Raw genomic sequence first — 54,343 nt, 5'->3', positions numbered from 1 at the left:
CCGAGCCAGTTGTACCGCCGAGACGCCACACATGGCGCCCCAGCCCGACCCGTCCTTGACCATCGTCGGGAAATCTATGCAGCGCATCATCTGGCTGCGCGGCCCGTGGTACTCTGCGATCCCAAGGGCCTGCCGGGTCTGGTCCGCCGACAGGCCCAGAAGGCGGGCGCCTCCCGCCGCCGCCGTCACCGCCCCCCAACTGCCCGAGGTGTGGTAATCGGGGCAGGTGCCGTGTTGGGCCTCCGCCGCGCGGGCGCCGAATTCATAGCCCATGACCAGCGCAGCCAGGAACGCCTTGCCCGAAACCTGCGCCTGGTGGCCGAAAACCAGCAGTGCAGGCAACAGCGGACAGCCGATATGCCCCTTGGAGGGATTATAGCCATCGTGCCCGTCCAGGCTGTCAATGGTCATGCCCGTGGCCATCGCTGCCGCCGCCGGTGCCGCGCCGCGACTGTCGAAGAGCATCGGCGCGGCGCCGGGCATGTCCTCGGCGGCGTGATCGCGGATGATCCGCGACAGGTTGGTGCCAAGCCCGCCCGCCGCGACGCCGATCAGGTCGCGCAGGCAGCGTTTCGCCTGGGCCTGTACGTGCTCGGGCAGGTCATCCCATTGCAGGGCATGAATGAAGGTGAGGGCATCGCTCATGCGGCAAGTCTTGGATCTGCAGAGCACGGATTCTGTGCGGATCGCGACAGGATTGCCGCCCTGATTGTCGGAAACGACGGCTCTGTGCACTGAGGCAGGTCCGGTGTGACCCGGTGCGCGTGCCCTCTGCCTGATGGGCTGCTAGCAACATGTTCAATTCAAGAAAGAGGCTCTGTCCGATGATTCCCGCCAGATACGCCCATATTCTGTTCAGCTTGTTCCTGTCCGGGTTCATGTCGCTGCTGGTGTCGCTGATCGCGACGCTCAAGAACGCGGGGCTGACGGCCGATATTCTCTCGCTCTGGATGGGGGCCTGGCTGTCCAGCTGGCTGTTGGCCTTTCCCGCCGTCCTGGTCATCGCGCCTTTGGTGCGACGGCTGGTGGCGCGACTGACCGTGGCCGAGGACCGCCCCGCCTGACGCGCGGAGGGGAATTGACCGCGCCCGGCCAAGGCGGCATCAAAGACCCATGACAGAGCATTTCACCGGCACATTCACCCAGCAGGAACCGATCCCCGAAGAGGCCATCGCCGCCGCGGTCGAGGTCATGCGGGGCGGGCGGCTGCACCGTTACAACACCCTTCCCGGAGAGACCGCAGAGGCGGCCCTGCTGGAACAGGAGTTCGCCGCGCTGACCGGGGCGCGCTACTGTCTGGCAGTGGCCTCGGGCGGCTATGCGCTTGGCTGTGCCCTGCGCGCGGTGGGGGTGAAGCCCGGTGAGCCGGTGCTGACCAATGCCTTTACGCTGGCGCCCGTGCCGGGGGCGATTGCCGGGGCGGGTGCGGTGCCGGTCTATGTCGGCGTGACAGAGGACCTGGTGATCGACCTCGACGATCTGGAGGCAAAGGCGGACCGCGCGCGTATCCTGATGCTCAGTCACATGCGTGGACATCTCTGCGACATGGACCGCCTGATGGCGATCTGCGATGCGGCGGGGATCACGGTGATCGAGGATTGCGCGCATACGATGGGCGCGGCCTGGAACGGCGTGCCCTCGGGGCGTCATGGGGCCGTGGGCTGTTATTCGATGCAGACCTACAAACACGTGAATTCGGGCGAGGGCGGGCTGCTTGTCACCGATGATGAGGAGATCGCCGCGCGGGCCGTGATGCTGTCTGGCTCCTACATGCTGTATGACCGGCACCTCGCGGCGCCGGGGCCGGAGGTCTTCGAGCGGGTGAAATACGAGACGCCCAATGTCTCGGGGCGCATGGACAACCTGCGCGCGGCGATCCTGCGCCCGCAGTTGCGGGCGCTGGAGGCCCAGGTGGCCCGATGGAACGAGCGGTACGCGGTCGTCGAGGAGGGGCTGCGCGGCACGCCGGGCCTGCACCTGCCGCCGCGACCAGAGGCAGAGCGCTATGTCGGCTCCTCGATCCAGTTCCTGTTGCCGGGTTGGACCGCCGAGGCGGTGCAGGAGGTCCTGTCGCGCTGTGCCGCCCGCGGGGTCGAGCTGAAATGGTTCGGCGGGGCCGAGCCGACGGGGTTCACCTCGCGCTATGACAGTTGGCGCTATGCCCCGTCCGAGCCGATGCCGCAGACCGACCGTATCCTGCGGGGCCTTCTGGATATGCGGCTGCCGTTGACCTTCAGCCTTGAGGATTGTGCGCTGATCGCCCGCATCATCCGGGCCGAGGTCGGCGCGGTCTTTCAGGGGCAGGGCGCATGACTGCGCTGGCGCAGGGAGCGGCCTGGATGGAGGGCCGCGTGATCCCCATCGCGGAGGCGAAGATCGGCGTGACCGACTGGGGCCTCACCCATTCCGACATTGCCTACGACGTCGTGCCGGTCGTTGAGGGCGGCTTCTTTCGGCTTGACGATTACCTGGACAGGTTCATGGCCTCGATCGCGGCGGGGCGTTACGAAATTGCCGAGGAACGCGCGCAGATCCGCGCCGCGCTGACAGAGATCATCGCCGCCTCGGGGCTGCGCGACGCCTATTGCGCCATGGTGGTGGCCCGTGGCACGCCGCGCGTCCCCGGCTCGCGCGATCCGCGCGACTGTGCCAACCATTTCTACGCCTGGGCGGTGCCCTACGTGCATGTCATAAAGCCCGAGGTGCTGGAAACCGGCGCCTCGGTCTGGATCGGCAAGGCGGTGCGGCGCATTCCACGCGACAGCGTGAACCCGCTGGCCAAGAATTATCACTGGGGCGATTTCACCGCCGGGCTGTTCGAGGCAAAGGACGCGGGCTTTGAAACAGTGCTGCTTTGCGATCACGACGGAAACGTGACCGAGGGGCCGGGCTTCAACGCCTTTGCGGTCAAGGGCGACAGGGTCGTGACGCCGGATCTTGGCGTGCTGGAGGGCGTCACGCGGCGCACCGCACTGGAGATGGCGCGCGCGCTTGGAATGCAGACCGAGGAGCGCGCGCTGCCACTGGAAGAGTTTCTTGAGGCGGACGAGGTGTTCCTGTCGTCGTCCGGCGGGGGTGTCCTGCCGATCACGCGGGTCGATGACAGGGTCTTCGGCAACGGGCGGCCCGGGCCTGTGGCCACGCGGTTGAACGCGCTCTACTGGGACTGGACCCGGCGGCCGGACCTGCGGACAGAGGTGGATTACCGCGCCTGAACGAGGGCCCCGAGGTCCCGGGGCAGGCCCGGGACGGGCGCCTTTAGTCGATCACCGGATCGAGACCCATCAACCGGCTGACCGGCGCGTGGTCGTCGGTCAGGATCATCGGGTCCTTTGCCGCCAGGACGCTGTCGATGAACCCGGGCCCCAGCGCGGCAAAGCGGATCTCTTGTGGTGCGCGGGTTGTGATCATAGAGGCCGGGCTGTCCTCGGTCCCCGCCAGCAGGACGAATATCCGCCGCTCGCCGGGCGCTGGCGGGCGGGCCTCCGTCCAGACCTCGACGCTGGGAAAGACGGCGCGCAGGGTTGTCACGATGGCGGCCAGCGCATCCAGCCGGTCGGTGCTGTCGATCAGGTTCATGGCATAGACGCCGCCAGGCGAGAGACGGTCCGAGACCAGTTGAAAGAACTCGCGCGTGACCAGGTGTTCGGGCACGGCAATGTCGGTGAAGGCATCGCCGATGATGACATCATAGGGCGCGGCGCTGTCGCGCAGCGCGGTACGGGCGTCACGGTGCAGGACGGTGACGGTATCGGCGTCGAACCAGAAATCCGCCTCGGCCCGCGCGGTCACGTCCGGGTCGATCTCGGCCACGGTGATGCCGGTGATCCCGCGATCCGCCCAGGCGCGCGGCACCGAGTATGAGCCGCCGCCGATGTGGAACGAGGTGAAATCGCGGTCACCCATGCGCATCCGGGGCAGGGCGTCCAGCATGGCGGTATGGTCCGTGAACATCACGCGCGGGTCCTCGCGGGCGCTGATCCCGTGGGCCAGGTGATCCAGTACCATCAGGCGCACCGGCGCCTCTGCGTCATCGGACAGCTCTACGGTGCGGATGCAGAAATAGCTGCTTTCACGGTCGCAGACGGCGGGCAGGCGCAGTGCCGAAACACCCAACACCAGGGCAAGCACCAGCGTGCCGCCCACCGTGGCCCACTGGCCGCGTGATCCACCAGCAAGGCCAAGGCAGACAAGGGCCGAAACCGCATAGACCGCCGCGATCACCGTCAAAGAGGCGACCGAGCCCAGCCAGGCGACAAAGAGGAACCCGGCCAAAAGCGTGCCCGCGATGGCCCCCACGGCGCCCGCGGCGAACATGGCCCCCAGCGCCTGCTCCGATTTCTCGCGTCCGCGCATCGCGGCGACGCTGAGGATGGGCGCGGGCACACCGGCAAAGAGCGAGGGCAGGAAGAAGGCCAGCGAGGAAATTGCCGTGATTGCCGCCAGGGGATGGGTCAGCGCCTCCAGCACCGGCCCGGCCGTGGCGCGCAACAACAGCGAGGCGCCCGCCGTGGCCAGCGCCGCCGCCACCATGCACCAGGCCGCCCGGCGCAGCGCGCGGCGCGTGTCCAGTGCCGCGATCCGCCCGCCCCACCAGTGCCCGACCGACAGGCCGGCCAGGACCACGGCGATGATCGCGGTCCAGGTATAAAGGCTCATGCCGACATAGGGCGCGATCATGCGTCCGGCGACGATCTCGACCACCATGCTGGCGGCAGAGACGGTCGCCTGCAGAAGGATCATCAGCCAGAGCGGGGCGTGGGGCTGCGGGCTTGTCGAGGTCATGCGGCCATTAGGGCGGTCAGCAGGGGACGGTCAAGTCGGAAACCCGGCCCCCGCCGGCTGGAAAGTCCTGCCACCGGCGGCCTGGACGTCAGCGCAGCCGCTGACCAACCCCGCGCAGCCTGTCAGGCGCTGCGGCGCAGGTCGGATGCGCTCTCGGTCCCGATCCGCAGGGGGCTTGGCCCGGAGGCCGCGCAGCCCGAGACCTGCCAGCGCCTGACCTTATGGTCATGCCGGCCGGCGGCTATCCGCGCAGCCGGGTCGGGGCGCAAAGGAATTGACGGCGCCCGCGGCGGTTTCCTTTGGCAGCAAGTCCAGAAAAGGAGTGCATATCATGCGAACCCAACTGACCCTCGCCGTTTCCGCCATCGCGTTGACCGCTGCGTCGGTCGCGCAGGCCGCCTCGACCGCCCATGCGGTCACCGATCTGAACCTGCGCGCCGCGCCCGCGCCCAACGCAGAGATCGTCGACCCGCTCTACGCCGAGGGCGAGGTTGTCGTGGGCGCGACGCTGCCGGAGGCGGTTACGCTCCACCCCGTGCCCGACAGCCCCTATGAGTACGTCGCGCTGAACACCACCACCGTCGTGGTCGATCCCGAGTCCCGGACCATCGTCTACGTCATCCGCTGAACGCGGCTCCGTGACAGGAGAGGGGCGGCGCCATTGCGGCGGCGCCCCTTTGCGCTGTCTGGTCAGGCGCTTTTCCGTGTCTCGGTCTGCCGGTTGCCAAGGCCAAGACGCGCGCGGATGCCCGCAGGCAGATGCCGTTGGGCCGAGATACGCGGCAGCGGCAGTTCGCGAATGATCCGTTCGACGCCGTAGAGGTCGAGGTATTCGCCGAAATTGTCAAAGGCCCGCCGGTCGCGGTAGTCGATGAATGTCTCGGCAACCGCGCCATTGGCGAGGATCGCGTCATGGGCCTCTGTCTCGACATGGTAGACGGTGAAGCGCTTTGGCAGGTCGGCCAGCGGCACCCAGTCGATCGTGGTGCCGTTGATCAGCGCCGAGGCATTGATCACCATCCCATCCAGGATCATGCCGTGATCACCCGTCACCATCAGGTCGGAATGGGGGAGGCCGCCCCCCAGCGCGCCCGCGCGAATGCGGACCATCTGAGCCCCTGTCGCGCCAATCCCGGCCCGAAGGCTCTGACGGCCCAGCCATTTGACCGGCACGCTGCGACCGTCCTCGGTCAGGACGGGGTCGCCTATGGTCAGGGTCTCGACAGGACGCTCCCCCGACGGCGTGGCAATCGCGGTGCCGGCGGCGAAGCAATAGGTGTAGTCGCCACTGGTGACCGGCCCGACAAAAACAGACCCGTCCGAGGCGTAAGAGGTGTTGGACGCCACCCAGTAAGAGGTGGTGAGCGAGCCTGTCACGGCCACGATCGGGTCGCCATCTGCGTTGAAGCCATAGAGCGTGACCGGGTTCTGAACTGTGCCGGTCCAGGTCAGCGGATCGCCGATGGCCGTGGTGTCATCGCTTGCACCATCGGCCCCGTCTGTCATCGTCGTGTCGGAGACGTAACGGTTTGTATAGGCGGTCGTTCCGTCCGGCGGCGTTGTGCCGAGAAAGTAGGCGTAGGAATACGAATCGGGGCTGGGCATTCAGTCATCTTTCCGTTGTCGTTCGGTGGCTTTGCCTCGGGTGTCCCGCCGAGATACCGCATCTCGCGGGACGGCTGTTTGAGACAGATCAAACGTCTGTCAGCATGGCGGCTGTGCCGCGCGGTTTCAAACCCATTGACCCGACTCGCCCGCTCGCGTTAAATGAACGAGCGTTCATTACTTTGGGAGGAGCGGGCGTGTTTCTGGCGACGATGAAGTTTGACCTGGGCGAGGATGTGCTTGCGCTGCAGGACATGGTGCACAAATGGGCGCAGGAGCGGGTCAAGCCGATGGCGGCCGAGATCGACAGCAGCAACGATTTTCCCGCGCCGCTCTGGCGCGAGATGGGCGACCTTGGCCTGCTGGGCATCACCGTCCCCGAGGAATTCGGCGGCGCGGGCATGGGCTATCTGGCCCATACGGTCGCGGTCGAGGAACTGGCGCGCGCCTCGGCCTCGGTCTCGCTGTCCTACGGGGCACATGCCAACCTCTGCGTGAACCAGATCAAGCTGAACGGCTCGGACGAGCAGCGCCGCAAGTATCTGCCCGGCCTGATCTCGGGCGAGCATGTCGGCGCGCTGGCCATGTCCGAACCGGGGGCGGGATCGGATGTCGTCAGCATGAAGCTGCGGGCCGAAAAGCGGAATGATCGCTTTGTCCTGAACGGCAACAAATACTGGATTACCAACGGGCCGGACGCCGACACGCTGGTGGTCTACGCCAAGACCGACCCCGAGGCTGGCGCCAAGGGGATCACCGCCTTCCTGGTCGAGAAGTCCATGAAAGGCTTTTCCACCAGCCCGCATTTCGACAAGCTGGGCATGCGCGGATCGAACACCGCCGAGCTGATCTTTGAAGATGTCGAGGTGCCTTTCGAGAACATCCTTGGCCAAGAGGGCAAGGGCGTGCGCGTGCTGATGTCCGGGCTGGACTATGAACGCGTGGTGCTGGCGGGCATCGGCCTGGGCATCATGGCAGCCTGCCTGGACGAGATCATGCCCTACATGGTCGAGCGCAAGCAGTTCGGCCAGCCAATCGGGAACTTCCAGTTGATGCAGGGCAAGATCGCCGACATGTACACGGCGATGAATTCCGCTCGCGCCTATGTCTACGAGGTCGCCAAGGCCTGTGACCGGGGCGAGGTCACGCGGCAGGACGCGGCGGCCTGCTGTCTCTATGCCAGCGAACAGGCGATGGTGCAGGCGCACCAGGCGGTGCAGGCGATGGGCGGCGCGGGGTTCCTGAACGATGCGCCCGTGGCGCGCATCTTCCGCGATGCCAAGCTGATGGAGATCGGCGCGGGCACCTCGGAAATTCGCCGGATGCTGGTCGGGCGCGAGCTGATGGGGGCCATGTCTTGAATACCGGGGCCGTGGGACATCTGCGGCGGGACGAGAAAAGGAGCGGGACGGCGGTCTGATGGACTCGGTGATCGACCATGTGGCGAGCGAAACCGCCTTGCACAGTCACCTGCCGCAGGTTGTTGCGGCGTTGGACTGGGTGGCGGCGGGGATCAGCCTTTTCGCCATCCTGCTGCTGGTCATCGGGGCGCTGCGTTTCATCCTGGGCGTGTCGGTTGCAGAGCTGAACGGCGGAGCGGACGGGCGGGTCCGCCGAACCAATCGCGCGCGGCTGGAACTGGGCGGGTACATTCTGGCGGGTCTTGAACTCTTCATCGTCTCGGATGTGATCCACACGGCGCTCAGCCTCGCCTTCGCGGACTTGCTGTTCCTGCTGATGCTGGTCGTGATCCGCGCCATCCTCTCTTATTTTCTCGACCGCGAACTGGCCGAACTGCGGCATACTCTGGACTGACATGGGGTCAGGGGGGAAACTGCGCTGGGTCTGGTGGCTTCCGGTGGCGGGGTTGATCGGTCTTGCGGCGGTTCTGGGCTACCGACAGGGCTGGATCGCGGCGCATCTGACCGAGAGCATGGCGATCGAGACCTATGCCACCCGCTACATGGCCGAGACAGGCGCACGGGCGGCGGATTGCTCGGCGGTGCCGGGGGGCGAAGTCTGGCTGGTGATACGCTGCGGCACAGGGCAGGATCGGCGGGTCTACCGGGTGAACCGTTTTGGCGGACTGGTCACGGGACAACCGGTGGACGGTGACAGGATGAAGGAACCAAGCACATGAAATCTCTTGCATTTGCCTTTGTTTTGGCCGGCGCGGCGGCGCCTCTGGCGGCGCAGGACCTGGTCTTTTCCCCACGCGCCACCGAAAGCTGCCTTGGCTCGGGTGCGGATTTTCGCAGCTGCATCGGTCTTTCGGCCGCAGCCTGTGTCGAGGACAACGGCTATGCCACGGTGGTTCTCAGCGGCTGTTACGGGCGAGAGCTGGACTGGTGGGACGACCGGCTGAATGCCTCTTACGGCTTTGCGGTCCGCTACGCGAAGCAGGCCGATATCGACAACGCCGGTTTCGGCCCCTCACAAGAAGAGGCCCTGCGAGAGATGCAGCGCGCCTGGATCCGGTTCCGCGACGCCAAATGCGCCTATGCCCGCAGCCATTGGGGTGGAGGCACCGGCGCAGGCCCCGCGGGCGTGGAATGCCTGATGCGCGAGACCGCCGAGCAGACCTGGTACATCGAAAGCATGGTGACGCCGGGCTGATGCTGAACACGGCCCCCACATATGACGCGCTGCGCGCGGGCTTTCGCTGGGATCTTCCGGCGCGGTTGAACATGGCCGAACAAGCCTGCGACCACTGGGCGCAAAGCGACCCGGATCGCGTGGCGATCCTGGACCATGCCACTGGCGCAGGGGTGAGTTATGGCGCCCTGGCGGCCCTGTCGCGCCGGGTGCAGGCGGGGCTGCTGGCGCGCGGCGTCGGGCCGGGCGACCGTGTGGGCGTTCTGCTCAGCCAGTCGCCGCTCTGTGCCGCCGCGCACCTGGCCTGCTGGCGCATGGGGGCGATTTCCGTCCCGCTCTTCATGCTGTTCCGCGAAGAAGCGCTGCGGTCGCGCCTGTCGGACAGCGGCGCGCATGTGGTGGTCACGGACGACGAAGGCGCCGGGATGCTGGCCCCCTTCGACTTGGCGATCGTGCGGGAGGAGGATCTGCCTGCCGAAGGGGTCGAGGGACCAGCCATCGACAGCGGGCCGGACACGCCCGCCGTTCTGATCTACACCTCCGGCACCACGGGCACGCCCAAGGGCGCGCTTCACGGCCACAGGGTGTTGACCGGCCACCTGCCGGGGGTGGAGATGAGCCATGATTTCCTGGGCCAGCCGGGTGACGTCCTCTGGACGCCCGCCGATTGGGCCTGGATCGGCGGGTTGTTCGACGTGCTGATGCCGGGCCTGGCGCTGGGGGTGCCAGTGGTGGCGGCGCGGATGCGGCGCTTCGACGTCGAAGATTGCGCAAAGATCGTCTCGGAACATGCTGTCCGGAATGTGTTTTTCCCGCCAACGGCCCTGCGGATGCTCAAGGCGGCAGATGCCCGGCTCACCGGGTTGCGCTCTGTCGCCAGCGGTGGCGAGCCATTGGGCGCCGAGATGCTGGCCTGGGGCCGCGCCGCGCTGGGGGTCACGATCAACGAGTTCTACGGCCAGACCGAATGCAACATGGTGGCCACGTCCTGTGCGGCGCTTTTCGATCCGAGGCCGGGCGCCCTGGGGCGGGCGGTGCCGGGGTTCGACGTTGCGGTGATCGGCGAGGATGGAGCCGAGGTCGAGAGTGAGGGCGACATCGCCGTGCGGCGCGGCTGCGCCTCGATGATGCTGGAATACTGGAACCGGCCAGAGGCGACGGCGGACAAATTCCGCAACGACTGGCTGGTGACTGGCGACCGGGGCGTTATCGAAGAAGGGTTCATCCGCTTTGTCGGGCGCGAGGATGATGTCATCACCTCGGCCGGCTACCGCATCGGCCCGGCAGAAATCGAGGATTGCCTGCTGACCCATCCCGGTGTCGCCACAGTGGGTGTGGTGGGTAAACCCGATCCGCTGCGGACAGAGATCGTCAAGGCCTATGTCGTGCGCAAGCCGGACAGCGATGTTGGCGCGGAGGCGCTGAAGGACTGGGTCAAGGATCGCCTCGCAAGCTATTCCTATCCAAGGGAAATCTCTTTTCTGGACACCTTGCCCATGACGGTTACGGGCAAGGTGATCCGCAAGGACCTGAAGGCGCGCGCGGCAGCCGAGACCGCGCAGGACTGAACAAGGGGACAGGGACATGAAACTGCAATCGCAGGTGTTGACGGCGGGCGAGGCCTTTGAGGCCAACCGCGCGGCCCATCTCGAGGCGCTCGACCAGATCCAGGAGGCCGTCGCGCTGGCCATGTCCGGTGGTGGCGAAAAGGCACGTGACCGACACCTGAGCCGGGGCAAGATGCTGCCCCGCGAACGGGTGGCCAACCTGCTCGACCCCGGATCGCCGTTCCTTGAGGTCGGCACGACGGCGGCGCATGGCATGTATGGCGGCGCGGCCCCTTGTGCGGGGGTGATCGCGGGCATCGGGCTGGTGCAGGGGCGGCAGGTCATGGTGATCTGCAACGATGCCACGGTGAAGGGCGGCACCTACTACCCGATGACGGTCAAGAAACACCTGCGCGCGCAGGAAATCGCCGAGGAAAACGCACTGCCCTGCGTCTACCTGGTGGACAGCGGTGGCGCAAATCTGCCCAACCAGGATGAGGTCTTTCCCGACCGTGACCATTTCGGGCGGATCTTCTACAATCAGGCCCGGATGTCGGCCAAGGGCATCGCCCAGATCGCCGTGGTCATGGGCTCTTGTACGGCGGGTGGGGCCTATGTGCCCGCGATGTCCGACGTTTCGATCATCGTCAAGGAACAGGGCACGATCTTCCTCGCCGGTCCCCCGCTGGTCAAGGCGGCAACCGGCGAGGTGGTGACCGCCGAAGACCTGGGCGGCGGCGATGTCCACACGCGCCTGTCCGGCGTGGCCGACTACCTGGCCGAGGATGACGCCCATGCTCTGGCGCTGGCAAGGCGCGCCGTGGGCTCGCTTGGCGGTGGCGGCGCCACGCCGGCCCTGAGCGGCGAGGCCCCCGCCTACGACCCGGACGAACTGCTGGGCGTCGTACCTGCGGACCTGCGCACGCCCTATGACATCCGCGAGGTCATTGCGCGGATCGTGGACGGCTCTTACTTCGACGAGTTCAAGCCGCGCTTCGGCGAGTCGCTGGTTTGCGGTTTCGCCAAGCTCGAGGGCATGGATGTCGGGATCATCGCCAACAACGGCGTGCTTTTCTCGGAAAGTGCATCCAAGGGCGCGCATTTTGTCGAGCTCTGCTCGCAGCGGCGCATCCCGCTGGTTTTCCTGCAGAACATCACCGGATTTATGGTGGGGCGCAAATATGAAAACGAAGGCATCGCACGGCACGGCGCCAAGATGGTGACAGCGGTGGCCACCACCTCGGTGCCCAAGGTGACGGTGTTGGTCGGTGGCAGTTTCGGGGCGGGCAACTACGGCATGGCGGGCCGCGCCTACCAGCCGCGCTTCCTCTGGACCTGGCCCAACAGCCGGATCTCGGTCATGGGCGGCGCGCAGGCGGCAGGTGTTCTGGCCACTGTGAAACGCGACGCCATCGAACGCGGTGGCGGCACATGGTCCGAGCAGGAAGAGGCGGAGTTCAAGCGCCCCACGCTGGAGATGTTCGAGGAACAGTCGCACCCCTTGTATGCCAGTGCCCGGCTCTGGGACGACGGCATCGTCGACCCGCGCAAGACCCGGGCGGTCCTGGCGCTGTCCTTGCGGGCCGCGCTGAACAAACCCGTCGAGGAAACGCGCTTTGGCGTGTTCCGGATGTGATCGGGATGAGGACGACGACCATGCTCGACATCCATTCCCTTGAGGCGATGCGGAAACCGACCGCTGCGGCACTTGTGTTTCTTTGGGCTGAAAATACTCCGGGGAGTGTGAGGGGCTGGCCCCTCACCGCCCTGACGGCGTCACCGGCAGGAGGCCAGGGACAATGACCATGTTTGACACCATCCTTATTGCAAACCGGGGCGAAATTGCCGTCCGTGTCATCCGCACCGCCCGCGCCATGGGCCTGCGCACCGTGGCCGTTCATTCCGACGTGGACGCCGATGCGCTGCACGTGGCGCTGGCGGATGAGGCGGTCTGTATCGGCGGCGCGGCGCCGTCGCAGAGCTACCTGCGGACCGACGTGATCATCGAGGCCGCGCACACCACCGGCGCGCAGGCGATCCACCCGGGCTACGGCTTTCTCAGCGAAAACCCGGATTTTGTCGAGGCGGTCGAGGCGGCGGGCCTGACCTTCATCGGCCCGTCGGCGCAGGCGATCCGACAGATGGGGCTCAAGGACGCGGCCAAGCGGTTGATGGACGAGGCTGGCGTGCCGGTGGTGCCCGGTTACATGGGCGCGGATCAGGACCCCGGCCACCTGGAGGTCGAGGCGCATCGCGTGGGCTACCCGGTGCTGATCAAGGCGGTCGCGGGCGGCGGCGGCAAGGGGATGCGGCTGGTCGAGACGCCCGAGGACTTCGTCGATGCGCTGGAACGGGCCAAGGCCGAGGCGCTGACGGCCTTCGGCAATGATACGGTGCTGATCGAGAAATACATCCAGCGCCCGCGCCATATCGAGGTGCAGGTCTTTGGTGACGGCACGCGGGCGGTGCATCTGTTCGAACGCGACTGTTCCCTGCAACGCCGCCACCAGAAGGTGATCGAGGAGGCGCCCGCGCCCGGCATGACCGAAGAGATGCGCGCCGCGATGGGGGCCGCCGCTGTCCGTGCCGCCGAGGCCATCGGCTACAAGGGCGCCGGGACCGTGGAATTCATCGTCGACGGGGCGAACGGGCTGCGGCCCGACGGGTTCTGGTTCATGGAAATGAACACCCGCCTGCAGGTGGAACACCCGGTGACCGAGGAAATCTGCGGCGTGGACCTGGTGGAATGGCAGATCCGCGTCGCCTCTGGCGAGGCGCTGCCCGCACAGCAGGAGGACCTCAAGATCAATGGTCACGCTTTAGAGGCGCGGCTCTATGCCGAGGACGTGCCAGCGGGTTTTCTGCCCGCCACGGGCACGCTGTCGGACCTGACCTTCCCCGAGGGGCTGCGGGCCGAAACCGGCGTGCGGGCGGGCGATGCGATCAGCCCGCATTACGACCCGATGATTGCCAAGCTGGTGGCGCATGGGCCCACGCGGGCGGTGGCCTTGCGGCGGCTGGCGCAGGGGCTGCGGAAAAGCCGTGTCGCTGGCACGGTGACGAACCTGGCTTTCCTCGGGGCTCTGGCGGAACACCAAGGGTTCGCGCGGGGCGATGTGGACACAGGGCTGATCGCCCGCGACATCGACAGCCTGACCGCCCAGCCCGAGGTTACGCCGGCGATCTGGGCCGAGGCCGCCCTGACCGCGCTGGGGCTGACAGACACCTCTGGCTGGGAGACGGGTTTTGCGCTCTGGCGGCCGGAATGGCGCGCAGTGGTGCTGGAACAGGGCGGCGAGAGGCGCGAGATCGGCGTGATGGTCCGGGGGCCGGGCTCGGCGCTGGTCTCTGTCGAGGGGCAGGCGGTCGAGGCGCTGCGCGGGGTACGCGGCTGGGCCTTTGATGGCATTCCGGCGGCTGGCGCGCATCTGGCGTCGGGGCAGGTGACGGTCTTTGCCCATTACGGCATTGCCTTCGAGGTTCCCGATCCGCTGGCGCGCGGGGCCGCGGCGGCGGGGGCCGTGGACGGGGCACTGGCGCCGATGCCCGGGCGGGTCGTCTCTGTCCATGTGGGCCTGGGCCAGGAGGTCGCGGAAGGTGACCGGCTGGTGGTATTGGAGGCCATGAAGATGGAGCACACCATGCGCGCGGGCCGCGCGGGCGTGGTCTCGGAGGTTCTGGTGGCCCAGGGCGATCAGGTGGAGGCGGGCGCACCGCTGGTGCTGCTGGAGGAAGACGGGTGATCCGGCTGCATCATGTCCAGTACGGGCGCAGCTTTCGCGTGCTCTGGCTGATCGAGGAGATCGGCCCCGAGCGGTTCGGCGGGCTGGAGGTGATCGCGCATCGCATCGGCACGCCGGAGATGCGCGAAAGCGGCCTGGCGCGGGTTTCTCCGGCCATCCGCATCCCGGCGATCGAATGGGACGGGCTGGAGATGAGCGAATCCGGCGCCATCGTGGAATACTTGGCCGAACGGCTGGCGCCGGAGCTGGCCCGTGCGCCGGATCATCCCGAGCGTCCCGCCTTCCTGCAATGGCTGCACTATGCCGAGACGATGGCCAGCCTGATCGAGAACCTGAACCTGCAGATGGTGTTCCTGCGCCCTCCGGCGAAACCGTCTCCGGTGGTGGTCAAGCTGCATGTCGCCCGCCTGCGCCAGACATTGCGCGGGATGGAAGACGCCCTGGCAGAAAAGGAGTGGCTGCTGCCAGAGGGCTTCTCGGCGGCGGATATCATGATGGGGTTCAACCTCTTTGCCGTGCCCTACTATGTGAAGATGGAGGAGTTCCCGCGCCTGCAGGCCTACCGCGCCCGGATGGAGGCGCGCCCCGCCCACCGGCGGGCGGTGGAGCGGGAGGGGCCGCAGCGGTTCTATGCGCAGGATTTCTATCCTGTGCCGGAGGCGTGAGACGGCGATCCGATTGAGCGCCTGCGGCGCGCAGGTCTTCTCGCCTTTCGCCTGCGGCGGACGGCTCGGGGAGATGGGGATTTGGACCAGGAAGAAGCCCGGGGAGGGAAGATGAGCGAGACAGTCGAGATCTTCGAGGTGGGCCCGCGTGACGGGTTGCAGAACGAAAAACGCGCCATCCCCACGGCGGAGAAGGTGGCGCTGGTCGATCTTTTGTCCGGGGCGGGGTTCCGGCGGATCGAATGCGCCTCTTTCGTGAGCCCGAAATGGGTGCCCCAGATGGCGGATTCCGGCGAGGTGCTGGCGGGGATCACGCGGGCGCCGGGCGTGTCCTACGCGGCACTGACGCCGAACATGAAGGGGCTGGAGCGGGCGCTGGCGGCGAAAGCCTGCGAGGTGGCGGTGTTCGGCGCGGCCTCCGAGGGGTTTTCCAGGGCCAATATCAATGCCTCGGTCGAGGAAGGGCTGGCGCGTTTCGTGCCGGTCGCGGAGGCGGCACGGGAGGCGGGGCTGCCTGTCAGGGGCTATGTTTCCTGCGTGGTCGAGTGCCCCTATGACGGGGCGGTGGCACCCGGGGCCGTGGCGCGGGTCGTGGCGGCGCTGCGCGACATGGGCTGTTACGAGGTCTCGCTTGGCGACACCATCGGGCAGGGCAGGCCCGAGGCGGTGGATGCCATGCTGGCGGCGGTGCTGGAGGAGATGCCCGCCGCGCAATTGGCCGGGCATTTCCACGATACGTCGGGCCGGGCGCTGGAGAATATCGACGTGGCGCTGGCGCGGGGCCTGCGGGTCTTTGACGCTGCGGTCGGCGGGCTGGGGGGATGTCCCTATGCACCGGGGGCGGCGGGCAACGTGGCGACGGAGGCGGTGCACGATCACCTGGTTGCCAAGGGGCATGCAACGGGACTGGACCGCGCCGTTCTGGAGAAGGCCGCGACGATGGCTCGCGCGATGCGGGGGGGCTGAGGTGGATCGGGGGCATTGGGATGCAGCCTACGCGAAAGGCGTCGAGGGCAAGAGCTGGCACGAAGCCGTGCCGGAGGTGTCGCTGCGGATGATCGCGCGGTCCGGGCTGGAGCCCGGGCGGGCGATTGATGTGGGCGGCGGCGCCTCCCCCTTGGCCGGGCATCTGCGCGGGCTGGGGTGGGACGTGACTGTCCTGGACATTTCGCCGGTCGCGCTGGACCTGGCGCAGGCAGCGCTGGGGACGGGGGCGGCGCAGATCACATGGGTCGCCGAGGACATCACGCGCTGGCGCGCCTCGGTGCCTTTCGATCTCTGGCATGACCGGGCGGTGTTTCATTTCCTGACGGATCTTGAGGATCGGCTGGCTTATGCGCGTGCCCTGCGCCACGGGCTGCGGCCCGGTGGGGCGGCGGTGATCGCGACCTTTGCGGAGGACGGGCCGGAGCGGTGCTCTGGCCTGCCGGTGCGGCGCTATTCGCCCGAAGGCCTGCTGGCCGCGCTGGGGCAGGGGCTGCGCCTGGAAGAGGCGGAGCGGGTCCGCCACGTCACGCCATCGGGTCAGGAACAGCAATTTCAGGTCAGCCTGCTCAGGCGAACCGAAGAGGAGTGAGGGACGACATGGATCTGATCGGGGTATCGCGCGACGCGCGGGGGGTGGCGGAGATCAGCCTGCGCCGGGCCGACAAGCACAACGCGCTGTCGGCGCAGATGATGACCGAGCTGGAGGCCACAGCGCGGAGCCTGGCGGAAGAGGCCGAGGTGAAGGTTGTCGTGTTGTCGGCCGAGGGCAAATCCTTTTGCGCCGGGGGTGACCTGGCCTGGATGCGTGCCCAGTTCGAGATGGACCGGGCAACACGGCGCGAGGAATCGGCGCGCATCGCCAAGGCGCTGGCGGCACTTTACGCGCTGCCGCAACCCCTGATCGGCAAGGTGCAGGGCAATGCCTTTGGCGGCGGGCTGGGGCTGATTTCGGTCTGTGACATCGCTCTGGCCGCCGAAGGGGCGAATTTCGGGCTGACCGAGGTCAAGCTGGGGCTGATTCCAGCCAATATCGGCCCCTATGTCATCGCCCGGCTGGGCGCGGTGAAAGCGCAGGAAATCTTTATGAACGGCCGTATCTTTGGCGCCGGTGAGGCGGTGGCGCTGGGGCTGGTGAACCGGGCGGTTCCGGCCGAGGCGCTGGACGAGGCCGTCGCGCAAGAGGTGGCCTTGCCGCTGGCCTGTGCACCGGGGGCGGTGCGTGATGCCAAGGCGCTGTTGCGCCGGCTGGCGGGCGAAGTGACCGAGGCCGAGGTCGAAGGCGCAATCGACGCCCTGGCCGACCGCTGGGAAACCTCCGAGGCGCAAGAGGGAATCGCGGCCTTTTTCGACAAGCGGCCCGCGCCCTGGGCGTGAGCGGGGCGACAGCGTGCTGACCCAGATCGCCCATCTCTACGCGACGGCCTGCCTGGCGGTGGTCTTTTTCCAGTTGGCCCTGATCGGGGGCGCACCCTTGGGGCCCTGGACACAGGGGGGGCGACACGAGGGCGCCTTGCCGGTGTCGGGCAGGGTGATCGCGGCTGTTTCTGTGCCGGTGCTGATCTTCCAGGGGCTTGCCATCCTTTCGGCGGCGGGGTTCCCGGGTCTGGGCTGGCCGCGCTGGTGCGGCTGGGCGGCCCTGGGCGTCAGCGCAATAAGCGCCGTGTTGAACGGGATCACCCCCTCGGCGCGGGAACGCGCGGTCTGGTTCCCGGTGACGATGGTGATGGCCGGGATGGCCGCCTACGTGATGATCTCGACCGCCCGGTGAGAGGGGTCACAGCGACGCCGACAGTTCCGCCCAGCGGGTGGCGATCAGCCGGGCATAGCGCACCGGGGAGAGCCCGTAGGCCCCCACGGCGTAGCCGTCGTTGATCTCGACCACCAGGGTCTTGCCCTGCGCCGTGACTCCTAAGTCCAGCGCATAGGCCGAAGGCGCGTCAGCCTCGGCCTGCGCGGCCAGGGCGGCGCGGATCACTTGCGGGTCCGGAAAGTGCAGCGGGTCGCCGCGATAAGGGCGCAGATCGATCAGGTCGCCGTGCAGCACAAAACCGCGATACTCGGTGACGAACTCCACCGGATCGGCGCATATCACCGGCTCCTCGTCGGCGATATGCGCCGTGGGGATCAGGTCGGCGAAGCTTGCCAACAAGGTGCCGGTGAAGAGTTTGAGCCGGTCGGGCAGGGGCTTGACGAAGATCGCAGTGCCATTGCCAGCAAGGCGCCGCGCCTCGCCCATCGTTGCCTGCCAAATGCGCCGTCCGGCAAAGGGCACCAGCGCCTCGGGTATGCTGTCGAGATCGGGCGCCGTGATCCCCAGCCGCGCCATGCCGCGCCGGGCAAAGCCGATGCCGCCCACCACGATGTCACCCGGGGCCAGCTCCAGCCCGTCGAAGTCGTCGAGCCCGAAGAGCCGAACCTCCTCGCCCATCTGCGCAAAGCCAACGCGGGCCACATGGCGGTTGACGCCGAAAATCGTGTCGTCGGGGGTAAGGATGTGAACGGTCATGGCGGTGTCGTTCCTGTCTGCCCGCGGCTGGTAGCGCAGGCGGCGGGACATGAACATGGCGGGATTCCTGCCCCCGGCGCATGTGATCACAAAACCAAGCGCGACGCTTGGGCGCGGCGCGTGCTGCCGTGCAGCATGATCTGTTCCGGCATCCCTTTGTCAACAAAGGAAAATCCGCCAAATTCAAGGAAAGCCTTTTGTTCGCAGGGATTTGAATGCTTGCGCCTCGTGTTGACCCTGCCAGATGGCAGCGATATGGGACAATAAGCCAAGCGCCAAAGCGCCCGATCCTTGCCCGACCCTTGAAGGAGCCACGTCTTGGAAGAGATGCTGCGGGAATATCTTCCCATCCTCGTCTTTCTGGCCATTGCCATCGGTCTCGGCCTTGTCCTGATCCTTGCCGCGGTGATCCTTGCCGTGCGCAACCCGGACCCGGAAAAGGTTTCCGCCTATGAATGCGGGTTCAACGCCTTCGACGATGCCCGGATGAAATTCGACGTCCGGTTCTACCTGGTCTCGATCCTCTTCATCATCTTCGACCTTGAAATCGCCTTCCTGTTTCCCTGGGCGGTGGCCTTCAAGGACGTCTCGATGGTGGGCTTCTGGTCGATGATGGTGTTCCTGGGCGTTCTGACCATCGGCTTTGCCTACGAATGGAAGAAGGGGGCACTGGAATGGGAGTGACCGACGACAAGGCGCTTGTCACCGATGTGCAGGGTGACGGCCAGCAGGGCCCGCGTGTGAAGTCGGGCCCCTCGGCGCTGTCGCCCTACGGGTCGAACACCGCTGGCGGTGACCGCGAGGTGGCCACCCAGACCCTCAACCGCGAACTGCAGGACAAGGGTTTCCTGCTGACTTCGACCGAGGATATCATCAACTGGGCCCGCACCGGGTCGCTGCACTGGATGACCTTCGGCCTGGCCTGCTGCGCGGTCGAGATGATGCATTCCTCGATGCCGCGCTATGACCTCGAACGCTTTGGCACCGCGCCGCGCGCATCCCCGCGCCAGTCGGACCTGATGATCGTGGCCGGCACGCTGACCAACAAGATGGCCCCCGCGCTGCGCAAGGTCTATGACCAGATGCCCGAGCCGCGCTACGTGATCTCGATGGGGTCCTGCGCCAACGGCGGCGGCTATTACCACTATTCCTACAGCGTGGTGCGCGGCTGTGACCGCGTCGTGCCCGTGGATGTCTACGTGCCCGGCTGCCCGCCGACGGCAGAGGCGCTGGTCTACGGCATCATGGCGTTGCAGAAAAAGATCCGCCGGACGGGGACATTGGTGCGATGAGCGATTTGCTGAACGAACTGGGCGGCCATATCGAGGCCAAGCGTCCCGACTGCGTGATCGGCTGGGACGTCACGCATGGCGAGCTGAACGTCGACGTGGCGCCCTCGAACATCCGGGGCTTTGTCGAGTTTCTGAAGACCGACCCGACCTGCAAGTTCTCGTCGCTGGTCGACATCACCGCCGTGGACTACCCCGAGCGGCCCAAGCGGTTCGACGTGGTCTATCATTTCCTGTCGATGTATCAGAACCACCGCATCCGGCTGCGCGTGGCGATCCGCGAGGACGAGATGGTGCACTCGATCGTATCGGTGCACCCCTCGGCCAACTGGTTCGAGCGCGAGGTCTTCGACATGTTCGGCATCCTGTTTGCCGGCCACCCGGACCTGCGCCGCATCCTGACGGACTACGGCTTTCGCGGCTTCCCGCTGCGCAAGGATTTCCCGACCACCGGCTACACCGAGGTCCGCTACGACGAAGAGCAGAAACGCGTCGTCTATGAACCTGTCAGCCTGGTGCAGGAATACCGCCAGTTCGACTTCATGTCCCCCTGGGAAGGCGCGCAATACGTGCTGCCCGGGGACGAAAAGACGGAAGAAAAAGCATGATGGGTGGTTGGGGCTTTGGCGGCGGCGGAATACTGTGGCTGATCGTCCTCGGCGCACTGGTCGTCGTTCCATTCTGGAAGCTCCTGCCGCGTTTCGGAATTCCCAACTGGGTGGCGATTTTTGCCATCTTCCCGCTTGTGGCGCTGATCCTGCTCTGGGTCATGGCGTTCAAGGATCAGATTGACGGAGGTCGCGCGTGATGGACGGCTCCAAAGGCTTCGAAGACGCCCTGACGGGTGAGCAGAAGATCCGCAACTTCAACATCAACTTCGGCCCGCAGCACCCTGCGGCGCACGGCGTGCTGCGCCTGGTGCTGGAGCTGGACGGCGAGATCGTCGAACGCTGCGACCCGCATATCGGCCTGCTCCACCGGGGCACCGAAAAGCTGATGGAAAGCAGGACCTACCTGCAGAACCTGCCCTATTTCGACCGTCTCGACTATGTGGCGCCGATGAACCAGGAGCACGCCTGGTGCCTGGCCATCGAAAAGCTGACCGGGGTCGAGGTGCCGCGCCGGGGTTCGCTGATCCGCGTGCTCTACTCGGAAATCGGCCGTGTCCTGAACCACCTCTTGAACGTGACCACGCAGGCCATGGACGTGGGCGCCCTGACGCCGCCGCTCTGGGGCTTCGAGGAGCGTGAAAAGCTGATGGTCTTCTACGAGCGGGCCTGCGGCGCGCGCCTGCACTCGGCCTATTTTCGGCCTGGCGGCGTGCACCAGGACCTGCCGCCGGCCCTGATCGACGATATCGAGACCTGGGCCAATGAATTCCCGGCCAAGCTCCAGGACATCGACGATCTGCTGACCGAAAACCGCATCTTCAAGCAGCGCAACGCCGATATCGGCGTGGTGACCGAGGAAGAGATCAACGAATGGGGCTTTTCAGGCGTCATGGTGCGGGGGTCCGGCCTGGCCTGGGACCTGCGCCGCGCGCAGCCCTACGAATGCTATGACGAGTTCGACTTCAAGATCCCGGTTGGCAAGAACGGCGACTGCTATGACCGTTACCTTTGCCGCATGGCCGAGATGCGCGAGAGCGTGAAGATCATCCATCAGGCCATCGAGAAGCTGCGCGCGCCCGAAGGGCAGGGCGATGTCATGGCCCGTGGCAAGATCACCCCGCCCAAACGCGGCGAGATGAAACGGTCGATGGAAGCGCTGATCCATCACTTCAAGCTCTATACCGAGGGCTTTCACGTCCCCGAGGGCGAGGTTTACTGCGCGGTCGAGGCGCCCAAGGGCGAATTCGGCGTCTACCTCGTGGCCGATGGGTCGAACCGGCCCTACCGCGCCAAGATCCGGGCGCCGGGCTACCTGCACCTGCAGGCGATGGACCATGTGGCCAGTGGTCACCAACTCGCCGACGTGGCGGCGATCATCGGCACGATGGACGTCGTCTTTGGGGAGATCGACCGGTGAGAGCGCTGGTCGCGCTCTGCGCGCTGGCGGTCACACCGGCGCTTGCACAGGATGTGCCGGTCTTCCAGGAAGAACGCGGCTTTGAAATCCTGGGCGGTATCGACGACGGTTTGCTGATCCGCAACGGCGGCAATGCTTTCTACTGCGAGGTCGACGAGGGGCCGGACGACCGTTTCCTTGTGATGGAAACCTGCCTGCCGATCCTCGGCCCCAAGGCCGCCGCTGCGGCCTCGCGGGCGACACTGTCGAAGGCGCGCGGCGAAACGGCCTTTGTCGAGGCGCTGGAGGCGCTGCCGCCTGCCGTCTTTATCCCGGCGGTCACGCAGACGATGAAGGAATTCGGCTGCGTGCTGGACATGCGCACGGGCGAAGACGCCTTTCTGGCCGTGCTGGCGCGTCACGTCGCCGAAGAGGCGGTCTATGACGGCGCGATGACCGAGGACCTTATCGACGCCATCGGCGAAGTGACCGAGGACACCGCCGAGGTGATGATGGATCAGGGCCTGATCGTTCTGGATCGCGCCGCCGGCAAGGCGCATCTGGTGAATTGCCCCTGACGGGGAAAGATGGGCCGCCGCCGCGCGGCCTTTTGCGAGGGACGACACGATGAAGAGATACGCTTTTGCCCTGGTCGCGACGGGACTGGTTTCGGGTTGCTTCCTGCCCGAGGGCGTCACCGAAGAAGACCTTGCGGCCTTCGATGCGGCCGTGGCCTCGATCGGTTGCGACCTCGTGAGTGAAAGCGATTATCTGCCGGTGGAACTGCAGACCGGGATGCCGCGCGAAAAGCTGGTGACCATCTCGCAATACAAGGTCGAACAGAAAGAGGCCGTGCCGCTGTCGAACGGCGGTGTGCGCCTTCAGACCGGCGCCTGCGCCCCCAAGACAGAGCCCGCGCCCGCGGCAGCAACGTGACGTGACCGGCCCCAAGGGCCGGACTGGATGCAAGATTGAAACCCGAGGCGCCGCGCCCTGGCGCCGGACGTAAGACGGAAAGCCGAAAGCCATGCTGCGCCGACTGCACCCCGAACAGCCCGAAAGTTTTGCCTTTACGCCTGCCAACCTGGCCTGGGCGCGCGAGCAGATCACCAAGTATCCCGAGGGCCGGCAGGCCAGCGCGATCATCCCGCTGTTGTGGCGGGCGCAGGAGCAGGAAGGCTGGCTGAGCCGTCCGGCAATCGAACATGTCGCCGACATGCTGGGGCTGGCCTATATCCGCGCGCTGGAGGTGGCCAGTTTCTACTTCATGTTCCAGCTGCAGCCGGTCGGCTCGCTGGCGCATATCCAGATCTGCGGCACGACTTCCTGCATGATCTGCGGCGCCGAGGACCTGATGGCCGTTTGCCGCGAAAAGATCGCTGACAAGCCGCACGCGCTGTCCGAGGACGGCAAGTTCAGCTGGGAAGAGGTGGAATGCCTCGGCGCCTGCACCAATGCGCCGATGGCCCAGATCGGCAAGGATTACTACGAGGACCTGACCGCCGAAAAGCTGCGCGATCTGCTGGATGCGCTGGCACGGGGTGAGGTGCCCCAGGTCGGGCCGCAGAACGGCCGTTTCGCCTCGGAGCCCAAGCCGGGCATCACCACCTTGACCGAATTCGTCAACGGCTCGATCAAGCTGAACGCCAGCGCGCAGCTGGCCGAGGATATCGGCGACACGATCAAGCGCATCGACGGCACCGAGGTGCCGCTGACGTCGCCCTGGAATGACCAGTCGGGCACCCGTGGCACCCAACCGGACGCGCCCGAGGCGAAAGTTCCCGCCGGGGAAACCCCGCAACCCGCCAAGCCCGCGCCGAAGCCGGAGAAAGTCGCCGAGGCGCCTGCCGAGGTCGAACAGGCTCTGGTCCAGCCCAGCACGCCGCTGCCCGGGCAGGACGACCTGTCCAGCCGCAAGGGCAGCTGGCGTTACGAGGCGCCTGCCGCCGAGGACAAGCCGAAGCCGAAACCGGCAGAGGACAAACCCGCGGCACCCGCAGCAGAAGACAAACCGGTGGGGCTGGATGGCCCGCGCGACGGCAAGCCCGATGACCTGAAGGAAATCAAGGGTGTGGGGCCCAAGCTGGAACAGCTGCTGCACTCGCTTGGTTTCTACCATTTCGACCAGGTTGCCGCTTGGACCGACAAGGAACTGGCCTGGGTCGACGAGAACCTCGAAGGCTTCAAGGGCAGGGCCACCCGGGACGAATGGGTGGCGCAGGCCAAGGAGCTGGCGGCGCGGTCCTAAAGTCTGATAGCCCCGGACGCCCTTTTTCGTGATACTCCGGTCCAGACAGGACCGGATATCGGCGACAGGGAGGAAAGTCATGGGGGATCGGACTGGGCAGGGGAACTGCGGTCAGTTGAGTTGGGGATTGGCGGCTTTGGCCGCCTTTCTTGTTTTCGTATTGCTGCTGACGCTGGGCGACTGGCGGGTGATTCAGGCGGTCTTTGCCGCCGGCGTGACGCTCGTCGTGCTTGGCCTGCTGTTCTCGAAGGTGTTCTGCGCCAGCCAGGCCACGCCTCCGGCGCCCGTCGCGCGACCCGCGCCGCCCCCCACACCGGCACCGGCGCCGCAGCCCGAGGCCGCGCCCGCCCCTGAAGCGGCACCCGCAGCGCCCGAAAGCGTTGACGACGGGGCGCTGGTCAAACCCAGCGGGGACTTGCCCGGTGAGGACGACCTCGCCAGCCGCAAGGGCACCTGGACCTACAGCGCCGACAGCGCAGCCGAGGCGGCCCCGGCAGAGACGCCAGCGCCGAAATCACCGCCGGAATCACCGCCCGAACCGGCGCCCGCAACCGCCCCCCGCGACGAGGCCGAGGCTCCGTTGGTCAAGACCGGGACGGTCCTCGCCGGTGAGGAGGAACTGGCCTCGCGCAAGGGCAGTTGGACATACAAGCCCGGCGACTGATCCTCTGACGGGGGTGGCATCGTTCCCGCAAGGAATTGCTGGTCACAGAGTGGTCAAACCCGTGGTCGCGGCCTTTGAAAAGGGGCTGCGACATCGCCATGCCTTGCATGCCGCAGCGCAGTATGGCAGGCGTGGCACCGGCACTGTTGGGGAGGAACGGCGCTAAGACACGCGCAGGAAGCTGCGCCCGTTTAGTGGAGCGAGAACGTGACCATGACGACCCCGATCTTTTCGATGACACCCGACTTTACCCCGCTGATGCGCATGATGCAGTTGCAGACCCGCTTTGCGATGGAAGCCAGCCAGGGGATGATGAAACTGGCCATGATGCCCTGGGCTGGCATGCCGACAGGGTTCGGCTCGATCTGCACGCCTATGGGCAGCGTGACGGTTGCGGCCTCGGTGAAAACCACCGAAAAAACCACTGAAGAGGCCGAACCTGCACCCGTCGAGGACGTGCTGGACACCGTTGTGATCGAGGCCACGGCAGAGCCCGTGGCCAAGCCTGAGGTGGCCGTGGAGGAAACCGTAGCTGAGCCCGTGGCAGAAACCGCGGCAGAGCCCGTTTTGGAACCTGCCGCGGCCCCGGCGGCTGCCCCCGAAAAATCCGAGACCGCGCCTGCTGCGGAACCCGCCGCCGCGCCCGAAGTCGCCGCCGTGGAGGCCGCAGCCGACCCCGCGATGGTCAAGCCCGCCGCGCTGAAGGCCCCCAAGGGCGAAGCGGACGACCTGACCGTGTTGAACGGCGTCGGCCCCAAGCTGGCCGAGGCGCTGAACGCCGAAGGAATCTATCATTTCTCGCAGATCGCCGCCTGGACCGGGGAAAACGTCGCCTGGGTCGACGAGAACCTGGCCGGTGTGCGCGGCCGTGCCTCGCGCAACGGCTGGGTGGCGCAGGCCGCCGAACTTGTGAAATAAGGCAGGGGCGGCGATGGCCGGGAACCAGGACTTTAACCGGAGAGGCCGCGCCATCGCGCTGGTGATCGTCGGGACGGCTCTCGGCTGGGTCCTCGCCAATGTCATGGGCGCGGCGCTGGACCTGAGCCAGCGCTGGCGCGCGCTTTTCGACCTTGCTGCAATTGGTGGCTTTGTCTGGGCGCTGTGGATGTTATACGGGCTCTGGCGGGAGCGCCAGGAACACAAGGATTGAGAGATGCTAGCTGACCAGGACCGGATCTTTACCAACCTCTACGGCATGCATGACCGCACCCTCGACGGCGCGAAAAAGCGTGGCCACTGGGACGGGACAAAGGATCTGATCGCCAAGGGGCGTGACTGGATCATCGAAGAGATGAAGGCCTCTGGCCTGCGCGGGCGCGGCGGCGCCGGTTTCCCGACCGGGCTCAAATGGTCCTTCATGCCCAAGGAATCGGATGGGCGTCCGGCCTACCTGGTGGTCAATGCCGACGAATCCGAGCCGGGCACCTGCAAGGACCGCGAGATCATGCGCCACGATCCGCATACGCTGATCGAAGGCTGCCTGATCGCCAGTTTCGCGATGCAGGCCCATGCCTGCTACATCTACATCCGCGGCGAATACATCCGCGAGCGCGAGGCGCTGCAGGCCGCCATCGACGAGGCCTATGACGCGGGCCTCCTGGGCAAGAACGCCGCCGGCTCGGGCTGGGATTTCGAACTGTTTCTGCACCACGGCGCCGGTGCCTACATCTGTGGTGAGGAAACCGCGCTGCTGGAAAGCCTCGAAGGCAAGAAGGGCATGCCCCGCATGAAACCGCCGTTCCCGGCGGGCGCGGGTCTTTATGGCTGCCCGACCACGGTGAACAATGTCGAATCCATCGCCGTCGTCCCGACGATCCTGCGGCGCGGGGCGGAGTGGTTCTCGGGCTTTGGCCGTGACAACAACAAAGGCACCAAGCTGTTTGCCGTTTCGGGCCACGTCAACACGCCTTGCGTTGTCGAAGAGGCCATGTCGATCTCTTTCGAGGAGCTGATCGAAAAGCACTGTGGCGGCATCCGTGGTGGCTGGGACAACCTCAAGGCGGTGATCCCGGGCGGCTCCTCCGTGCCCTGCGTGCGTGGTGAGAACATGCGCGACGCGATCATGGACTTCGATTACCTGCGCGGCGAACTGGGGTCCGGCCTGGGCACCGCGGCGGTGATCGTGATGGACAAGGACACGGACATCATCAAGGCGATCTGGCGCCTGGCCAAGTTCTACAAGCACGAAAGCTGTGGCCAGTGCACACCCTGCCGCGAAGGCACCGGCTGGATGATGCGGGTGATGGAGCGGCTGGTCAAAGGCGAGGCCGACGAGGAAGAGATCGACATGCTCTGGGACGTGACCAAGCAGGTCGAGGGCCACACGATCTGCGCGCTCGGCGACGCGGCGGCCTGGCCTATCCAGGGTCTGATCCGCAACTTCCGCGACGAGATCGAGGATCGCATCAAGGCGCAGAAGGCGGGGCGCGCCAGCGCCGTCGCCGCGGAATGACCGTGCTGTTTCCGGATGTACTCAGGGCCTCCTGCCGTTTGGCAGGGGGCCTTTTGCTTTTTGCCTCTGCCGCCTTGGCGCAGGGCAAGATGCCGTATGAACTCACCGACGAGGTGATCTACAACGGACGATCCTTCGACGTGTGGTTCGGCCTCTACGAGACCGAAACCGTGCGCAGTGCGCCGGATACGGGGCTGCCGCAAAAGGAATGGATCGAACAGAGCCGCCTCGTGGTGCGTACCAATCAGGACCCGCAGATCGGCCCGGGCGACAAGGCGCTGGCGCGCAAGGTCGGCGTCGCCTTTTGCAGGCACTACGGTCTCTCGGTTCGCCGCCAGCCCGGCGAGGCGCAGGAGTGGCAGGGCGAGTGGTCCTTTCTCGACCTCTGCTGGAAAGACGGCTGGTGACGGGCTGGAACCTGGCCGAATTCAACATTGGTATCCTGAAATACGACTGGGACGACCCGCGCGTCGCCGATTTTCGTGACAATCTCGACCGGGTTTTTGCCGTGGCGGAACGCAGCCCGGGCTATGTCTGGCACATGCCGGATGACCAGATGGACGCCGCGCAAACGGATGTGGGCGGGCCTCTGGGCGGGAATCCCCGGACCGCCTCGACCCTGTCGGTCTGGCGCGATCTGCCAAGCCTTGAGCATTTCGTCTGGCAGACGGTCCACCGGCGGTTCTACGACCGGCGGGCAGAGTGGTACGACGCACAAGGGCAGGGGCTGCGGCTGGTGATGTGGTGGGTGCCCGACGACCACCGGCCCGGCATCGCGGAGGCTGCGGAAAAGCTGGAACACCTGGCAAGGGCGGGCGAGGGCGATGCGGCCTTCGGCTGGACCCATGCGCGGGCGCGATGGGGCGCATCGGGATAATTCATTGGGCGCGGATGGGCCTGCGCGCTAGAGCTAGCGGGCCTTTGGCCAAATTGATTTCAGAAAGGACATGACATGCATCTGGCGGAATTGAACATCGGGCGCTTGCTGGCCCCCACGGATGACCCGCGCGTGGCGGACTTCATGGCCAACCTCGACCGGGTGAACGGGCTGGGCAAGCGGATGCCGGGCTTTGTCTGGATGATGGAAGGTTCGGGCGAGCCGGGCACCGGCAACACCGAGGCCAAAATCGAGGGAGATCCGCAGTTCGTGTCCAACCTGACGGTCTGGGAGGACGTGGAAAGCCTTGAACGCTTTGTCTGGGGCACCATCCACAAGCAGTTCTATGATCGACGCACAGAATGGTTCGAGATCATGGGCGAACAGCATTTCGTGATGTGGTGGGTGCCCGAGGGGCACCAGCCGACGCTGGACGAGGCGCTGGAACGGCTGGAGATGCGCAAGACACAGGGCGACACGGATGCGGCTTTTGGCTGGTCCTACGTGCCGCAGGCGCAGATGTGGCGCGCAAGGCACTGCACGCCCGAGGCGGTGTGACACCTGTTCCGCCTTGCCTTGCAACGGAAGGCTGGGCAAGGCGCCGCCCGCGTGCAGGGACGCCCGCTCCTTGACCTCTTGCGCCGCAGGCGCGACAGTGCCGGCGCGCAGGGGCACAGTAGTGCCAACGCGCGAGGCGAGCAAAAATGACACGGGTTGGAATGATGAAACGGATTTTGGGAACGGCGGTGCTGATTGCGGCGCTTGCGCCCGTGGCGCAGGCGGAAACCGTCCGCTCCAAGAGTTTCCTGGGCGATATTCAGCGCCGCGCGGTGACGATGCAGGCCCGTGACGGATCGGGCTCTGCCCAGGCGCTACAGGCCTATGTCAGTGTCACCACAGTTGCCGGTGTCGTGCCGGGACAGGCGCAGATCCGGGCCGCAGGGGCCTTTGCCGCCAAGGCCGGCTGTCGCGATGCGCGCGCCCTGACCACGATCCTGGCCGGGGTGACCGCCAAGGCAGCCGAGTTCGAGGTACTGTGCCGGGGAGGCCAATAAGATGATGACTCGCGTGTTGTGCATTCTGGCCCTCGCGGCCACGCTCGGGGGCTGCGGGCGCGCCGGGATCTTCAAGTCGGACGAGCCGGTCTTCGACGGTCAGCGCTTTCGGACCGTCGTGAAGAGCGAGCGCAAGAACCGGCAGGTCTTTACCGTGACCGTTCACCAAGTATCGAAGTCGGTGGAGGGCGCGCGCGCCGCGGCGGACTACAAGGCCACCCAGCACTGCATTCAGTTCTTCGGCACTTCCGAGATCGACTGGACCTTGGCGCCGAACGCCGATGCGCAGACCCTGCGTGTGGTGGACGACACCCTGACTTTCAGCGGCAGCTGCCACGACCCCGCGGCCTGAGGGCCGTAAAGGCGCTCCGGATGCGTGGATCCTTGCCGAAACGGGGGCGTGCAGGGGGCGGATATTGAATATCCGGCCCGTCTGCCCCCACCTGAAGGGCAACAGTCTGACAACGGAGAGCCGCGTATGCGCCTGATTCTCACTTCCATCGTCTGCATGACCCTGGCCCTTCCCGCCGTGGCCAAGCCACCCCTGCGCGAGGTCAGCGAAATCGACGACGGCCTGATGGCGATCGCGATCGCGGACGAGATCCGCAAGAATTGCGACGACCTGCAGCCGCGCATGGTGCGGGCCTATCGCCAGATCAAGGCGCTGGAAAAACGCGCCAAGGCCCTTGGCTATTCCGAGACCGAGATCGACGATTACGTGAAGTCCGACAAGGAAAAGAAACGGATGCGCGGCAAGGCCGAAATCTGGCTGACCACGCAGGGGGTCAATCCCAAGGACACCAGCGCCCTGTGCAAGTTCGGACGGGACGACATTTCGCGCGGCGGGCCGGTTGGCTACTTCCTGCGCTGAGTCGGGCGCAGGCCGCTAACAGGCGGTACATATTCAACTTTTGTGATCACAATAATGCGGCGCACGGGGAAAACTCGTGCGCCGCGTCGTTTTTTCCTGCCTTTTCGCTGCACCTGCATCTGGTAACGTCCGGCGGACCGCGATAGAACCCCGAGGACTGCGGCCTGCCTGCCAGCGGGCGCTGCCAGCCGAAGAACGGGAGAGGCACAGGCATGTCCGATACGCGAAAGATCATCATCGACGGGCAGGAGATCGAGGTGGATGGGGCCATGACCCTGATCCAGGCCTGTGAAGAGGCCGGGATCGAAGTTCCGCGCTTCTGCTATCACGAACGGCTGTCGATTGCCGGCAACTGCCGCATGTGCCTGGTCGAGGTCGTGGGCGGCCCGCCCAAACCGGCCGCCTCCTGCGCGATGCAGGTGCGCGACATGCGCCCGGGCCGAAACGGCGAACCGCCGGAGATCAAGACAAACTCGCCGATGGTCAAGAAGGCCCGCGAAGGGGTGATGGAGTTCCTGCTCATCAACCACCCGCTGGATTGCCCGATCTGCGACCAGGGCGGCGAATGCGACCTGCAGGACCAGGCGATGGCCTACGGCGTCGATTTCAGCCGCTTCCGCGAGGCAAAGCGCGCGGTGGACGACCTGGACCTCGGCCCGCTGGTCGAAACCCACATGACGCGCTGCATTTCCTGCACCCGTTGCGTGCGCTTCACGACCGAAGTCGCGGGCATCACCCAGATGGGCCAGACCGGCCGGGGTGAGGATGCCGAGATCACCTCTTACCTGAACGAGACGCTCGATTCGAACCTGCAAGGCAATATCATCGACCTCTGCCCGGTGGGCGCGCTGGTGTCGAAGCCCTATGCCTTTACGGCCCGTCCCTGGGAACTGACCAAGACCGAGACCATCGACGTGATGGATGCGCTTGGGTCCAACATCCGGGTGGATACCAAGGGCCGCGAAGTGATGCGGATCCTGCCACGCAACCACGACGGCGTGAACGAGGAATGGATTTCCGACAAGACACGCTTTGTCTGGGACGGGCTGCGCCGCCAGCGCCTTGACCGCCCCTACGTACGCGAAAACGGCAAGCTGCGTCCCGCAAGCTGGCCCGAGGCGCTGGGGGTTGCCGCCAAGGCGATCAAGGGCGCCGAGAAACTGGCCGGGATCGTGGGCGACCTTGCCCCGGTCGAAGCGATCTACTCGTTGAAAACGCTTGTCGAAGGGCAGGGCGGTGCCGTGGAATGCCGCACTGATGGCGCAAAGCTGCCGGCGGGCAACCGGTCCGGCTACGTCGGCACTGCCGCGATCGAGGATATCGACGGCGCCGATATGATCCTGCTGATCGGGACCAACCCGCGCGACGAGGCGCCGGTGCTGAACGCGCGCATCCGCAAGGCCTGGGCGCGTGGCGCCAAGGTGGCGCGGATCGGCAAGCCGGTCGACCTGACCTATGACGTGATCGAACTGGGCACGGGCCGCGAGGCGCTGGCCAAGCTGGCCGAGATGGATCATTCCGACAAACACGGCGTGCCGGGCGTGATGATCGTCGGGCAGGGCGCGCTGAGCGAGGCCGATGGCGCCGCCGTTCTGGGCACTGCCATGCAGACCGCCGCCGCCGGACAGTCGAAATTCATGGTGCTGCACACCGCTGCCAGCCGTGTCGGCGCGATGGACGTGGATGCCACCAACGAACGCGGCATGGACGCGGTCCAAGAGGCCGATGTGATCTACAATCTTGGCGCGGACGAGGTCGAGATCGGCGATGGCGCCTTTGTCATCTACCAGGGCAGCCACGGCGACCGTGGCGCACACCGCGCCGACGTGATCCTGCCTGCCGCCGCCTATACCGAGGAACAGGGCCTGTTCGTCAACACCGAAGGCCGCCCCCAGATCGCGCTGCGCAGCGGGTTCGCCCCGGGCGAGGCCAAGGAAAACTGGGCCATCCTGCGGGCGCTCTCGGCCGAGGTCGGCGCGCAACTGCCCTGGGACAGCCTCGCGCAGTTGCGCCAGGCTCTGGTCAAGGATGTGCCGCATCTGCAGCAGGTCGACGACGTGCCCGAGAACGAGTGGCAGCCGCTGGAGGCGGGCAAGCTGGGAGACGCGGATTTCCGTTACGCGGTGCGCGACTTCTACCTGACCAACCCGATTGCCCGCGCGTCCGAGCTGATGGCGGAACTGTCGAAACAGGCGCGCGACCGCGCCGCTGCGCCGCTGGCGGCGCAGTAACTTGCGCAGCCTGGCGATCATAACGCTTCTGGTGATTGCCACCGGGCTGTCGGCCTGCACCGAAGAGGCCGTCTCTGACGCGCCCTTCACGCCCACCTATGCCGGGATCGAGACCCGGCTTCTGGACGGCGACCTGGTGCAGTTCGAGGTCGAGATGCGCGGCGCCCGCGATCAGGGCGACGTCAAGGATTATGCCGAATGCGCAGCCGCGCAATACGCGCTGATCCGGGGTTACGGTTTTGCGCGTCATTTGCGCACGACCGTTTACGAAGAGGGTGGCCTATGGCGTGGAGATGCGGTTTACACCATCTCGGCAGCGCTGCCCCCCGGGCTCAAGACCATCGACGCCGAAGTGGCGGCGCTGGCCTGTGCCGAGAACGGAATACCGATGGTGTGAGGACCTGATGGAAAACTTCTTCGCCACGCCTCTGGGCACCTTTGTCATCATCTTCGCGCAATGCCTCGCGGTGCTGGGCTTTGTGATGGTGTCGCTACTCTTCCTCGTCTACGGCGACCGCAAGATCTGGGCCGCGGTCCAGATGCGGCGCGGCCCGAACGTGGTGGGCATCTACGGTCTGCTGCAGACCGTGGCCGACGCGCTGAAATATGTCGTCAAGGAAGTGGTGATCCCGGCGGGGTCCGACCGAACGGTCTTTATGCTGGCGCCATTGACCAGTTTCGTGCTGGCGATGATCGCCTGGGCGGTGATCCCCTTCGGCGACACCTGGGTCCTGTCGGACATCAACGTGGCGATCCTCTATGTCTTCGCGGTCTCCTCGCTTGAGGTTTACGGCGTGATCATGGGCGGCTGGGCCTCGAACTCGAAATACCCGTTCCTCGGGTCGCTGCGCTCGGCGGCGCAGATGATTTCCTACGAGGTCTCGATCGGCCTGATCATCATCGGCGTCATCATCTCGACCGGCTCGTTGAACTTCGGTGACATCGTCGATGCGCAGGACGGCGCCTATGGCTTCTTCAGCTGGTACTGGCTGCCGCATTTCCCGATGGTATTCCTGTTCTTCATCTCGGCCCTGGCCGAGACCAACCGCCCGCCCTTCGACCTTCCGGAAGCGGAATCGGAACTGGTGGCCGGCTACCAGGTGGAATATTCGGCGACGCCCTTCCTGCTGTTCATGGCCGGCGAATACATCGCCATCTTCCTGATGTGCGCGCTGACCTCGCTGCTGTTCTTCGGCGGTTGGCTGTCGCCCATTCCGGGTCTGCCGGACGGTGCACTGTGGATGGTCGGCAAGATGGCGTTCTTCTTCTTCATCTTCGCGATGGTGAAGGCGATCACGCCGCGCTACCGCTACGACCAACTGATGCGCCTGGGCTGGAAGGTGTTCCTGCCGTTCAGCCTGGTCTGGGTGGTCTTCGTCTCCTTCGCCGCGAAATTCGGCTGGTTCTTCGACGGCTACGCCCGCTGGGTGACCGGGGGCTGAGATTGGTGCGCAATCGGAAACATATCGTTTCGGACAACGCCTTGGCGGCGGGGGCATCTGCCTGCGCGCCCGGGGGTGGTATCCTGACGGCACGGGCGCGCATGTCGCGCGCCGGAGCCAGGAGGGAAACCCATGTCTGATCTGAAATCTGCCATCCTCGATGCGAAATACATCGACATGATCGATCTCGGTGATTTTGTCGTCCGCGACACCGGCCTGCCGGACGTGGACAGCGACGGCAACCTGATGCCGCAGGCCACGGAAATCGCCGCCGCGATCTTTCGCTGGGCGGCGGACATGCAGGCGGCAGAGGCCGCACGCGCGGAACAGTCCGACCCGGCGCCGGAAGCTTCGGCGCCCGAGGTGGCCAAGGAACACGCGGCCAAGGAATACGATGAGCAGGGCGACCCGCTGATGGATGCGCCCACGGCCGAAAAGCTGGAGGCCGAATTGCACAAGCTGGCACAGGAGCAAGGATAGAATGGCGACCATCGACTACGGCCGGGCCGCGAAATACTTTCTGCTCGCGGATTTCGTGAAGGGGTTTCAGCTGGGCCTGAAATACTTCTTCGCCCCCAAGGCCACGGTGAACTACCCGCATGAAAAGGGGCCGTTGAGCCCTCGTTTCCGCGGTGAGCACGCGCTGCGCCGCTATCCCAACGGCGAGGAACGCTGCATCGCGTGTAAACTGTGCGAGGCGATCTGCCCGGCGCAGGCCATCACCATCGACGCGGAACCCCGTGACGATGGCAGCCGCCGCACCACGCGTTACGACATCGACATGACAAAATGCATCTACTGCGGTTTCTGCCAGGAAGCCTGCCCGGTGGATGCCATCGTCGAAGGCCCGAACTTCGAGTTCTCGACCGAAACGCGCGAAGAGCTTTACTACGACAAGGCCAAGCTGCTTGAGAACGGTGAACGCTGGGAGGCGGAAATCGCCCGCAACCTCGAACTCGACGCGCCGTACCGCTGACCCCCGAAGGACCCGCTCGCCCATGTCCCGCCGACTGAATTCCCTGCTTGCTCTCAGCGCGCTCGCCCTTGCGGCGGGTGGCGGTGTTGCGCAGGAACCGGGCAGCGAGGCATGGAACGAACGGCGCGCGGCGCTGTTCTCGCAGGTCTGCATGGGCACGGCGCCGAGTTATGCGGGTTTCGCAGGCGGCGCCCGGGCCGCCGGCCTGATCCTGCAGGACGGTGTCTGGGTGGCCGAGCCGGAAATCGTGGTGAACCTTGTCGACCACGACGGGTTCTGCGACTGCATCATGAGCGTGTCGGCCCCGGATCAGGCCGCGATGGTGGACGCGATCTTTGACCGGCTGATGGCCGATCACGGCGCCGAGTTCACCGGCGTGCCCGATGGTTTGGCCAGCGTGGCACCGTTCCGGCGTGAGGGGGTCGAAGTGGTTTCGATCCTCGAGCCGCGAGAGTATGACGGCACCAAGTGGCTGTCGGCCCGCACCGCGGTGGTCGGCACTTGCCCTGCGCTGGAGGCTGGCGAATGAGCGACAACAAGACCCCTTTCGAGTTGATGATGGCCCAGGCCCAGGAAATGGCCAAGGCCTTTAACCCGAGCCTGACCAGCTTTGATCCCAAGGGCTTTGAAAAGCTTTGGCCGACCATGTCCAAGGACGCGATGGAAATGTGGTTCGGCAAGGGGATCTCCAAGCAGGGGCTGGACGCCAAGACCCGCCTGTTGCTGACCCTCTCGGGGCTGACCATGCAGGGCGCCCAGGCCGAAACACCGGTCCGCCTGACCGTGCGCCACGCGCTCGAAGCGGGTGCGACCGAAGAAGAAATCGCCGAGACCATCGGACATATGTCGATGTTCGCAGGCATTCCCGCGATGACCCGCGCCATGGAACTGGCGCGCGAAGTCATCAATGAAAACAAGGATGACGAGACATGATGGTCTTTGCCTTCTACCTCTTCGCACTCGGCGCCATCGCGGGCGGCCTGTTCACCGTGGTCAGCCGCAACCCGGTGCACTCGGTGCTCTGGCTGATCCTGGCCTTCCTGTCCTCGGCGGGGCTCTTCGTGCTGATGGGGGCGGAGTTCGTCGCCATGCTGCTGGTCATCGTCTATGTCGGCGCGGTTGCCGTGCTGTTCCTCTTCGTCGTCATGATGCTGGACGTCGATTTCGCCGAGCTGAAGGCGGAGATGGCGCGCTACATGCCGCTGGCCCTGCTGATCGGCCTGGTGATTCTGATGCAGCTGGCGATGGCCTTTGGCGCCTGGCAGGCCTCGGACATGGCGGCGGGCCAGCTGGCACAGCCGACGCCCGAGGGCATGCACAACACCCAGGCCCTGGGGATGATCCTTTACGATGAGTATTTCCTGTTGTTCCAGCTGGCGGGCCTGATCCTGCTGGTCGCCATGATCGGCGCCATCGTGCTGACCCTGCGCCACCGCCAGGACGTCAAGCGCCAGGACATCCTGGCCCAGATGTACCGCGATCCGGCCAAGGCGATGGAACTGAAGGACGTGAAACCGGGGCAGGGGCTTTGAGCGCGTTCTGGGACATGGTCCTGTCGCCGACGGGACTGGTTCTTTATGCCGGGTTCTGGGCCTTCAAGATCGTAGCCGGGGCCTGGATCCTGCGGCGGGCCATGCTGCTGCTCCCGGTGCGGGCACAGGTCTGGACCGAGGACCGGCTGGCCCGGCTGAAACTGCGGGGGCGCCGCCGCCCTTTGGGCTGACCCGCCGCGCGCGGGCCATGACAAGAGGTCCCGGATCAGGTCCGGGACTCGGGGCGGAAGGCCCCGAAGGGCCCGCACCGAGACGGGCCGCAAGAGCGAAAGAGGGTCCCGGCGCCAGCGCGGGGCACGATTTGGAAGACCAAAAGCGGGCAAAATGCCCGGAGGGACGCACATGATCGGATTGGAACATTACCTGACGGTGGCGGCGGTGCTTTTCGTCATCGGCATCTTCGGGCTCTTCCTGAACCGCAAGAACGTCATCATCCTGCTCATGAGCATCGAACTCATGCTGCTGGCGGTGAACATCAACCTCGTCGCCTTTTCGACCCACATGCCGAACGGGCAAGTCGATCTGGTGGGGCAGGTCTTCACCCTCTTCGTGCTGACCGTCGCCGCCGCCGAGGCGGCCATCGGCCTGGCGATCCTGGTCTGCTTCTTCCGCAACCGCGGCACCATCGCCGTGGAAGACGTCAACGTGATGAAAGGCTAAAGCCTCATGGAGAGCATCATCCTCTTTGCGCCCCTCGCGGGCGCCCTGATCGCGGGCTTTGGCTGGAAGCTGACCGGCATCCGCGGTGCCCAGTGGATCAGCACCGGCCTGTTGTTCCTGGCCTGTGCCTTTTCCTGGATCACCTTCTTTACCCACGGTCCGGACACGCAACAGATCCAGATCATGCGCTGGATCGAAAGCGGCACTCTGTCGACCGACTGGTCGATCCGGTTGGACCGCCTGACCTCGATCATGCTGATCGTCGTGACCACGGTTTCGGCGCTCGTGCACCTGTATTCCTTCGGCTACATGGCGCATGACGACAACTTCAAGGAGGGCGAGGAGAGCTATAAGCCACGCTTCTTCGCCTACCTGTCGTTCTTCACCTTTGCCATGCTGATGCTGGTGACCTCGGACAACCTGGTGCAGATGTTCTTTGGCTGGGAAGGCGTGGGTGTCGCCTCTTACCTGCTGATCGGTTTCTACTATCGCAAGCCCTCGGCCAACGCCGCCGCCATCAAGGCCTTTGTGGTCAACCGGATCGGCGACTTCGGCTTTGCGCTGGGGATCTTCGCGCTGTTCTTCCTGACCGACAGCATCCGGCTGGACGACATCTTTGCCGCCGCGCCGCAACTGGGGGAAACGCAGCTGACCTTCCTCTGGACCAGCTGGAACGCGGCCGAACTGGTGGCCTTCCTGCTGTTTGTCGGCGCGATGGGCAAATCGGCCCAGTTCATTCTGCACACCTGGCTACCGGATGCGATGGAAGGCCCGACACCGGTTTCGGCCCTGATCCACGCCGCAACGATGGTGACAGCGGGTGTCTTCCTGGTCTGCCGCATGTCGCCGATCATGGAATTCGCGCCGAACGCCACCGCGTTCATCACCTTCCTGGGTGCCACGACGGCCTTCTTTGCCGCGACCGTGGGCCTGGTACAGAACGACATCAAGCGCGTCATCGCCTATTCGACCTGTTCCCAGCTGGGCTACATGTTCGTGGCCGCAGGCGTGGGCGTCTACTCGGTCGCCATGTTCCACCTGCTCACGCATGCCTTCTTCAAGGCGATGCTTTTCCTGGGCGCCGGTTCCGTGATCCACGGAATGCATCATGAGCAGGACATGCGGAACTACGGCGGTCTGCGCAAGAAACTGCCCTATACCTTCTGGGCGATGATGATCGGCACCCTGGCCATCACCGGCGTCGGTATTCCGCTGACCACCATCGGCTTTGCCGGGTTCCTGTCCAAGGACGCGGTGATCGAGAGCGCCTATGCCGGCACCAATGGCGGCTTTGCCTTCTGGGCGCTGGTCATCGCGGCCCTGTTCACCAGCTTCTACAGCTGGCGCCTGATCTTCATGACCTTCTACGGCAAGCCGCGCGGCGACAAGCACACGCATGAGCACGCGCACGAAAGCCCTATGGTCATGATCGCACCGCTGGGCGTGCTGGCACTGGGGGCAATCTTCTCGGGGATGCTCTGGTACGGGTCCTTCTTCGGTGACCATAACCAGGTGAACAAGTTCTTCGGCATCCCCTCGCACGAGGTGGCGGCTGCCGATCACGGCGAGGCCGCGGATGGCCTTGCCCCGGCAGGTGATGGCCACGGGGCCGAGCCTGCGGCGGACACGGGTCCTGCGGATGCGGGCGACGGTCATGCCGCCCCGGCGGATGGCGCTCTTGCCGACGCGGGCCCCGTGGCGGCCGCACCGGGTGCTGGCGCGATCTTCATGGCGTCCGACAATCACGTCATGGACGACGCGCACCATGCGCCGAAGTGGGTCAAGATATCTCCCTTCATTGCGATGGTGATCGGTTTTGTCGTGGCCTACTGGTTCTACATCGTGAACCCCAAGCTGCCGGTCCGGCTGGCCGAGAACCAGCGCCCGCTGTACCTGTTCCTGCTGAACAAGTGGTACATCGACGAGATCTACAACTTTCTCTTCGTCCGGCCTGCCTTTGCCTTGGGGAGGATCCTGTGGAAGGGCGGTGACGAGACGATCATCAAGGGCGGCATCAACGGCCTTGCCATGGGGATCATCCCCTTCTTCACCCGGCTCGCGGGTCGGGCGCAGTCCGGTTATATCTTTACCTACGCCTTCTGGATGGTGATCGGGATCGCGGTCTTCATCACCTGGATGACGCTCAGCGGAGGGGCGCACTAATGGGCAACCTGCTTTCCATCGTCACCTTCCTGCCCGCTCTGGCGGCCCTGATCCTGGGTCTGTTCCTGCGCGGCGACGACGCGGCGGCACAACGCAATGCCAAGTGGCTTGCGCTGATCGCGACGACGGCAACCTTCGTCATCTCGCTGTTCATCCTGTTCCAGTTCGACGCGGGCAACACCGGCTTCCAGATGTTGGAAGAGCGGGAGTGGCTGCTGGGTCTCAACTATCGCATGGGCGTTGACGGGATCTCGGTCCTGTTCGTCATGTTGACCACCTTCATGATGCCGCTGGTCATCGCGGCCAGCTGGAACGTCAGCCACCGGGTCAAGGAATACATGATCGCCTTCCTGGTGCTGGAAACGCTGATGCTGGGCGTCTTCATGGCGCTGGACCTGGTCCTCTTCTACCTCTTCTTCGAGGCAGGCCTGATTCCGATGTTCCTGATCATCGGCATCTGGGGCGGCAAGGACCGGATCTACGCCAGCTTCAAGTTCTTCCTCTACACCTTCCTCGGCTCGGTGCTGATGCTGGTGGCGATGGTGGCGATGTATTCCGACGCGGGCACCACCTGTATCGGCGGTTGCGACGTCTCGCTGCTCAAGCACAACTTTGCCTCCGAAAGCTTCAGCATCCTGGGCGTGCAGATCGTCGGCGGCATGCAGACCATGCTGTTCATCGCCTTCTTCGCCAGCTTCGCGGTCAAGATGCCGATGTGGCCGGTGCACACCTGGCTGCCCGAGGCGCACGTTCAGGCACCGACCGCCGGGTCGGTTGTGCTGGCGGCGATCCTGCTGAAAATGGGCGGCTACGGCTTCCTGCGCTTTTCGCTGGCGATGTTCCCGGTCGGATCGGACGTGATGGCGAATTTCGTTTTCACGCTGTCGGTCATCGCGATCATCTACACCTCGCTGGTGGCGCTGGTGCAGGAGGACATGAAAAAGCTCATCGCCTATTCGTCCGTCGCGCACATGGGCTACGTGACGATGGGGATTTTCGCCGCGAATCAGCAGGGTGTGGACGGGGCGATTTTCCAGATGATCAGCCACGGTTTCATCTCTGGCGCGCTCTTCCTTTGCGTGGGCGTGATCTATGACAGGATGCATACGCGCGAGATCGACGCCTATGGCGGGCTGGTGAACCGGATGCCGGCCTATGCGCTGATCTTCATGTTGTTCACGATGGCGAATGTCGGCCTGCCGGGCACTTCCGGGTTCATCGGGGAATTCCTGACGCTGATGGGCATTTTCCAGGTCAACACCTGGGTGGCGGCAGGCGCCACGACCGGCGTCATCCTGAGCGCGGCCTATGCGCTGTGGCTGTACCGTCGGGTGGTCATGGGGGACCTGATCAAGGAAAGCCTGAAGACCATCAAGGACATGTCCTTGCGCGAAAAGGCGATCTTTGCGCCGCTGGTGGTCATGACGATCTGGATGGGCGTCTACCCGGCGCCGATCCTCGACCGGACCGGCCCCGCGGTAGAGGCGCTGGTGACGAAATACGACACGGCGCTTGCCGCTGCCGGCCGCACTGAGGCCGACACGCAAGTCGCCGTTGCGGAACACTGAGGGAGAGCGGGACATGATCTCGGCCGATCTGAACATCATCCTGCCGGAAATCCTGCTGTCGGTCTTTGCGATGGCGGCGCTGGTGGGCGCGGTCTACTCGGGCAAGGACAAGCTGGCGCCGCTGCTGGTCTGGATCACATCGGCGCTGTTCCTGGCGCTGGCCTTCTGGATCGGAACGACAGGAGAGGGCACGCAGGTGGCCTTCAACGGCATGTTCGTGAACGACGGGTTCGCGCGCTTTGCCAAGGTGGTAATCCTGGTTTCGGCGGCCTGCGTGCTGCTGATGAGCGAAAGCTACATGCAGCGCCGCGGCCTGTTGAGGTTCGAATATCCGTTGCTCATCACGCTGGCCGTGGTCGGCATGATGATGATGGTCTCCGCCGGCGACCTGATGGCGCTCTACATGGGGCTGGAGCTGCAGTCGCTCGCGCTCTACGTCGTGGCCTCGCTGCGCCGGGACAGCGCCAAGTCGACCGAGGCGGGGCTCAAGTACTTTGTGCTGGGTGCGCTGTCCTCGGGCCTGCTGCTCTATGGTGCCTCGCTGACCTACGGGTTTGCCGGGACAACCCTGTTCTCGGGCATCATCCAGACCGCGACCGAGGGGCAGATGCCGGTTGGTCTGCTGATCGGCCTGACCATGCTGATCGCGGGCCTGGCCTTCAAGGTCTCGGCCGTGCCCTTCCACATGTGGACACCGGACGTCTACGAAGGCTCGCCCACGCCGGTCACCGCCTTCTTTGCCACCGCGCCCAAGGTGGCGGCGATGGCGCTGTTCGCGCGGCTGATGCATGACGCCTTTGGCGAGGCGACCCGTGACTGGGGGCAGGTCATTGCGCTCTTGTCGGTGCTGTCGATGTTCCTGGGCGCGATCGCCGCGATCGGCCAGCGCGACATCAAGCGTCTGATGGCCTATTCCTCGATTGCCCATATGGGCTATGCGCTGATGGGTCTTGCCGCAGGCACAGAACTGGGCGTGCAGGCGATGCTGATCTACATGGCGATCTACGTCACCATGAACGTCGGCACCTTTGCCTTTATCCTGTCGATGGAACGCGACGGCCAGCCGGTGACGGATATCCAGAGCCTGGGCATGTATTCGACCAAGGAGCCGGGCAAGGCGCTGGCCATGCTGGTGCTGCTGTTCAGCCTTGCGGGCGTGCCGCCGCTGGTGGGTTTCTTCGGCAAGCTCTACGTGCTGCGCGCCGCCTATGACGCCGGTCTGGCCTGGCTGGCGGTGGCCGGTGTGGTCGCCTCTGTCATCGGGGCCTTCTACTATCTGCGGATCGTCTACTACATGTACTTTGGCCAAGACCGCGAGGACGCGCTGGACGGGGGCAAGTCGCCAGTGCTCTGGGGGTTCCTGATGGTCTCGGCGGTGATCATGGTGGCCGGTGTGGTCAACCTCTTCGGCATTGAGGGCGTCGCCCAGGCGGCGGCGGCGACGCTGGTGAACTGATCCGGTGGCGGCGCGCCCTTCGGGCGCGCCGTATCGGGGGCTCCGCCCCCGCCTTCGGCTCCCCCGAGGTATTTGTAGCCCAAAGAAACACGGAGGAGCGCCCATGACCCACTGGCCCGAGGGATATGGACGGCGGGTGCTGGCCGAGGTGGACAGCACCAATGCCGAAGCGGCACGGATCGCCGCGGGGCTGAGCGGCCCGGAATGGATCCTTGGGCAGCGCCAGACCGCCGCGCGCGGCCGGCGCGGGCGCCCCTGGGTGAACCCCGCAGGCAATTTCGCCGCAACGCTTGTGATCCGCCCCGAGGATGCCCCCGACAAGCTGGCCCTGCGGTCCTTCGTGGCGGCGCTGGCGCTTTACGATGCCTTGGCCTCGGTGACGGGGACCGAGACCGGGCTGGCGCTGAAATGGCCCAATGACGTCCTGCTGAACGGTGGCAAGCTGGCCGGTATCCTGCTGGAGGGGATCGGCGGTCCGGGCGGACACCTGGCCATCGGGATCGGCGTCAACCTTCTGTCCGCGCCGGGGCGGGAGGCGGTGGAACCGGGCGCCGTGCCGCCTGTGTCACTTCTTGGGGAAACCGGTGTGCGTGTCTTGCCAGAGACCTTTCTCGAGGTGCTGGCCACGGCATTCGCCGCCCATGAAGCCCGGCTGACCAGCTACGGGTTCGAGCCGATCCGGACGCTCTGGCTGGCCCGGGCGGCGCGCCTCGGAGAGGTGATCTCCGCGCGTACCAGCCGGGACAGTGTCACCGGCGTCTTCGAGACGGTGGACGGCACCGGCCAACTTGTCCTAAAGACGCCCAAAGGCCGCGTCAGCGTGGCCGCGGCAGAGATCTTTTTCGAATAGGCGGGCCTCATGCTCTTGGCCATCGACTGTGGCAACACCAACACCGTCTTCTCGATCTGGGACGGTCACGAATTCATCGCCACTTGGCGCACCGCGACCGAGCACCAGCGCACGGCGGACCAGTATTACGTCTGGTTGTCGACGCTGATGGCGTTTCAGAAAATCGAGGCGGACATCACCGATGTCATCATCTCGACGACGGTGCCGCGCGTGGTGTTCAACCTGCGGGTCCTGTCGGACCGATATTTCCACACCCGGCCCATCGTCGTCGGCAAACCGGACTGTGCCTTGCCCGTCTCCGTGCGGGTGGACGAGGGCACCCAGGTCGGCCCCGACCGGCTGGTCAACACGGTGGCGGGTTTTGACCTCTTTGGCGGTGACCTGATCGTGGTGGATTTCGGCACGGCCACCACCTTTGACGTGGTCGACGAGGACGGGGCCTATGTTGGTGGTGTCATCGCGCCCGGCGTGAACCTCAGCCTGGAGGCGCTGCACCTGGCCGCCGCCGCCCTGCCGCATGTGGACATCACCAAGCCGCAGCGCGTTGTAGGCACCAACACGGTGGCCTGCATGCAGTCCGGCGTCTTTTGGGGCTATGTCGGGCTGGTGCGCGAGATCTGCTCGCGCATCAAGGCCGAGCGTGAGCGCCCCATGAAGGTCATCGCCACCGGCGGGCTGGCGCCGCTGTTCCAGCAGGCCGATCCGCTTTTCGACGCTTTCGAGGAATTCCTGACCATGCATGGCCTGGTCCGCATCTACAATCACAACAAGAACATAGAGGCCCAAGCATGAGCGACTCCAGACTGATCTACCTGCCCCTGGGCGGGGCCGGCGAAATCGGCATGAACTGCTATGTCTACGGCTATGGCAAACCCGGCGAAGAGCGGCTGATTGTCGTGGACATGGGCGTGACCTTTCCCGACATGGACACCACGCCCGGCGTCGACCTGATCCTGCCGGACATCACCTGGCTGAAAGAGAACAAGAACCGCATCGAGGCGCTGTTCATCACCCACGCGCACGAGGATCACGTCGGCGCTGTGGGACACACCTTCGACGCGTTGGGGGTGCCGATCTATGCCCGTGCCTTCACCGCCAACATCGCGCGCGGCAAGCTGGCGGAATATGGCGTCGAGGGCAAGGCGGTACGGACCACCTCGGCCTGGCCGGAAACCGTCAAGGTCGGACCGTTCACGGTGGGCTTTCTGCCGATTTCGCACTCGATCCCCGAAAGCAGCGCGCTGGTGATCGACACGCCTGCGGGCCGGGTGATCCATACCGGCGATTTCAAGCTGGACGTGACACCGCTGGTGGGCGAGGCATGGGACCCGGCACTTTGGGAGTCCGTGTCCAAGGACGGGGTCAAGGCGCTGGTCTGCGATTCCACCAACGTGTTCTCTCAACACGCGGGCCGGTCCGAGGCAACCGTCGGCCCGGCGGTCGAAAAGCTGGTGAGCGAGGCGCGCAACATGGTGGTGGCCACGACCTTTGCCTCCAACGTGGCGCGGGTCAAGACGCTGGCCGAGGCGGGCGACCGGGCCGGGCGGTCGATCTGCCTTTTGGGTCGGGCCATGCGGCGGATGATCGAGGCGGCGGTGGAAACCGGCGTCCTGTCGGGTTTTCCCAAGGTGATCGGCCCCGAGGACGTCAGCCAGATGCCGCGCGAGAACGTCATGCTCCTGGTCACTGGCAGCCAGGGCGAGCGGCGGGCCGCCAGTGCCCAGCTGGCACGGGGCAAGTACAACGGGATCGAGCTGAAGGCAGGCGACCTGTTCCTGTTTTCCTCCAAGACGATCCCGGGCAATGAACGCGACGTGATCCGCATCATGAACCAGCTCAGCGAAAAGGGCGTGGACGTGGTGGATGACGCGATGGGCGATTACCACGTTTCGGGTCACGCCAACCGGCCCGACCTGGAGACGGTGCAGAACCTCGTGAAACCGCAGATGGTGGTGCCCATGCACGGCGAACACCGTCACCTGCGGGAGCATGTCAAACTGACGAGTCAGAACGGCCGCGCGGGGGTGCTGGCGGTCAACGGCATGATGATCGAGCTCAGCGGCAACGAGCCGCGCGTGGTCGAATACATCGAGACCGGGCGCACCTACCTGGATGGCAGCGTGCAGATCGGCGCGCTGGACGGGATCGTGCGCGACCGGATCCGCATGGCGCTGAATGGCCATGTGGTGGTGACCGTGATCCTGGACGAGGACGACGAGCCGCTGGGCGAACCTTGGTGCGACCTTATGGGCCTGCCCGAACAGGGCCGCAGCCATGCGCCGCTGGTCGACATCCTCGAAGAGGACCTGTCGCAGTTCATGGGCCGCGCCGGGGGCAAGACGCTGACCGATGACGACAAGCTGGAAGAGGGGCTGCGCCGCGTGGCCCGGCAGACCGCCATGAACGAGATCGGCAAGAAGCCCGAGGTGACTGTGGTCGTCAGCCGCCTCAGCTGACCGTCGGCGGAGATTGGCGCCTGTAGCGAAAGAAGGCCGGCCCGGACGAGGCCGGCCTTTGCCGTAAATAGCGCCGGTGACCGGTCCGCGGGCATAAGGCGGCGTGGCCGCCTCAAGTCTTGCCACTGCATTGGACAGCGCGCCGCGAATGGCCTCTGGGCACGGTCGCTTTGTTAGCCGAGGATAGCTGTGAGGTAGTCTTTCAACGTTACTTCGCCCCGGATCGGCTCATCTTCTGGCATCGTCTCCCCGTCGATGACCCGGCGGGTCATACAGGCATAGGACGCTGCGGCTTCATCCGAGAACCCGAACTCTCGGAAAGTGTTTTCGAGGGCATTGCGGGGGACTTCCTGAATCTTCACTTTCCGGGCCATCACCTCCGCAAAGGTGGCGGCGACATCATTTGCCGAATAGCGATCCGGTCCCTCAAGATGCTCGACACCTACATCGCCGGTTCCAGACATAAGACGTCGGGCGGCGGCTTTTCCAAGGTCGGCCGGGGCCACCATCGGAATTGACAGATCGGCTGGAAAGAAACTGGGCAGTGTGCCGTTTGCTTGCACCGGATCGACCATGCCCGCCCAGTTGCTCATGTAATATCCGGCCCGGTTGATCGCGGCTGGAATGGATTGCGTTTCCAAGGCCCGTTCAAACTCATGCAGGACAGTGAGGTCGCCGCAGCGCTGGCCCTCGAAGGCCCCATAGGTCGATGCCGCGACGACCTTTTCAAGACCCGATCCATCCAGAGCCGAGACGATTGCGGCCACGTTTTCACGCTCTTCCTCGTCCGTGTCGCCTGTGGGGTCCGCTGGTGGGTTGAGCAGAAAGGCCCGTTTGGCGGTCTGGAAAATGCGACGTAGCGCATCGATGTCACGAATGTCGGCGACTGCGATCTTCGCCCCGGCATTTTCAAGGTCTTTGCCGTGGCTTTCATCGCGGGTAACGATCGTCACCTTCTGGCCCTCGTCCAAGAGCGCGCGCGCCGTTGCCGATCCGACCTGCCCGGTTCCACCAAGGATCACATACATCCCGATCTTCCATTCATATTTCGACCAAGGCTTTTCACATTCCGATAGATGGCGCGTTTGTATTCTGCGCGGCAGCGGTCGAGTGTCTTTGCCGAAGGGGCTGAAGGCGTTGAAGAAGTCGGCCTGACCGTTGCATCCGATAAACATACCTGTAGTGGCCGTTTCTCGAAAGCGGCCATTCGCCCAAAGGAATCGGAGTCCGCGCTGCCGTCGTCCAGGTCAGACCGTTCGAGAAGTTCTCTGCGAGAGCGCTTCTTCGGTGTGACATCGAAGTTGGTGTGCTCCGCGGCGGAACATGCACCCCGAAATGAAAAAGGCCGGCCCAGAAGGGCCGGCCGTTTTGTTCGATAGCCACGCGATCAACCCGCGCGGCGTTCCTCGAAACTCAGCGCAATGAACTCGGGCATGTGATCGCCCATGCCGACCACGGTCTTGTCGCGACCGCCACCGCCGCTGCGGCGGTCCGACGACCGGCCGCTGTCCTTGGACCGCGCCGGGCGGCTGTCGCCCTTGTCGCTGTCAGAGCGGCGGCTGCGGCTGCTCTTGCGCGGCTCGTCCTTGCGGGGCTCGTCCTTGGGGGGGTCTTCCTTGGCCTCGACAGGGGCCGGAGCCGGGGTCGGGGCAGGCGCGTCGGCGACCGGGTTGTCGATACGCGGAATGTCCTTCTGCAGCAGGCTTTCGACCGCGTTGAAGTATTTTTCATCGCGCGGAGTGCAGATGGTAAAGGCCTTGCCCGAGCGTCCGGCGCGACCCGTGCGACCGATGCGGTGAATATAGTCCTCCGCATGGCTGGGAACGTCGAAGTTGAACACATGGCTGACGGCGGGAATGTCCAGGCCGCGCGCCGCCACGTCAGAGGCGATCAGCAGGCGGACATCGCCGTTGCGGAAGCCATCGAGCGTTTTCGTGCGTTGCGACTGGTCCAGGTCACCGTGAATCGGCGAGGCGTTGTAGCCATATTGCTTGAGCGATTTCGCCACCACGTCCACATCGACCTTGCGGTTGCAGAAGATGATGGCGTTGGTGCAGGCCTCGCCCTCGGCGTCGATCAGCGCGCGCAGAACCTTGCGCTTTTCGCTGCCTTCGCGGTCCTTGCGGCTGGGTTTGAAGACAACCGCGGCCTGTTCGATGGTCTCGGACGCCGTGGCCTGCCGGGCAACCTCGATCCGCTGGGGCGCGGAGAGGAAGGTGTTGGTGATGCGCTCGATCTCGGGCGCCATGGTGGCGGAGAAGAACAGCGTCTGGCGGGTGAAGGGCGTGAGGCTGAAAATCCGCTCGATATCGGGGATGAAGCCCATGTCGAGCATCCGGTCGGCCTCGTCCACCACCATGATCTCGATGCCGGTGAGCAGCAGCTTGCCGCGTTCGAAATGGTCCAGCAGGCGGCCCGGTGTGGCGATCAGCACGTCAACACCCTTGTCGATCAGCTGGTCCTGTTCCTTGAAGGAAACGCCACCGATCAGCAGCGCCTTGGTCAGCTTGACGTATTTCGAATAGGTGTCGAAGTTTTCCGCCACCTGCGCGGCCAGTTCCCGCGTGGGGCACAACACCAGGCTGCGCGGCATCCGCGCGCGGGCGCGGCCACGGGCCAGCTTGCAGATCATCGGCAGGGTGAAACTTGCGGTCTTGCCGGTGCCGGTCTGGGCGATGCCGAGGACATCCTTGCCGTCGAGCGCGTGTGGGATGGCGCCTTCCTGGATCGGCGTGGGTGTCGTGTAGCCGGCCTCTTCGACGGCTTTCAGGACTTTCGGGCTGAGGTTCAGATCAGAGAATTTGGTCATTTATGTCCGATTGGTTTGCGGACACTTTGCCTGGCCCGCGCATCTGATGGGGAGCGGACCCGTATGGCCCGGTGGCAATGCGTTCATCCCCGTACTGTGGCCTGCCATAGTCAAAACTCTTTGAAACGTCAATCAAAGCTTGCACCGACGTGGCAGGAGGTGGTGCATCCGGTTTCCTGAATGGCGACAATGCCCAGGTGTCAGCCCGGACTGACCCCCGGAAAATGCTGTGTGCGCAGCCTGTCCAGATCCATGACATGCCGACGCAACAGGTCGTGCGCCTCCAGCCGGTCGCAAAGAGCGCGGTCGGCCACGCAGACTTCGTCGAAAAAGGCGCGCAGCGCGGGTTCGCCGCCCGCGCCCTCGATGCCCCGGAACAGGTCATGAAGATTGACCGCATCCGCCTGACGCACCTGCGGTTTCAGCTCGGCACGGTAGGACCCGCGGGACAGGCGGAACCGGTAAGAGGCCAGGAAATGATCCCAGCTGTCGGCATGGAAATGGCCCAGTTCGATCCCGGGCAGGGGGACCTGTCCGGGATTGTGATTCCCGTTCAGGATCACGTTGTGAATCCTGACCTGCAGTCCCTTGGTGCCGGGGCGAAAGAACAGCTTGCCCGCGACATGGCTGAGGAAGCCGCCCGAAAGCTGCCGTCCCCAGGTGGGAAAACAGGCGCCCGCCGCCCGCTGGCGGGCGGCCTGGTCGAGGTGGAAGGCCTTGAAGGCAGTTTCGCCCGGCGCGGTGCCGCTGCCCGGCGCCAGCGCCTCTACTGGGCGGATTCGGGCGCAGAGCGCATCCTCGGGCAGGGCGGCCAGTTGCTCACCCACCGGGGAGGCGGGCAAGAGGAACTCGTCCACGTCGATATGCGCCAGCCAGTCGATCTCTGGCTTGCGGTTGTTGGCGTGCCGCGCATTGGCGGCCTGTCGCGCCTGGTGTTTCTCGGGCCGCCCGTTGCGCTTGGCCCACCAGGCGTCATCGGTGGTGACCACGCGGATTTTCGGATGCGCTTTGAGCGTGGCGAAAGTCTCTGGCGCGGGCTCATCAAGGTAGACATACAGCCGGTGCGCCCCCAGTTCGAGGTGCCAGGCGGCGAAGTTCAGGATCGCCCTCAGCGGCGCCTTGACTGTCGTGACCGTGCCCCAGCGGATCACGGCAGGGTCCCGAAAACGCGTCTTACGCTGGCGTCAAAATCGAAGTCATGCGCCAGAAGCATCCCGTGCCGCGACAGGCGGTCGCGCAGGTCGGGCGTGTCGGCGCAGATCTCGTCGAAGAAGGCGCGCAGGCCTGCCTCGCCTTCCTCGGCCTGGAGGTAGGACAGCAATTCGCCCTGTCCCATCTCTGGCCGCGCGTCGCTGGCCCGGTAAGACCCTTTCTCGCGGCGAAAATCGAGGTGGCTGCGGAAATGCGCCCAGTCGGGGGCGTGGAGATGGGCCAGGTAGATGCCGTCAGGCTTGATCCGGTTGGTCGCGTCCTCGCCCTTGTATTTCAACGTGTGGATGCCCAGCCGCGTGTCGGGGATGCCCGGACGGGCAAAGATCTTGCCGCCGGTATGGCTGAGAAAGCCGCCGAAAAGATGCAGGCCGAAGGTGGGATAGATTTCCTGCAGCTGGGATTTCTTGATGCCCGCCTGCTTGTGCGTCAGCTTGAAATGCCGGGGCGGCCCGTCCTCGCGCGCCAGCGCCTCTGCCGGGGGGATTCGGGCGATGGCCTTGTCCTGGGCGACCCCGGACAGGATCTCGGCCACGGGGCGGTTGGTGAGCAGGAACTCGTCGTGGTCGATATGCCCCAGCCAGTCCAGCGCCTCGGCGCTGGCGCGCAGGGCGCGGGTGGCGTTGAAGGCCTGTCGCAATTGGTGCTGGGCCATGCGGTTCCGGCCCGAGGCCTGCCAGTAGGCGGTGTCGCATTGCGTGACATGGATGCGCGGATGGCGCCCCAGAAAGGCTGCTGCATCGGCATCGGGCGCATCCAGGTAGAGGTGCAGCTCATGGGCGCCCATGTCGATGTGATGGGCGGCAAAACGCGCGATCTGCGGCAAGGGCGCCTTGACCGTGCTGACAAGGCCCCAACGCAGCGTTTCGGGCGTCTTGCGGGGGCGCGCGGGCACCGGCGCGTCGTTGGTCTGTGGTGAGGCCTGCCGGGTGCGCCGTTCCTTGCGGGCGGCCATGATGGCGAGGCGGCGAAAGACGCCCGCCGGATCGTGGATCAGCAGGTCCAGCAGGTGATGGGCGAGGGGGCGGATGACCGCGTCGCCCTCGGCCTCTTGCCAGAGGCGGGCGATCAGGTTCACGTCCAGCCCACCACCCACCAGCGCATAGCTGTCCATCTGCAAAGGCAGCTTGGCCTTGATGCGTTCGGTGACCGGAAAAGGTTTTTCCGGCGATTTGCCGCTATAGAGCCGCTCGCTCTCGTAGAGTTTCATCATCCCGAACAGCGCGGTCAGCGCCAGCCCGGTGCTGCGCTGGATCGGGGTTGCCCCGTGATCGCCGAAGGTGGTCACGGCAGAGACCAGCCAGCGCGCGTCGAGCTGCCCCAGCAGGTGATCCGCCTGTTCCGCCCACATGCGCTGAAAGAGCAGAGGCGCCTGATCCGGAAAGGCCCGCTTGCGCAGGTGCGAGATGGTCAGGCCGTGCAGGACCGTGAGTTCCGAAGACCCCTGAAGTTCCTCGCGCAACTGGTAGGTCTTTCGCTGGAGATTGTCGGCGAAGGGCGGTGCAAATGGCCCCTGTGCCGGGTCGATCACGGGGGATGCGGCCAGCGCGGCCAGGTCAACGTCTGCGGGTGGCAAGCCGCCATCGCCGGGCAGCGGGGCGCGGCGGGCTTCGTATTGGTCCAGAACGGCCTTGATGCCGCCCTTGTAGGTGGGTGTCCTGCTCATGGCGCTACAGTGGCTTTGGGCGCGTGCCTCGGCAAGTGGCGGAGCTGCGAAAACTGCGCACGGGCGGCGGCGATTGCATCTTTGTTCCGCTCCGGGATGGGTGTAGAGGGGCGCGCATGGCACAGTCTTCTTTCGAGTTGATCGCCCGGGACGGGCGCGCGCGACGCGGCGTGATCCGCACCCCGAGGGGCGAGATCCGCACCCCTGCCTTCATGCCCGTGGGCACGGCAGCCACCGTCAAGGGCATGATGCCCGAAAGCGTGGCGGCGACCGGCGCGGACATCCTTTTGGGCAATACCTATCACCTGATGCTGCGCCCCGGGGCCGAGCGGGTGGCGCGCCTTGGCGGGCTGCACAAATTCATGAACTGGGACAAGCCGATCCTGACGGATTCGGGCGGTTTCCAGGTCATGAGCCTGTCGGATCTGCGCAAGCTGACCGAGGAGGGCGTGAGTTTCCGCAGCCATATCGACGGCTCGAAACACATGCTGACGCCGGAACGCTCGATGGAGATCCAGAAGCTGCTGGGCTCGGACATCGTCATGGCCTTTGACGAATGCCCCGCCTTGCCCGCGGATCGTGACCGGATCACCCGGTCGATGCGCCTGTCGATGCGATGGGCGGCGCGGTCGCGCGAGGCCTTTGGCGATCGGCCCGGGCATATGCTGTTTGGCATCCAGCAGGGCGGGCTGGAAGAGGATCTGCGGGCCGAAAGCGCCGAGGCTTTGAAGGACATCGGCTTTGACGGCTACGCCGTGGGCGGCCTCGCCGTGGGCGAGGGGCAGGAGGCGATGTTTGGCTGTCTCGATTTTGCGCCCGGCATGCTGCCCGAGGACAAGCCGCGCTACCTGATGGGCGTGGGCAAACCCGACGACATCCTGGGCGCGGTCAAGCGCGGCATCGACATGATGGACTGCGTGCTGCCGTCGCGCTCTGGGCGGACCGGGCAGGCCTGGACACGGCGCGGGCAGGTCAACATCAAGAACGCGCGGCACGCGGACGATCCGCGCCCCTTGGATGAACACTGCTCTTGCCCGGCCTGCCGGGGTTATTCCCGCGCCTACCTGCATCATGTCTTTCGCGCCGGAGAGATGATCTCGGGGATGCTGCTGACCTGGCACAACCTGCATTATTATCAGGAGTTGATGCAGGGCATGCGCGACGCCATCGAAGCGGGCGATTTTGCGGGGTTCGAGGCGGATTTCCATGCAGGGCGCGCCGAAGGCGACATCGAACCGCTGTGATCCGCTGCCCATGACTTGAAGCGTGCGGCCCGCGTGCCATCCTTTTCCGGGTGGCCGAGAGAGGGAACGATGCGTGCTTGGGGTCTGGTCCTGACGATGGTCGTGGCGGGAAGCGCCGCGGCGGAATTGCGCCACCTGGAAACCTTTCCCGGCGTCCGGGCGGTGAGCCTTGCCTATGATGCGCAGGTCTGTGGCGTCTGGGTCGCGAGCGAAAACTCGGACCTGGTACTGCTGTCGCCCGGCGGGCGCGAGATCCTGCGGTTCGAAACCGACATGGGCTATGTGCGCTCGGTCACCGTGGCCGAGGACGGCGTGCTGATCGCCAACGGATGGGGCGACTTCCAGTGGCTCGACCGGACGGGCCGCGCGCTGGAGGCGGTGTTTTCGCTCAGCGCGACGATCCGCGATACCGAAGGGATGCACCGGGATGTGGACGGGACTTTCCTGGTGGTGGAGGACGACCCGTCGCGGCTGATGAGGGTAGCGCCGGACGGGACAGTCCTGATGGAGCTTTGGGGCGACCGGTTCGATCCGCCGATGGTCGAGCCGCAGGGCGTCGCGCGCGATCCTTACTCGGGTAATATCCTGGTGGTGGATGACAACGAGGGGCTGAACGCGCTGTTCGAACTGGCGCCGGACGGGCGGGTGATTTCGGTCACGCCGCTGTCGGCCTGGGGCTATGACGCCGAAGGGGTGGCCTTGCAGCCAGAGACGGGGACCTTGTTCATCGGGTTCGATGGCGGGCAGGCACTGGCGATCTTCGACTGGCGCCCGACGGAAGTGACCATCGAGGAGCCGCTGGATCGCGGTCCGCCCTGTTCCTTCATGTGAAGGCGGGCATTTGGTGGGCCGTCGGAGCGGGACTGTTTGCGGCTGCGCCGCAAAGGCGCCCGCCCGCCGACCCTGCCCTCACGCTGCGCGTGTTGGAAAGCTTCCGGACTCACCAGGAAACAGGGCCGTGCCTGTCCCCCGGAACCGCCCAACGCTGAAAGATGCCTGAGGCAAACGGCGGCGCGGTGCAAGGGCAAGCCGCCTGACGGCGGGGCTGCGCCCCCTTGCACCGCGCCGCCGTTTACCTCTGATCGGCATCAGCGATGGACGGCTCCGGGAAACAGGCTCTTCGGGCCGGGCGTCTGGAACATCGCGGGCAGGTCGGCGCGCAGGCGGGCCATGCCGCCGGGGCGCCAGCCCAGGGCGGGCAGGCGGGCGCAGATGAGCGGGTTGACCGGGCCTGTGCTGGGGTCGGGCGGCGGGTGCGGGCAGGTCGTGAGGCGTTGGACCTCGGTCAGCAGGTCGTGGCGGTCGAGCAGCAGGTCGGAGAGGTGGAAGGCGCCGGTCTCGCGGCTTTCCAGCAGGAGGAGGGCAGCGTCGGCGAGGTCGGCGCCATGGATCTCGGTGCCACGGCGGGGCGCGATGGGCCGGCCTGCGAGGTAGTCGGCGAAGAGGTCCTGCCACTTATGGTCCGGGCCGGGGCCGTAGACGCCTGTGGCGCGCAGGCTCTGCCCGGTCAGCGGCAGGGCCGAGAGATGCGCCTCTGCCGCCGCTTTGACCTGACCATAGAGCGAGGCGGGGTCAGGGGGGGTGTCCTCGGTGAGAGGGGTGCCCTCGGGCGCGCCGTCGAAGACCGCCCGGGACGACAGGAACTGGATGCGCGTGACGCCCGCCTCGGCGGCGGCATCGAAGAGATGCCTCGTGCCGTCGAGATTGGCCTGCAGGAAGCCGCGCGGGTCGTCGCCTTCGCCACCGCGGTAGCGCCCCGGGACATGGGAAAACGCGGCGTGGATCAGCGTGTCGACCCCTGCCAGGTCCGGCGCCGGGCCGCACAGGTCCCAGGGGCGGAAATCATGGCCGGGCAGGGCACGGCGGCCCAACACGGTGACTGGGCCGGGCAGGCCCGCCAGCAGAAAGCGGCCCACGAGGCCGGAGGCGCCGGTCAGCGCGATCATGAGGGGTTTGGCAGGCTGGACAGGTCGGGTGTCCGGCCTGCCGCATAAGCGCGCCAGAGGTCGATCAGCGGGCGCAGCCGGTCGGCCTTGGCGTGGTCCTGCCAGGGTTTTTCATACTGGAAATGCAGGACCTTGATCGAGTCCCAGTTCCAGAGCGTGGGCATGTTGAACCAGACGTATTGCAGCGTGTTGAACGTGACGGGCAACCCGTGCCAATC

62 protein-coding genes (2 of these 62 running past the window's edge) are annotated in these 54,343 nt (G+C 65.6%); 52 read left to right on the top strand and 10 right to left on the bottom strand.

Annotated elements, in window-relative coordinates; all coding sequences use genetic code 11:
- On the bottom strand, positions 1-645 hold the 5' end (the start) of the coding sequence (locus KZZ07_RS16255) for an MmgE/PrpD family protein (RefSeq protein WP_219515794.1). The gene continues 660 nt to the left of window position 1, outside the view; the window shows 645 of its 1,305 coding nt (coding positions 1-645); its start codon is at positions 643-645; the stop codon falls past the left edge of the window.
- 179 nt (positions 646-824) lie between these two features.
- On the opposite strand from KZZ07_RS16255, the gene KZZ07_RS16250 reads away from it, so the two are divergent.
- From KZZ07_RS16250 to KZZ07_RS16240, 3 genes are read left to right on the top strand one after another with little or no spacing between them, the layout of a single operon-like run.
- The gene (locus tag KZZ07_RS16250; protein WP_219515792.1) at positions 825-1,064 is read left to right on the top strand and encodes a DUF2798 domain-containing protein; all 240 of its coding nucleotides are present in this window, start codon (positions 825-827) and stop codon (positions 1,062-1,064) included.
- Positions 1,065-1,113: 49 nt separating this feature from the next.
- Positions 1,114-2,313: a DegT/DnrJ/EryC1/StrS family aminotransferase gene (locus KZZ07_RS16245; RefSeq protein WP_219515790.1), complete on the top strand. Its 1,200-nt coding sequence runs from the start codon at positions 1,114-1,116 to the stop codon at positions 2,311-2,313.
- Complete coding sequence (locus tag KZZ07_RS16240; protein ID WP_219515788.1) at positions 2,310-3,215, top strand: aminotransferase class IV; 906 nt, start codon at positions 2,310-2,312, stop codon at positions 3,213-3,215. The genes KZZ07_RS16245 and KZZ07_RS16240 overlap by 4 nt, the downstream gene beginning before the upstream one ends.
- A gap of 43 nt (positions 3,216-3,258) precedes the next feature.
- Here KZZ07_RS16240 and KZZ07_RS16235 read toward each other — a convergent pair whose 3' ends face one another.
- Entirely contained in the window at positions 3,259-4,785 is a 1,527-nt protein-coding gene (locus KZZ07_RS16235) for a fused MFS/spermidine synthase (RefSeq protein ID WP_219515787.1), read from the bottom strand.
- Positions 4,786-5,116: 331 nt separating this feature from the next.
- On the opposite strand from KZZ07_RS16235, the gene KZZ07_RS16230 reads away from it, so the two are divergent.
- Entirely contained in the window at positions 5,117-5,413 is a 297-nt protein-coding gene (locus tag KZZ07_RS16230; protein ID WP_219515786.1) for a DUF1236 domain-containing protein, read from the top strand.
- Between the two features lie 62 nt (positions 5,414-5,475).
- Here the strand turns inward: KZZ07_RS16230 and KZZ07_RS16225 are convergent, their stop codons facing one another.
- On the bottom strand, positions 5,476-6,390 hold the full coding sequence (locus KZZ07_RS16225; RefSeq protein WP_219515785.1) for a Hint domain-containing protein: 915 nt from the start codon (positions 6,388-6,390) through the stop codon (positions 5,476-5,478).
- Positions 6,391-6,587: 197 nt separating this feature from the next.
- Here KZZ07_RS16225 and KZZ07_RS16220 point away from each other — a divergent pair, with 197 nt between their 5' ends.
- The 12 genes from KZZ07_RS16220 to KZZ07_RS16165 all read left to right on the top strand — a co-directional run bounded on the left by KZZ07_RS16220 (position 6,588) and on the right by KZZ07_RS16165 (position 17,695).
- The gene (locus tag KZZ07_RS16220; protein WP_219515783.1) at positions 6,588-7,751 is read left to right on the top strand and encodes an isovaleryl-CoA dehydrogenase; all 1,164 of its coding nucleotides are present in this window, start codon (positions 6,588-6,590) and stop codon (positions 7,749-7,751) included.
- A gap of 58 nt (positions 7,752-7,809) precedes the next feature.
- Entirely contained in the window at positions 7,810-8,205 is a 396-nt protein-coding gene (locus KZZ07_RS16215; protein WP_219515780.1) for a DUF1622 domain-containing protein, read from the top strand.
- 43 nt (positions 8,206-8,248) lie between these two features.
- Positions 8,249-8,530 (top strand): hypothetical protein, encoded by a 282-nt coding sequence (locus tag KZZ07_RS16210; RefSeq protein ID WP_370631195.1) that lies wholly within the window; start codon positions 8,249-8,251, stop codon positions 8,528-8,530.
- Positions 8,527-9,006: a lysozyme inhibitor LprI family protein gene (locus KZZ07_RS16205; protein WP_219515775.1), complete on the top strand. Its 480-nt coding sequence runs from the start codon at positions 8,527-8,529 to the stop codon at positions 9,004-9,006. Before KZZ07_RS16210 ends, KZZ07_RS16205 begins: the two co-directional genes overlap by 4 nt.
- Positions 9,006-10,553 (top strand): AMP-binding protein, encoded by a 1,548-nt coding sequence (locus KZZ07_RS16200; RefSeq protein WP_219515774.1) that lies wholly within the window; start codon positions 9,006-9,008, stop codon positions 10,551-10,553. Before KZZ07_RS16205 ends, KZZ07_RS16200 begins: the two co-directional genes overlap by 1 nt.
- Before the next feature lie 16 nt (positions 10,554-10,569).
- On the top strand, positions 10,570-12,168 hold the full coding sequence (locus KZZ07_RS16195) for a carboxyl transferase domain-containing protein (protein ID WP_219515772.1): 1,599 nt from the start codon (positions 10,570-10,572) through the stop codon (positions 12,166-12,168).
- 169 nt (positions 12,169-12,337) lie between these two features.
- The gene (locus tag KZZ07_RS16190; protein ID WP_305067269.1) at positions 12,338-14,275 is read left to right on the top strand and encodes an acetyl/propionyl/methylcrotonyl-CoA carboxylase subunit alpha; all 1,938 of its coding nucleotides are present in this window, start codon (positions 12,338-12,340) and stop codon (positions 14,273-14,275) included.
- Positions 14,272-14,940, top strand: a complete 669-nt coding sequence (locus tag KZZ07_RS28000) for a glutathione S-transferase family protein (RefSeq protein WP_219515769.1) — start codon at positions 14,272-14,274, stop codon at positions 14,938-14,940. Before KZZ07_RS16190 ends, KZZ07_RS28000 begins: the two co-directional genes overlap by 4 nt.
- Positions 14,941-15,051: 111 nt before the next feature.
- Positions 15,052-15,906: a hydroxymethylglutaryl-CoA lyase gene (locus tag KZZ07_RS16180; protein WP_219515767.1), complete on the top strand. Its 855-nt coding sequence runs from the start codon at positions 15,052-15,054 to the stop codon at positions 15,904-15,906.
- Between the two features lies 1 nt (position 15,907).
- Positions 15,908-16,516 (top strand): class I SAM-dependent methyltransferase, encoded by a 609-nt coding sequence (locus KZZ07_RS16175; protein WP_219515765.1) that lies wholly within the window; start codon positions 15,908-15,910, stop codon positions 16,514-16,516.
- 8 nt (positions 16,517-16,524) lie between these two features.
- Positions 16,525-17,301 carry a crotonase/enoyl-CoA hydratase family protein gene (locus tag KZZ07_RS16170; protein WP_219515762.1) on the top strand — a complete coding sequence of 259 codons (777 nt, stop codon included), beginning with the start codon at positions 16,525-16,527 and terminating at the stop codon, positions 17,299-17,301.
- Positions 17,302-17,314: 13 nt separating this feature from the next.
- Positions 17,315-17,695 carry a hypothetical protein gene (locus KZZ07_RS16165; RefSeq protein ID WP_219515760.1) on the top strand — a complete coding sequence of 127 codons (381 nt, stop codon included), beginning with the start codon at positions 17,315-17,317 and terminating at the stop codon, positions 17,693-17,695.
- A gap of 6 nt (positions 17,696-17,701) precedes the next feature.
- On the opposite strand, the gene KZZ07_RS16160 is transcribed toward KZZ07_RS16165, so the two are convergent.
- Positions 17,702-18,490 (bottom strand): ATP-grasp domain-containing protein, encoded by a 789-nt coding sequence (locus KZZ07_RS16160; protein ID WP_219515758.1) that lies wholly within the window; start codon positions 18,488-18,490, stop codon positions 17,702-17,704.
- A gap of 261 nt (positions 18,491-18,751) precedes the next feature.
- On the opposite strand from KZZ07_RS16160, the gene KZZ07_RS16155 reads away from it, so the two are divergent.
- The 34 genes from KZZ07_RS16155 to KZZ07_RS15990 all read left to right on the top strand — a co-directional run bounded on the left by KZZ07_RS16155 (position 18,752) and on the right by KZZ07_RS15990 (position 45,251).
- Positions 18,752-19,117, top strand: coding sequence for an NADH-quinone oxidoreductase subunit A (locus KZZ07_RS16155; protein WP_043143593.1), 366 nt, complete (start codon positions 18,752-18,754; stop codon positions 19,115-19,117).
- Entirely contained in the window at positions 19,108-19,725 is a 618-nt protein-coding gene (locus KZZ07_RS16150; protein ID WP_229754806.1) for a NuoB/complex I 20 kDa subunit family protein, read from the top strand. Before KZZ07_RS16155 ends, KZZ07_RS16150 begins: the two co-directional genes overlap by 10 nt.
- The gene (locus KZZ07_RS16145) at positions 19,722-20,330 is read left to right on the top strand and encodes an NADH-quinone oxidoreductase subunit C (protein WP_219515756.1); all 609 of its coding nucleotides are present in this window, start codon (positions 19,722-19,724) and stop codon (positions 20,328-20,330) included. Before KZZ07_RS16150 ends, KZZ07_RS16145 begins: the two co-directional genes overlap by 4 nt.
- On the top strand, positions 20,327-20,530 hold the full coding sequence (locus KZZ07_RS16140; RefSeq protein ID WP_255564391.1) for a hypothetical protein: 204 nt from the start codon (positions 20,327-20,329) through the stop codon (positions 20,528-20,530). Before KZZ07_RS16145 ends, KZZ07_RS16140 begins: the two co-directional genes overlap by 4 nt.
- The gene (locus tag KZZ07_RS16135) at positions 20,527-21,750 is read left to right on the top strand and encodes an NADH-quinone oxidoreductase subunit D (protein ID WP_219515754.1); all 1,224 of its coding nucleotides are present in this window, start codon (positions 20,527-20,529) and stop codon (positions 21,748-21,750) included. Before KZZ07_RS16140 ends, KZZ07_RS16135 begins: the two co-directional genes overlap by 4 nt.
- Positions 21,747-22,307 (top strand): hypothetical protein, encoded by a 561-nt coding sequence (locus tag KZZ07_RS16130; RefSeq protein WP_219515752.1) that lies wholly within the window; start codon positions 21,747-21,749, stop codon positions 22,305-22,307. The genes KZZ07_RS16135 and KZZ07_RS16130 overlap by 4 nt, the downstream gene beginning before the upstream one ends.
- Positions 22,308-22,356: 49 nt before the next feature.
- A complete protein-coding gene (locus KZZ07_RS16125; RefSeq protein WP_219515750.1) occupies positions 22,357-22,665 on the top strand; it encodes a hypothetical protein in 309 nt (102 codons plus the stop codon).
- A gap of 91 nt (positions 22,666-22,756) precedes the next feature.
- A complete protein-coding gene (locus KZZ07_RS16120) occupies positions 22,757-23,977 on the top strand; it encodes an NADH-quinone oxidoreductase subunit E (protein WP_219515749.1) in 1,221 nt (406 codons plus the stop codon).
- 79 nt (positions 23,978-24,056) lie between these two features.
- Positions 24,057-24,641 carry a hypothetical protein gene (locus tag KZZ07_RS16115; protein WP_219515747.1) on the top strand — a complete coding sequence of 195 codons (585 nt, stop codon included), beginning with the start codon at positions 24,057-24,059 and terminating at the stop codon, positions 24,639-24,641.
- 213 nt (positions 24,642-24,854) lie between these two features.
- On the top strand, positions 24,855-25,559 hold the full coding sequence (locus KZZ07_RS16110; RefSeq protein ID WP_500862241.1) for a helix-hairpin-helix domain-containing protein: 705 nt from the start codon (positions 24,855-24,857) through the stop codon (positions 25,557-25,559).
- 13 nt (positions 25,560-25,572) lie between these two features.
- A complete protein-coding gene (locus KZZ07_RS16105; RefSeq protein ID WP_219515743.1) occupies positions 25,573-25,791 on the top strand; it encodes a DUF5337 domain-containing protein in 219 nt (72 codons plus the stop codon).
- 3 nt (positions 25,792-25,794) lie between these two features.
- Positions 25,795-27,093, top strand: coding sequence for an NADH-quinone oxidoreductase subunit NuoF (nuoF, locus tag KZZ07_RS16100; protein ID WP_219515741.1), 1,299 nt, complete (start codon positions 25,795-25,797; stop codon positions 27,091-27,093).
- An 89-nt stretch (positions 27,094-27,182) separates the two neighbouring features.
- Complete coding sequence (locus KZZ07_RS16095) at positions 27,183-27,500, top strand: hypothetical protein (protein ID WP_219515739.1); 318 nt, start codon at positions 27,183-27,185, stop codon at positions 27,498-27,500.
- Complete coding sequence (locus KZZ07_RS16090; protein ID WP_219515737.1) at positions 27,497-27,970, top strand: DUF3291 domain-containing protein; 474 nt, start codon at positions 27,497-27,499, stop codon at positions 27,968-27,970. Before KZZ07_RS16095 ends, KZZ07_RS16090 begins: the two co-directional genes overlap by 4 nt.
- A 75-nt stretch (positions 27,971-28,045) precedes the next feature.
- The gene (locus tag KZZ07_RS16085) at positions 28,046-28,528 is read left to right on the top strand and encodes a DUF3291 domain-containing protein (RefSeq protein ID WP_219515733.1); all 483 of its coding nucleotides are present in this window, start codon (positions 28,046-28,048) and stop codon (positions 28,526-28,528) included.
- Positions 28,529-28,674: 146 nt separating this feature from the next.
- A complete protein-coding gene (locus KZZ07_RS16080) occupies positions 28,675-29,025 on the top strand; it encodes a hypothetical protein (protein ID WP_219515731.1) in 351 nt (116 codons plus the stop codon).
- 1 nt (position 29,026) lies between these two features.
- A complete protein-coding gene (locus KZZ07_RS16075; RefSeq protein WP_219515728.1) occupies positions 29,027-29,377 on the top strand; it encodes a hypothetical protein in 351 nt (116 codons plus the stop codon).
- A gap of 126 nt (positions 29,378-29,503) precedes the next feature.
- Positions 29,504-29,896: a DUF5333 domain-containing protein gene (locus KZZ07_RS16070; RefSeq protein ID WP_219515726.1), complete on the top strand. Its 393-nt coding sequence runs from the start codon at positions 29,504-29,506 to the stop codon at positions 29,894-29,896.
- A gap of 212 nt (positions 29,897-30,108) precedes the next feature.
- Complete coding sequence (gene nuoG / locus KZZ07_RS16065; protein ID WP_219515725.1) at positions 30,109-32,127, top strand: NADH-quinone oxidoreductase subunit NuoG; 2,019 nt, start codon at positions 30,109-30,111, stop codon at positions 32,125-32,127.
- Position 32,128: 1 nt separating this feature from the next.
- Positions 32,129-32,524: a YNQ4 family lipoprotein gene (locus tag KZZ07_RS16060; RefSeq protein WP_219515723.1), complete on the top strand. Its 396-nt coding sequence runs from the start codon at positions 32,129-32,131 to the stop codon at positions 32,522-32,524.
- A 7-nt stretch (positions 32,525-32,531) separates the two neighbouring features.
- On the top strand, positions 32,532-33,569 hold the full coding sequence (gene nuoH / locus KZZ07_RS16055) for an NADH-quinone oxidoreductase subunit NuoH (protein WP_219515721.1): 1,038 nt from the start codon (positions 32,532-32,534) through the stop codon (positions 33,567-33,569).
- A gap of 132 nt (positions 33,570-33,701) precedes the next feature.
- Entirely contained in the window at positions 33,702-34,049 is a 348-nt protein-coding gene (locus KZZ07_RS16050) for a hypothetical protein (protein WP_219515720.1), read from the top strand.
- Between the two features lies 1 nt (position 34,050).
- The gene (gene nuoI / locus KZZ07_RS16045; RefSeq protein ID WP_043143624.1) at positions 34,051-34,545 is read left to right on the top strand and encodes an NADH-quinone oxidoreductase subunit NuoI; all 495 of its coding nucleotides are present in this window, start codon (positions 34,051-34,053) and stop codon (positions 34,543-34,545) included.
- A gap of 22 nt (positions 34,546-34,567) precedes the next feature.
- Positions 34,568-35,074, top strand: coding sequence for a hypothetical protein (locus KZZ07_RS16040; RefSeq protein ID WP_219515717.1), 507 nt, complete (start codon positions 34,568-34,570; stop codon positions 35,072-35,074).
- On the top strand, positions 35,071-35,478 hold the full coding sequence (locus KZZ07_RS16035) for a carboxymuconolactone decarboxylase family protein (RefSeq protein WP_219515715.1): 408 nt from the start codon (positions 35,071-35,073) through the stop codon (positions 35,476-35,478). Before KZZ07_RS16040 ends, KZZ07_RS16035 begins: the two co-directional genes overlap by 4 nt.
- Positions 35,475-36,077 (top strand): NADH-quinone oxidoreductase subunit J, encoded by a 603-nt coding sequence (locus KZZ07_RS16030; RefSeq protein WP_043143629.1) that lies wholly within the window; start codon positions 35,475-35,477, stop codon positions 36,075-36,077. Before KZZ07_RS16035 ends, KZZ07_RS16030 begins: the two co-directional genes overlap by 4 nt.
- Positions 36,074-36,268: a hypothetical protein gene (locus KZZ07_RS16025; protein WP_219515714.1), complete on the top strand. Its 195-nt coding sequence runs from the start codon at positions 36,074-36,076 to the stop codon at positions 36,266-36,268. Before KZZ07_RS16030 ends, KZZ07_RS16025 begins: the two co-directional genes overlap by 4 nt.
- A gap of 172 nt (positions 36,269-36,440) precedes the next feature.
- Positions 36,441-36,758: an NADH-quinone oxidoreductase subunit NuoK gene (gene nuoK, locus KZZ07_RS16020; protein ID WP_219515713.1), complete on the top strand. Its 318-nt coding sequence runs from the start codon at positions 36,441-36,443 to the stop codon at positions 36,756-36,758.
- A gap of 6 nt (positions 36,759-36,764) precedes the next feature.
- The gene (nuoL, locus tag KZZ07_RS16015; RefSeq protein ID WP_219515711.1) at positions 36,765-38,921 is read left to right on the top strand and encodes an NADH-quinone oxidoreductase subunit L; all 2,157 of its coding nucleotides are present in this window, start codon (positions 36,765-36,767) and stop codon (positions 38,919-38,921) included.
- A complete protein-coding gene (locus KZZ07_RS16010) occupies positions 38,921-40,489 on the top strand; it encodes an NADH-quinone oxidoreductase subunit M (RefSeq protein ID WP_219515709.1) in 1,569 nt (522 codons plus the stop codon). The genes nuoL and KZZ07_RS16010 overlap by 1 nt, the downstream gene beginning before the upstream one ends.
- 13 nt (positions 40,490-40,502) lie before the next feature.
- Complete coding sequence (nuoN, locus tag KZZ07_RS16005; RefSeq protein WP_219515707.1) at positions 40,503-41,945, top strand: NADH-quinone oxidoreductase subunit NuoN; 1,443 nt, start codon at positions 40,503-40,505, stop codon at positions 41,943-41,945.
- A gap of 103 nt (positions 41,946-42,048) precedes the next feature.
- The gene (locus KZZ07_RS16000; RefSeq protein WP_219515704.1) at positions 42,049-42,795 is read left to right on the top strand and encodes a biotin--[acetyl-CoA-carboxylase] ligase; all 747 of its coding nucleotides are present in this window, start codon (positions 42,049-42,051) and stop codon (positions 42,793-42,795) included.
- A 9-nt stretch (positions 42,796-42,804) separates the two neighbouring features.
- Positions 42,805-43,587: a type III pantothenate kinase gene (locus tag KZZ07_RS15995; protein WP_219515702.1), complete on the top strand. Its 783-nt coding sequence runs from the start codon at positions 42,805-42,807 to the stop codon at positions 43,585-43,587.
- Positions 43,584-45,251 (top strand): ribonuclease J, encoded by a 1,668-nt coding sequence (locus KZZ07_RS15990; protein ID WP_219515700.1) that lies wholly within the window; start codon positions 43,584-43,586, stop codon positions 45,249-45,251. Before KZZ07_RS15995 ends, KZZ07_RS15990 begins: the two co-directional genes overlap by 4 nt.
- 173 nt (positions 45,252-45,424) lie before the next feature.
- On the opposite strand, the gene KZZ07_RS15985 is transcribed toward KZZ07_RS15990, so the two are convergent.
- From KZZ07_RS15985 to KZZ07_RS15970, 4 genes are all read right to left on the bottom strand, one after another.
- Positions 45,425-46,426 (bottom strand): NmrA family NAD(P)-binding protein, encoded by a 1,002-nt coding sequence (locus tag KZZ07_RS15985; protein ID WP_219515698.1) that lies wholly within the window; start codon positions 46,424-46,426, stop codon positions 45,425-45,427.
- Between the two features lie 212 nt (positions 46,427-46,638).
- The gene (locus KZZ07_RS15980; RefSeq protein WP_219515696.1) at positions 46,639-48,060 is read right to left on the bottom strand and encodes a DEAD/DEAH box helicase; all 1,422 of its coding nucleotides are present in this window, start codon (positions 48,058-48,060) and stop codon (positions 46,639-46,641) included.
- Between the two features lie 200 nt (positions 48,061-48,260).
- Positions 48,261-49,211, bottom strand: coding sequence for a glycosyltransferase family 2 protein (locus tag KZZ07_RS15975; protein ID WP_219515694.1), 951 nt, complete (start codon positions 49,209-49,211; stop codon positions 48,261-48,263).
- Positions 49,208-50,935, bottom strand: coding sequence for a glycosyltransferase family protein (locus tag KZZ07_RS15970; protein WP_219515692.1), 1,728 nt, complete (start codon positions 50,933-50,935; stop codon positions 49,208-49,210). Before KZZ07_RS15970 ends, KZZ07_RS15975 begins: the two co-directional genes overlap by 4 nt.
- A 116-nt stretch (positions 50,936-51,051) precedes the next feature.
- Here KZZ07_RS15970 and tgt point away from each other — a divergent pair, with 116 nt between their 5' ends.
- Both tgt and KZZ07_RS15960 read left to right on the top strand, forming a co-directional pair.
- Positions 51,052-52,179 carry a tRNA guanosine(34) transglycosylase Tgt gene (gene tgt / locus KZZ07_RS15965; protein WP_219515690.1) on the top strand — a complete coding sequence of 376 codons (1,128 nt, stop codon included), beginning with the start codon at positions 51,052-51,054 and terminating at the stop codon, positions 52,177-52,179.
- Between the two features lie 69 nt (positions 52,180-52,248).
- On the top strand, positions 52,249-53,010 hold the full coding sequence (locus tag KZZ07_RS15960) for an SdiA-regulated/phytase-like domain-containing protein (protein ID WP_219515688.1): 762 nt from the start codon (positions 52,249-52,251) through the stop codon (positions 53,008-53,010).
- 257 nt (positions 53,011-53,267) lie between these two features.
- On the opposite strand, the gene KZZ07_RS15955 is transcribed toward KZZ07_RS15960, so the two are convergent.
- Complete coding sequence (locus KZZ07_RS15955) at positions 53,268-54,125, bottom strand: NAD-dependent epimerase/dehydratase family protein (protein ID WP_219515686.1); 858 nt, start codon at positions 54,123-54,125, stop codon at positions 53,268-53,270.
- Positions 54,122-54,343: the final stretch of a glycosyltransferase gene (locus tag KZZ07_RS15950; protein WP_219515685.1), read on the bottom strand. Its footprint extends 573 nt past the window's final position; the window shows 222 of its 795 coding nt (coding positions 574-795); the start codon falls outside the window, past its right edge; the stop codon is at positions 54,122-54,124. The genes KZZ07_RS15955 and KZZ07_RS15950 overlap by 4 nt, the downstream gene beginning before the upstream one ends.

Origin of the sequence: Mameliella sp. CS4 (genome assembly GCF_019392335.1) — a bacterium.
GTDB lineage: Bacteria > Pseudomonadota > Alphaproteobacteria > Rhodobacterales > Rhodobacteraceae > Antarctobacter.
Note: the sequence above shows the minus strand (reverse complement) of the source record. Positions and strands in the feature narration are given on the sequence as shown.

What these genes read in the sequence shown, in the direction of transcription:
- KZZ07_RS16250 (WP_219515792.1), top strand. Translation starts at nt 825, where the DNA reads ATGATTCCCGCCAGATACGCCCATATTCTGTTCAGCTTGTTCCTGTCC.
- KZZ07_RS16245 (WP_219515790.1), top strand. Translation starts at nt 1,114, where the DNA reads ATGACAGAGCATTTCACCGGCACATTCACCCAGCAGGAACCGATCCCC.
- KZZ07_RS16240 (WP_219515788.1), top strand. Translation starts at nt 2,310, where the DNA reads ATGACTGCGCTGGCGCAGGGAGCGGCCTGGATGGAGGGCCGCGTGATC.
- KZZ07_RS16235 (WP_219515787.1), bottom strand. Translation starts at nt 4,785, where the DNA reads ATGACCTCGACAAGCCCGCAGCCCCACGCCCCGCTCTGGCTGATGATC.
- KZZ07_RS16230 (WP_219515786.1), top strand. Translation starts at nt 5,117, where the DNA reads ATGCGAACCCAACTGACCCTCGCCGTTTCCGCCATCGCGTTGACCGCT.
- KZZ07_RS16225 (WP_219515785.1), bottom strand. Translation starts at nt 6,390, where the DNA reads ATGCCCAGCCCCGATTCGTATTCCTACGCCTACTTTCTCGGCACAACG.
- KZZ07_RS16215 (WP_219515780.1), top strand. Translation starts at nt 7,810, where the DNA reads ATGGACTCGGTGATCGACCATGTGGCGAGCGAAACCGCCTTGCACAGT.
- KZZ07_RS16205 (WP_219515775.1), top strand. Translation starts at nt 8,527, where the DNA reads ATGAAATCTCTTGCATTTGCCTTTGTTTTGGCCGGCGCGGCGGCGCCT.
- KZZ07_RS16200 (WP_219515774.1), top strand. Translation starts at nt 9,006, where the DNA reads ATGCTGAACACGGCCCCCACATATGACGCGCTGCGCGCGGGCTTTCGC.
- KZZ07_RS16195 (WP_219515772.1), top strand. Translation starts at nt 10,570, where the DNA reads ATGAAACTGCAATCGCAGGTGTTGACGGCGGGCGAGGCCTTTGAGGCC.
- KZZ07_RS16190 (WP_305067269.1), top strand. Translation starts at nt 12,338, where the DNA reads ATGTTTGACACCATCCTTATTGCAAACCGGGGCGAAATTGCCGTCCGT.
- KZZ07_RS16180 (WP_219515767.1), top strand. Translation starts at nt 15,052, where the DNA reads ATGAGCGAGACAGTCGAGATCTTCGAGGTGGGCCCGCGTGACGGGTTG.
- KZZ07_RS16170 (WP_219515762.1), top strand. Translation starts at nt 16,525, where the DNA reads ATGGATCTGATCGGGGTATCGCGCGACGCGCGGGGGGTGGCGGAGATC.
- KZZ07_RS16160 (WP_219515758.1), bottom strand. Translation starts at nt 18,490, where the DNA reads ATGTTCATGTCCCGCCGCCTGCGCTACCAGCCGCGGGCAGACAGGAAC.
- KZZ07_RS16150 (WP_229754806.1), top strand. Translation starts at nt 19,108, where the DNA reads ATGGGAGTGACCGACGACAAGGCGCTTGTCACCGATGTGCAGGGTGAC.
- KZZ07_RS16145 (WP_219515756.1), top strand. Translation starts at nt 19,722, where the DNA reads ATGAGCGATTTGCTGAACGAACTGGGCGGCCATATCGAGGCCAAGCGT.
- KZZ07_RS16140 (WP_255564391.1), top strand. Translation starts at nt 20,327, where the DNA reads ATGATGGGTGGTTGGGGCTTTGGCGGCGGCGGAATACTGTGGCTGATC.
- KZZ07_RS16125 (WP_219515750.1), top strand. Translation starts at nt 22,357, where the DNA reads ATGAAGAGATACGCTTTTGCCCTGGTCGCGACGGGACTGGTTTCGGGT.
- KZZ07_RS16120 (WP_219515749.1), top strand. Translation starts at nt 22,757, where the DNA reads ATGCTGCGCCGACTGCACCCCGAACAGCCCGAAAGTTTTGCCTTTACG.
- KZZ07_RS16115 (WP_219515747.1), top strand. Translation starts at nt 24,057, where the DNA reads ATGGGGGATCGGACTGGGCAGGGGAACTGCGGTCAGTTGAGTTGGGGA.
- KZZ07_RS16110 (WP_500862241.1), top strand. Translation starts at nt 24,855, where the DNA reads ATGACGACCCCGATCTTTTCGATGACACCCGACTTTACCCCGCTGATG.
- KZZ07_RS16105 (WP_219515743.1), top strand. Translation starts at nt 25,573, where the DNA reads ATGGCCGGGAACCAGGACTTTAACCGGAGAGGCCGCGCCATCGCGCTG.
- nuoF (WP_219515741.1), top strand. Translation starts at nt 25,795, where the DNA reads ATGCTAGCTGACCAGGACCGGATCTTTACCAACCTCTACGGCATGCAT.
- KZZ07_RS16095 (WP_219515739.1), top strand. Translation starts at nt 27,183, where the DNA reads ATGCCGTATGAACTCACCGACGAGGTGATCTACAACGGACGATCCTTC.
- KZZ07_RS16085 (WP_219515733.1), top strand. Translation starts at nt 28,046, where the DNA reads ATGCATCTGGCGGAATTGAACATCGGGCGCTTGCTGGCCCCCACGGAT.
- KZZ07_RS16080 (WP_219515731.1), top strand. Translation starts at nt 28,675, where the DNA reads ATGACACGGGTTGGAATGATGAAACGGATTTTGGGAACGGCGGTGCTG.
- KZZ07_RS16075 (WP_219515728.1), top strand. Translation starts at nt 29,027, where the DNA reads ATGATGACTCGCGTGTTGTGCATTCTGGCCCTCGCGGCCACGCTCGGG.
- KZZ07_RS16070 (WP_219515726.1), top strand. Translation starts at nt 29,504, where the DNA reads ATGCGCCTGATTCTCACTTCCATCGTCTGCATGACCCTGGCCCTTCCC.
- nuoG (WP_219515725.1), top strand. Translation starts at nt 30,109, where the DNA reads ATGTCCGATACGCGAAAGATCATCATCGACGGGCAGGAGATCGAGGTG.
- nuoH (WP_219515721.1), top strand. Translation starts at nt 32,532, where the DNA reads ATGGAAAACTTCTTCGCCACGCCTCTGGGCACCTTTGTCATCATCTTC.
- KZZ07_RS16050 (WP_219515720.1), top strand. Translation starts at nt 33,702, where the DNA reads ATGTCTGATCTGAAATCTGCCATCCTCGATGCGAAATACATCGACATG.
- nuoI (WP_043143624.1), top strand. Translation starts at nt 34,051, where the DNA reads ATGGCGACCATCGACTACGGCCGGGCCGCGAAATACTTTCTGCTCGCG.
- KZZ07_RS16040 (WP_219515717.1), top strand. Translation starts at nt 34,568, where the DNA reads ATGTCCCGCCGACTGAATTCCCTGCTTGCTCTCAGCGCGCTCGCCCTT.
- KZZ07_RS16035 (WP_219515715.1), top strand. Translation starts at nt 35,071, where the DNA reads ATGAGCGACAACAAGACCCCTTTCGAGTTGATGATGGCCCAGGCCCAG.
- KZZ07_RS16030 (WP_043143629.1), top strand. Translation starts at nt 35,475, where the DNA reads ATGATGGTCTTTGCCTTCTACCTCTTCGCACTCGGCGCCATCGCGGGC.
- nuoK (WP_219515713.1), top strand. Translation starts at nt 36,441, where the DNA reads ATGATCGGATTGGAACATTACCTGACGGTGGCGGCGGTGCTTTTCGTC.
- nuoL (WP_219515711.1), top strand. Translation starts at nt 36,765, where the DNA reads ATGGAGAGCATCATCCTCTTTGCGCCCCTCGCGGGCGCCCTGATCGCG.
- KZZ07_RS16010 (WP_219515709.1), top strand. Translation starts at nt 38,921, where the DNA reads ATGGGCAACCTGCTTTCCATCGTCACCTTCCTGCCCGCTCTGGCGGCC.
- nuoN (WP_219515707.1), top strand. Translation starts at nt 40,503, where the DNA reads ATGATCTCGGCCGATCTGAACATCATCCTGCCGGAAATCCTGCTGTCG.
- KZZ07_RS16000 (WP_219515704.1), top strand. Translation starts at nt 42,049, where the DNA reads ATGACCCACTGGCCCGAGGGATATGGACGGCGGGTGCTGGCCGAGGTG.
- KZZ07_RS15995 (WP_219515702.1), top strand. Translation starts at nt 42,805, where the DNA reads ATGCTCTTGGCCATCGACTGTGGCAACACCAACACCGTCTTCTCGATC.
- KZZ07_RS15990 (WP_219515700.1), top strand. Translation starts at nt 43,584, where the DNA reads ATGAGCGACTCCAGACTGATCTACCTGCCCCTGGGCGGGGCCGGCGAA.
- KZZ07_RS15985 (WP_219515698.1), bottom strand. Translation starts at nt 46,426, where the DNA reads ATGTTTATCGGATGCAACGGTCAGGCCGACTTCTTCAACGCCTTCAGC.
- KZZ07_RS15980 (WP_219515696.1), bottom strand. Translation starts at nt 48,060, where the DNA reads ATGACCAAATTCTCTGATCTGAACCTCAGCCCGAAAGTCCTGAAAGCC.
- KZZ07_RS15970 (WP_219515692.1), bottom strand. Translation starts at nt 50,935, where the DNA reads ATGAGCAGGACACCCACCTACAAGGGCGGCATCAAGGCCGTTCTGGAC.
- tgt (WP_219515690.1), top strand. Translation starts at nt 51,052, where the DNA reads ATGGCACAGTCTTCTTTCGAGTTGATCGCCCGGGACGGGCGCGCGCGA.
- KZZ07_RS15960 (WP_219515688.1), top strand. Translation starts at nt 52,249, where the DNA reads ATGCGTGCTTGGGGTCTGGTCCTGACGATGGTCGTGGCGGGAAGCGCC.
- KZZ07_RS15955 (WP_219515686.1), bottom strand. Translation starts at nt 54,125, where the DNA reads ATGATCGCGCTGACCGGCGCCTCCGGCCTCGTGGGCCGCTTTCTGCTG.